Raw genomic sequence first — 57,671 nt, 5'->3', positions numbered from 1 at the left:
CGGCATCACATTCATCATCATCTATCCGATCATCACCAAATTCTCCGTCGCGTTCAAAGACAAACAGGATATTTATAACCCGACGATTTACATGATTCCGGTGCATTTCACATTGGATAATTTCAAGATCGTGCTCGACCTGCTGGATTATTGGCCGCTGCTGCTGAACACGATGATTTACGTATTCATCACGATGCTGCTGACCACGATGTCGACGGCTCTTGCCGGGTATGGCTTTGCCAGGTTCACCTTTCCGGGAAGCAATCTGCTGTTCGGCTTGGTGGTGCTGACGATCCTGATCCCGATGAGCACGCTGATGGTGCCGATGTATTTGCATTTCCGCAGCTTTGACATTCTGGGGCTGGTTCATTTGTTCACCGGAAAAGAGGGCATCAACCTGCTGAACAGCTACTGGCCATCGATCATTACATCGGCCACGGCCACCGGGCTTAAGGCCGGACTGTTCATTTATATCTTCCGCCAATTTTTCCGGGGGATGCCCAAGGAGATTGAGGAGGCGGCGCTGATTGACGGGGCAGGCGGGATTAAGACGTTTTTTGCGATCATGCTTCCCAATGCGATTCCGCCGCTCATTACGGTGACGCTGTTCTCGTTCGTCTGGCAGTATAACGACACCTTCTATACCTCGCTCTTTATGAGCGAACAATCCCTCATGCCGCTGAAGATCGCTTCGCTGCCGGCGGACGCCAACCAGTTTCTCCCGGCTCTGATGGGGCTCGGTTCATCGGCCAAGGCCGATCCGAACTACGTGGCGCTTGTGGTGGATACGGGAATTTTGCTGGCCATTCTGCCGCTGATCGGGTTGTATCTGTTCGTGCAGCGCCATTTTGTGGAGAGCGTGGAGCGTACGGGGGTTGTCGGGTAGAGGCTGCTGCAGGACAGGTGCAATCCCGAAGGATGCGTACCGTGTCGCAGGACAGATGTTGTGCTTGCCAGATAGGTATGGCGCAGGAATCGGGCTGTGCCATTGGTGTGACGGATGGAGGAAATTTGTGAGATCTATCATCCATAAGGCAATTATAGGATAGGAGTGAATCGCATGACAAAAGCAAACGGCAGCCGCTATGAGGTCCGGCCGGACTTGATCAACCCGGCCGCTTCGAATGAAGCGAAACGGTTAATGGGTTATCTGTGCAGCATTTACGGCAAGCGGATGCTGACCGGGCAGCAGATTGGCGTTGTGTCAACGCCGGAGTTCGAGATGATCCGCGAGGTCACGGGAAAATACCCGGCCGTCGGCGGGTTCGATTTCATGAATTACTCCCCATCCCGGGTGGAGCGCGGGGCCGAGCGTCAAGATACGGATCTGGCGATGAAGTGGTGGGACCGCGGCGGGATCGTGACCTTTTGCTGGCATTGGAATGCCCCGAAGGATCTGATCGATTTGCCGCCGGACCGGACCTGGGGCCGAGGCTTTTATACCAATGCGACGACCTTTGATATCGCACGGGCGATGTCAGAGCCTTCATCGGAGGAGTACGGCCTTATCGTCCGGGATATCGATGCGATCGCTGCCGAGCTCAAGCGTCTGCAGGATGCCGGCATTCCGGTGCTGTGGAGACCGCTTCACGAGGCATCGGGCGGATGGTTCTGGTGGGGGGCCAAAGGCCCCGAGCCTTGCATCGCGCTTTGGAAGCTGATGTACGAGCGCATGACGCATCACCACGAATTGAACAACCTGATCTGGGTATGGAACGGGCAGCACAAGGATTGGTATCCGGGCGATTCCTACGTCGATATCATCGGGGAGGACATTTATCCGCCTGCCCGGGATTACGGCTCGCAATCCGAGCGGTTCCGCACCGCTGCATCGTATACGGATGCGGCAAAAATCATTGCCCTGACCGAGAACGGTGTCATACCCGACCCTGATCTCATGCAGGAGGACGGATGCCCGTGGGCATGGAATTGCACATGGTATGGAAACTTTGTGTTCACAGGGGAAGGAAATAACCGGAGGTATTCAGAAGAGTATACGGATGAGTTGCAGCTGATCCGTACCTATCATCATCCGTTTACGGTCACGCTGGATGAACTTCCGGATCTGAAAGGCTGACGGCTTGATCTGTAAGGCATGCTGCCGCTCGCCGGGAAGCTGATCGTAGCGTGGAGAACGAGCTGAAGTGCGAAAAAAGTCACGTCTGTATGAGGTATGACCCGAACCGCATCAAAATCAATATATAGAGATGGAGAGAGACGATCATGAATTTTAACGTTATGACTTTAAATCAATGGAAATTCAAGGCTTGCGACGAATCCAAGTGGCTTCCGGCCCAGGTGCCGGGCTGCGTTCATACCGACCTGCTGAAGAATGGCATCATCCCCGATCCCTTCTACGGGACGAATGAGCATGACCTGCAGTGGATCGATAAGAAGGATTGGGAATATGAGACGTCGTTTGATTTGGATTCGAATCTGAGCGCACAATCCCGCATCGAACTCGTATTCGACGGATTGGATACCTACGCGGACGTGTTCGTGAACGGGGCCAAGGTGCTTTCCGCCGATAATATGTTTCGTTCATGGCGGATCGATGTGAAATCACAGCTCAAGGATTCGGGAAATGTGATGAAGATCCGCTTCCGTTCCCCTATCCAGGAGGATCTGCCGAAGCTTGAGAAGCTCGGATATCCGCTGCCTGCTTCGAATGACCAGTCCGAGGTTGGCGGGATGGGCGACCAGAAAGTGAGTATTTTTGCCCGAAAAGCGCCTTATCACTACGGCTGGGATTGGGGGCCGCGTTTCGTGAGCAGCGGGATCTGGCGGGAGGCCAGGCTCGAGGCTTGGTCCGAAGTCAGGCTGGATGATTTGTTTATTCGCCAGGATGAGGTTACGGCAGAAATGGCCAGGGTTACGGCCGTTGCCACCATTGCAGCGGAGCAAGCTTGGCAAGGCGTGCTTCGGGTAAGTGCGGGCGGCCAGACATGGGAACAGGATGTTCGGCTGGAAGAAGGCCGTCATTCGGTTGAATTGAGCCTTGAACTTGCCGAGCCGAAGCTGTGGTGGTGCCGCGGCCTGGGCGAGGCCCATCTCTATTCGTTCCATGCCGAGCTGGCGGAAGCGGAACGGACCGTTGCGGAGAAAAAGGTTCGAACCGGCCTGCGCAGCGTCAAGCTGGTACGGGAGCAGGATAGCCGCGGCACTTCCTTTTACATCGAGCTCAACGGCACGCCTGTGTTTGCCAAGGGAGCGAACCATATTCCGAACGACAGCTTCATAACGGAAGTGACGGCGGAACGCTATCGCCATGAAATCGCGTCCGCTGCGGAATCGAACATGAATATGCTGCGCGTATGGGGCGGCGGTATTTATGAAGAAGACGTCTTTTACGATCTGTGTGATGAATACGGGCTCATGGTATGGCAGGATTTCATGTTTGCTTGCAGCATGTATCCAGGCGACGAGGCGTTTCTGGAGAACGTTCGGCTGGAAGCGGAGGAGAACCTGGTCCGTCTGCGGAATCACCCGAGCATCGTGCTCTGGTGCGGCAACAACGAGATTGATTCCGCTTGGGCGCACTATGAAGAGAAGGGCGGCTGGGGCTGGAAGCAGGACTATACCGAGGAGCTCCGCGAAAAGATCTGGAGCGACTACGAAAAGATATTCCACGAAATTCTTCCTGAGGCCGTAACCGGTTATGCTCCGGGAGCGGAGTATTGGCCTTCCTCCCCGCTGGTATCGCTCAGCCATGACAAGGAGCAGCATGCCAATCCTTCCACAACGAGCGGGGATATTCATTACTGGGGCGTGTGGCATAACACGGAGCCGTTTGACAACTACAACGTTTACGTCGGCCGATTTATGAGCGAATACGGGTTCCAGTCCTTCCCGGAACCGAAAACGGTGCGGACATATGCGGAAGATCGCGATATGGAGCTGGAGTCGAAGGTCATGCTGGCTCATCAGAAGAACGGTGCCGGCAACCGCTTGATCAAGAGTTACATGGATCAATATTATAACGAGCCGAAGGATTTCGAGGCTTTCCTGTACATGAGCCAGATCCAGCAGGCCGAAGCGATGAAGACGGCGATCGAAGCCCACCGCCGCAACAAGCCGTATTGCATGGGCACGCTGTATTGGCAGATGAACGACTGCTGGCCGGTCGCTTCGTGGGCAGGCATGGATTACCTCGGCAGATGGAAGGCGCTGCAGTACGCGGCCAAGCGCTGCTTCCGGGATGTCAGTCTCTCGGTCGAATCCAAGGAACAGGAGATTCGGGTTCATCTCGTATCCGATATTTCAGAAGCGGTCCAGGGCACGCTGAAGGTTCAGTTATTCGATTTTAACGGAAAAGAGCTCTATGGATCCGAGCAGCCGATCCGTGCGGAAGAGCAAGCGTCGCTCGTCGTATTCCGGGCTGCGGCCGATGAGCTGCTCCGCGGGCATGATTCATCCGAGGTCGTACTGTTGGCGCAATGGCTTCAGGATGGAGTCGTGGTTGATAGCAAAACATTCTATTTCGTGAATGACAAGCATCTTCGTCTGCACAGTCCGACCATCAGCGTAAAAGAAGTCGAGGGAAGCGATGGCACGGCGTTTGTGCTGGAGAGCAGCGTGCTTGCCCGCCACGTATGGCTGTCCGCCGAAGCGGAAGGCTTCTACAGCGATAACTTCTTCGACCTGATTCCGGGCATCCCGGTGACCGTATCCTTCAGCCGCCGAGATAACGGAGAGCAGGCATTTGTACCAGGCAAGCCGGGCAGGGCCGAGGTTCGGTCCATGGCCGATTGCATCGATCCGTCAATGGTGCTGACCGTGTAATTCATCCTGCAATCAATCGCTAAAAAGAGCCGCCCCTATAACCGATTCCGGTGCAGGGGCGGCTTTGTTTGTCTTTAATGGAGCCAAGAATTTGATACTGAAACGGCAAACCATTTCTTTGTCGGCTTCATCATAAGCCGGGGATCCCGGGGATTCGACACCTTGATCTCGATATACCTTTATTTTGTGATAAAGGGTATGCCAAGGGTTCATGATACAGGTCGGATGTCAGCAAATAAAAAGAAGTCCGGCATGCTGCTATCGGTTATTCTAGGTTGGTACACATCCTGTTGGACATGCTTATACCCATGAGCAAAGATCGAGAAGGAGACGGATCATGAAAAAACAAGTTTTGTTCATTCATAGTGCCGGCCCGCAAGGCATCCGCCAAGGAAGCAGCGGCTTGATCGCCCATTTACAAGAACGGCTGGGTGAAGCTTATCATGTCTTATCTCCCGGCATGCCGGATCCGGATTACGCTCTGTGGAAAGCGCAGATTGCCAATGAAATCAAGGGATTGGATGGGGAGGTGCTGCTGGTAGGTCATTCCCTCGGCGGTTCCATTCTGTTGAAATACCTCTCGGAAGAAGACGGGCAGCTAACCGTCTCTGGACTGTTTTTGATCGCCGCCCCTTATTGGGGCAAAGACGACGATTGGCAAAACGAAGAATATGCATTGTCCGATTCATTTGTTTCCAAGCTGCCGCATCTCCCGAACCTATATCTATATCACAGCCGTCACGATCCAGTAGTACCGTTCGCACATGCTCAGCACTACGCGAAGCAGCTTCCCCAGGCCGTCACCCGGGCATACGAGGGCGACGATCACTACTTCCGCGAGGGCTTGCCCGAGCTTGTGGACGATATTAAGCGCTTGTAATCCAAGGCTTCAGTCTTGTTAACACCCCTATGTGTAAATACAGGGGTGTTTTTCCCCTTCACTTCCCACCTCCAAAAAACGGGCGAGAGTAGCTGCGCCGCGGCTAATCGTTCGTCTTTTTATTTGTTTAGCATCTTCGAATAAGTGTGGAGATGCATATCCGTCCCGATAAGACTTCAGCGGAGAAGGCGGAATGATGCTGGAGAAGCGAAGCGGTCTCCTTTGTCCCCGGATTTCTACGTTAGTTCATTCATTCATGGAAATCTGGGGGCAACAGAGATCGGAAGTATCATCCGCATGCGGAGCGATGCCAAAAAACAACCGGCACAATGTAAAAGGAGGAGCGGCTCCATAGTGACGCTAAGAAGAGGGGAGCAAGAAGGCGCATATAAACCTCGCATCAAAAAAAGACGACATCAGCTTTTCGCTAATGTCGTCCTATTTTTTTACTTGCTCGCTTTGTATGCGTTCAAGAATTCCTTCACCTTCGCCGGATCGGCTACCAGCTCGTTGCCGGTTTTGACGATTGGGCTGACGGTGGAGTAGGCTTTGATTTTGTTGTTGTTGTAGTAGGCCAGGATTTCATCCTGGTTGATCGAGTAAAGCACCGCTCTTCTCAGATCGTCGCTTGTTGCCACATCGCGGTTCTTCGTGTTGAACAGCAAGTAGGATACGGCATTGCTTTCGATCGTTTGCAGCTTCAGCTTGCCGTCGCCTTTCACTACGTCGTATTTCGTTTCCGGCACGCCGTAGTACAGGTGGATTTCGCCGCTGCGCAGTGCGGAGAGCGTGCTGTCCGCATCTTTGATAAAGCGTACTTTCACTTGCTCGATTTTCGGTTCGTGCTCCGTGCCCTTCATGTAACCAGGGTTTTTGAAGAAGGTGGCTTCATAGTCATTCTTGGAAGACAGGATATACGGACCGCTCGCATACAGTGTGTTGTTGTATTTATCGCCTTCGGTTACGGTGTTCTGGTCGCCGTAAGGGATGTCTTTGTTCACGTCGAATTTCTCAACGTCATACGTGTTGATGGATTCAACTTGCTTCTTCGATACGATACCGGCCGATTGGTGAGCCAGGTAGTTCAATACTTGCGGGAACGGCTCGGTTGTCGTCAATTTGATGACTTGGTATTTGCCGTCTTTCGTGCTTGCTTGATTCTTGTCGCCCACGAGAGAAGCGATCTTGGTATCCAAGCCGGCTTCCAGCGCTTCCTTGACGCTTTCGCTGCCGCCGGAAACCTTGGTGTTTTCCAGTACGCTCAGGTCGGTTACGGCTTCAACGGTGTTGATGTGCTCGTGAAGCGTGTAGGTACGATGATCAGGCACCGAATTTTTGTCTTTCGCTCTGTTCATGGAGAAGATGACATCGTCCGCGCCTACGCGTTCGCCGGAATCTTCCGCTTTTTTGTTCGTGATTTTTGCAAAGTTAATGTCGTCTCTAAGAATGAAGTAGTACTCCGAGTTGCCTTCGCCGATGGCATGGTTATAAGACAGCGATCCTTCGGACGTGATCTTGTCATCATCGGTCAGGTTGATCAGACGTACGTTCATGTTGGTGTTGATGATGTTAATGGAACCGTCGTTGCCCTTGATCGGGTCAAGCGAAGTCAGTTCAGAGATCGATTGGGACAGAATCAGCGGCTGCGTCGCACGCTTGGATTGGTCTTTGAAATCGACGGCTTCCCAAGGCAGGGAACGGGATTTCGAAAGACGAACGGAATTCTCGTCCAGCACATCCTTGTTGAACGCTTGGCTCTTCAGGGAGATGTACAATGGAGCGATGTAAGCTTTGTCCGTTACCAGACGTTGTTCCAGCTGCTTGTAAGTCTGAGCGGCGTCTTCCGGCGTTTGCGTGGCCGCTTGGTCGATCAGCTTGTCCACTTCTTCGTCGGACATGATGCTGTAGTCGCCGCCGGTTTTGAACAGGGAACGAACGGCATAGTCAGGGTTACCCGTTACGGTTGTCCAGCTGGACAGCGCGATGTCGTAATTGCCGGCATCCTGCTGTGCCTTGAAGCTGCCGTAGTCCGGCTGCAGATTCAGCTTCACGTTGAAGCCGTTCTTGGTGAGCTGGTCGCGAATGATGTTGACATCGGATTCGTTAGAGCTCATGCCAAGCAATTCAATATTAACAGCGGATGTGTCTGTGGTTGTATCCGCTGGTTCTTGCTGATTTTGCTGTGCATCATCTTTGGTTGTTACGTTGCATCCGGCCAGTACGATGACTAGCGAGAGGAACAATAACAGCAAGGAACTCTTTTTCATTGGTGATACCCTCCTGAGTTGTATATATATAAAATATTTTTTGAAACCAACGTTAGTGTGCCCAGGGCACGAAAAGCTTTAATCCAGCTTCGGATCGAGCGCATCCCGCAGTCCGTCGCCCAGAAAGTTGAAGGACAGGACAAGCGCGATGATGGCCAGACCCGGATAAATCGCCAGGTAGGAATGCGTCTCAAGGTACGTGCTTCCGATCTTCAGGATATTCCCCCATTCCGGGATATGCGGCTCGACGCCGAGACCCAGATAACTCAAGCTGCTCGTCGAGATGACGGCTGCACCAATGGTTAACGTCGATTTGACGATCATGGGCGCGAGCGAGTTGGGAACGATATGCTTGAAAATGATCGAAAAATTGCTCGAGCCGAAAGCTCTGGCCGCATCGACGTACTCAAAGGTGGAGACCAGGAGCACATTCGCCCTCATGGTTCTTGCATAAGTCGGTATAGCTCCTACGCTGAGCGCCAGAATGAGGTTGACGGTATTGGCTCCGAATGCGGCAATGATCGCAATGGCGAGCAGGATGCCCGGAATGGCGTACAGCACGTCCAGCAATCGCATGATGACGTTGTCGGTATGGCGGCCATAGTAGCCGGAGACGGCACCGAGAATGCCGCCGATGACAACCGGAATCGCCGTAGAAGCGAATCCGACGATCAGCGAGATGCGAGCCCCGAATACGATCCGGGAGAACAAATCCCGGCCGAAGTTATCCGTACCGAAGGGGTATGCCAGGCTTGGCGGCTGCAGGATGGCGCTGTAGTTGTTATCGATCGCAATGCTGTAATCGAAGGTAAACAGACTGGTCACCGACAGGCAGAACAGGAAGATTACGAAGAACAGTCCGGACATGGCCGTCGAATTGGCAGTAAGCTTTACCCATACGTCGCCCCAGCGGGTCATCGCGGGATTGCCGTTCTTGCGGATCTTCGCAAGCAGGTTGATGCCGAGCACCAGAGCAAAAATATTGCCCGTTGCCGCAGTCAGAATGATCGGAAAAGCAAGCCAGGTCAATGCCGGATGCGCATAATTCGATTTTACGTACCTGGCAACGAGGATAAGCGCGATCAGCTGAACGACGGCTATAACCAGAAGCACGGCCATGGCCGGCAGGAACGTATTCGAGACGTAAGGCTTGAACAGATTCAGCGCCGATATCGCGATGGCGAACAGCTGGGTTAGCAGCATGTAAACGGCAATCGTATATTCGGGAGGCTTCTGTTTTTTGATCAGATTGAAACCGAACGTGACGGTAAACAGATTCCCCGTAACGATGCTCAGCAGCTGAACGTAACCCAGGATCCTGGTCGAGCGCCGGATTTCTCCGTCCCTTTGAAGATCCCTTCGGATCAGCAGCGTAATGATGATCTGTATGATCGTAAACAGTGCATATGCCGCAAAGGCGGTGAACACCCACGGTTTGATGGTTCCCCCAGTGAAATCAAAGCTGTTCAGAAGCAGGATCACCGTTAAGGTCAGAGAGATAACCCATGTGAAGCTGGCTTGACTGTACTCGTGTGAGGATTTCAGCTGGTGTTTGGTTTCTGGTTTGAAAAGAAGCTTCTTAATCATGAGTACACCTGCTTTAGTATTGTTTCATCTTGGACCTGATCCGTGGATCGAAGAATGCGTACAAGATATCGATGATGACGTTCACCAGCGATATGGTGATGGCGGTGTAAACCACGCCGCCCATGATGGCCGGGATGTCAGGGATAAATTGTTTATCCACGATGTAGCTGCCGATACCGCTGATGTTGAATACCTTCTCCGTAACGGCGGAACCGCCGAGCATCCCGCCGAACTGAAGCCCGATGACGGTAATGATCGGAATGATGGCATTGCGGACAGCATGCTTCATCAGAATGGTGCGCTTGCCCAGCCCCTTCGCTCTGGCTGTGATCATATAATCTTCATTAATGACTTCCAGCGTGGAGGAGCGCGTCATTCGGGCAACCGAAGCGGTAAGTCCCGTCCCGAGCACGATCACCGGCATGATCATGGACAGCCAGTTCTCCGGATTGAAGGTGGCGGGCAGCCACTGCAGCTTGATCGAGAAATTCAGGATGAAGATCAGTCCCTGCCAGAAGTTCGGAATGGACAGCCCGATCAGCGCGATGAACATAAACGTATAGTCAAAGAACGAATTCGGTCTCGTGGCCGAGATAATCCCGATCGGCAATGCGATCGCAATCGCGATGATCAACGAAATGACCGTAAGCGTCAGCGTGATCGGAAACTTTCTGGCGATGCTGGAGGTAATCTCTTCGTTGCCCGAGAAGGATTTGCCGAGATCGAAATAGGCGATGCCTTTAATGTTGTTCCACAGCTGCGTCAGATAGCCCTGATCGAGTCCGTGCATTTTGTTGAAAGCCGCGATCTGTTCCGGCGTTGCCGTCTCGCCCAATATGTTGGCCGCGGGGTTAAACGGCGACAAGTGAAGAATCGTAAAGACGAGAACCGCTACGCCAAAGATAACGAATACCGTCATCACGAGTCTCTCCAAAATATATTTCAGATAGGGATTGCTGTACAAAAAAATAAGGATGTACATCAGCAAGCCCGGAATAAGTGATATAATGAAGAACAACGGATTCTCGATGAGAGAACCGAACGTATCGGCCAGAGTCAGCCGTTTGCGATTGTTCAGCTTCAGGTCTTTGGCGGTCCGATCCTTGAGGACTTCACGGAACCTTGCCTCTGCGATCTTATCGACTTCCTGCCGGAGCTGAGCCTCGCTGATTTTTTGCTTGAAGAACTCATGCTTGCGTTTCTGCTGCTCCATCATCTCGGAGCGAAGGGCCTCCAGATATCCGGCGGCCAGCATCTCGCTGCGTATGCGGTTCTCAGCCGCCGCGTAGTCATCCTTCTTTCTCTGGACCAAATAAAATAGGAAGACCACGAGATTCACGGGCGCTCCCAATAATAATAGTAAGTATCTATAAGAAGGATTCAGAAGGATCTTACTGTATGTGCTGCTTATCGAACTTATGAGTCTGTTTGGTCTTGCTGCTTCTGTCCCCCCCATAAGGTGCCTTTCCTCCTTGTTTCAAATTGCATTATTCCGAGTGATATAGTATATTTTATTTTAGCCTATTTTAAAAGTCAATAGATTATAAGAGTTGTAGAGTATATTCCTTTAATGACATAAGCATAATGGCAGGTGAGCAGAGTTGGAACCGATATTGCAGGTTAAAAATTTGAGCGTGGCCTTTCAATCCCGTGATTCAGAATTTCACGCGGTGCGTGGGGTCAGCTTTGAAGTGAAGAAAGGGGAGACTCTCGGTATCGTCGGAGAATCCGGGAGCGGCAAAAGCGTCACGGCACGCTCGATCATGCGGCTGCTGCCTTCCCCGCCTTCTTATATGAAGGATGGAGAGATCCTGTTCCTTGGCCAGAACCTGGCCGAGAAAACCGAGAAGGAGATGGAGAGCATCCGGGGACGCGATATCGGGATGATTTTTCAAGACCCGATGACCTCGCTGAACCCGACCATCCGCATCGGGGAACAAATATCGGAAAGTCTGGTCAAACACCAGAAGCTGTCCAAGCAGGAAGCGAAGCAGCAGGCGCTTGACATGCTCAAGCTGGTCGGCATCCCGAACAGCGAAGCGCGTTATAATCAATACCCGCACGAGTTCTCGGGCGGCATGCGGCAGCGGGTGATGATCGCCATCGCCCTGGCGTGCCGACCTGCGCTGCTGATTGCGGACGAGCCGACGACGGCGCTTGACGTAACGATTCAGGCCCAAATCCTCAATCTGATGAAAAATATGCAGGAGCGCTTCGGTTCCTCCATTATATTGATTACGCACGATCTCGGCGTTGTGGCGGGCATGTGCGACCGCGTGGCCGTGATGAAAGACGGCGTGATCGTGGAGACGGGAACGACGGAGGAGATCTTCGAGAATCCTCAGCATCCCTATACCTTGAAGCTGTTAAACGCGCTACCGCGCCTCGACGAGAAGAAGAAAGCGAAGCCGGCGCCGATCATCGTGCCAAGCACGGATTACAAAGGACCGCTGTTAGAGGTGAAATCCCTGAAGCAGTATTTTGATATGGGCAAAGGGAATGTGCTTAAAGCGGTGAATGATATCAGCTTTCATATTCAGGCGGGGGAGACCCTCGGGGTCGTCGGCGAATCCGGCAGCGGAAAATCAACGACGGGACGAGCCATCCTTCGACTTCATCAGCCGACGGGCGGAGAAGTGCTGTATCAGGGGATGTCCGTGAATCGCCTCTCCCCTTCGGAAATGAAGGCCATGCGGCGCCATATGCAGATGATCTTCCAGGATCCGTATGCTTCGCTGAATCCCAGATTGAAGGTCGTGGATATTATCGGCGAAGCGCTGGATGTCCATAAGTTAACCGGCAGCAAGCAGGAGCGGAAGAAGCGGGTCGAGGAGCTGCTGGATATGGTCGGACTGGATCCGGCTTATGCGACGCGCTACCCGCACGAGTTCTCCGGCGGCCAGCGCCAACGGATCGGGATTGCGCGGGCGCTGGCGGTAGAGCCGAAATTCATCGTGTGCGATGAGCCGCTCTCCGCGCTCGACGTGTCGATCCAATCGCAGATCGTGAAGCTGCTGGAGGAGCTGCAGCACCGTCTGGGCTTGACCTATCTGTTCATTGCGCACGACCTGTCGATGGTGAAGCATATCAGCGACCGCGTTGCCGTTATGTATATGGGCAAGATCGTCGAACTCGCGGAAAGCGAGGAGCTCTACTCCAATCCGCAGCATGATTATACGAAGTCCTTGCTCGCGGCGATTCCGGTGCCCGATCCGAAGATCGAATCCAAGAAGAAACGGGTCCTGCTGGAAGAACGCACCGGAGAGGATAAATATAATCTGGAGCATTCCGAGCTTGTGGAAGTATCGGAAGGCCACTGGGTGGCCATGCCGACCGGAGCCTAATCGAATAATAGAACCTGTCCTGACCCGGAGTCGGGGCAGGTTTTTTATCCAAAAAAAATCGATCCGAATTGGCGATTTGCAGTGCTCATAAAAAGGAATTGAGCCCTGCACGGCAAATATTTAAATGTTAGGAAGCGTTCTCACGATACATGAGCCTACGAATTTCCAAGTATACGCACAATAGCAACATACCGATGAGGGGGAAGTGGAATGAATCGTTTGCAGCAAGGGGATGTCGTATTATTTCAAGGGGACAGCATTACGGATTGCGGTCGCGACCGCAACTTTTCCGGCAGCTTGGGGAACGGCTACCCGCTATTGATCGACTCATTGTTCGGCATGAAATTTCCTGAGTTGAACGTTACCTTTTTGAATAGAGGGATCAGCGGAAACCGGGTCGTCGACTTGAATAACAGATGGCAGGAGGATTGCCTGGACCTGAAGCCGGACTGGGTATCCATCTATATCGGAATCAACGACACTTGGCGCCGATATGATAGCGGGGACCCGACAAGCACCGAGGATTATAAAGCCGGGTACCGCAAATTGATCGAACGGACGAAAGAAGCGCTGGACGCCAAGCTGATTCTGGTCGAACCGTTCGTGCTGCCTCATCCGGAGGATCGGAGAGCCTGGCGCGAGGATCTGGATCCGAAAATCACGGCGGTCCGCGAATTGGCGGTGGAATACGGAGCCCTCCTGGTGCCGCTGGACGGATTGTTCGCTGCGGCGTCGGTGCGACGCGAAGCTGCCTTCTGGGCGCCGGACGGCGTGCATCCGTCACCGGCCGGACACGGCCTGATCGCGAAGGCATGGCTTGAAACGATGGGCGTTTCTCTAGGGTAACGCTTAACGGTTGGTCTTAGAGCTGAAGCTGGAAGCAACAAACGCTGGATGCACGGAATCCGTGCTCCTAATGGAAAGAGATCGGGCGCGAATGTCGTGCCCGATCTCTTTTTTTAAATGAGAATGGCAATAGGTGTGAAATATGGGTTCATAGCTGCCGATACAATTAGAAATGTTAGAAATCACTTTCATTTTTTTTGCGTATGTGGTGTAATGCATTAAAGCGAAAAAATAATGGTTGACGCCTCCTTTTAAATCCTATAGGATTACTTGTATTAATTAATATTCGTCTTTTTTACGGAAAACAGGGGGAGAGAGAACATGAAAGCCATGAAACATGTAAGGAAATTATCGGCACTGGCGCTGGCGTTTGTGATCGTATTGACCGGATGCGCCGAATCGGGCAGCGGCGGCAGCGCGTCGGGCAATCTGGCGGACAAGGTCGAGAACCTGCCGGCAGGCATTGCCGAGAAGGATCCGGTGAAATTGATGGTCGTTCGGAAAATCGGAGGCGATGACCACACGGCTCAATTTTTGGCTGGGGCGAAGCAGGAAGGCGAGGCTCTCGGGTTTAAGGTGGATACCTTCTCGGCGAATGGAGACTCCGCTAAATTCCATGACGCGATCGCGCAAGCCATTGACAGCGACTACGACGGATTTATCATATCGCATGGCGACGATCCTGCATCGGTTCAGGACGTGAAGAAGATTACCGAAAAGGGAATTCCGGTCGTCACCTTCGACTCTTTGCCGGAGATCGGTGACATTGCAGGGGTAACCCAGACATCGCAGGATGACGAGCAGCTCGCAAAGCTGGCGTTGGACAAGCTGATTGAAGAGCAAGGGCCGGAGGCCAACATCGTTTACCTCTGGGTAGACGGATTCCCGCCGATGGTGCGTCGTAATGCCGTATACCAGGAAACGCTGAAGAACAACCCGGGCATCAAGGAAGTGGAGCGTTTCGGCGTAGCAAGTGACCAGACTTCCTTGGAAACGCAAAATGCGGTATCCGCTATCCTGACGAAATATCCGAAGGGCGAAATCGATGCAATCTTCGCAACCTGGGATGCATTCGCCATCGGCGCGGCCAGAGCACTGGAGGAAGCGGGACGCAGCGAGGTTAAGATTTACGGCATCGACGTATCCAACGCGGACCTGGAGCTGATCCAGAAACCGGACAGCCCTTGGGTGGCTACCGCAGCCGTAGATCCGAAGATGATCGGCGCCATCAACGTTCGTTTGCTGGCTAAGAAGATTGCAGGCGAGGAAACGCCTGCTACGTATAATCTGGAGCCTGTATTGATCGAGCGCTCCGGCCTTGAGGGTGCTACCGAAGCGGTCAACATGGTTAATTTGGCCGATATTATCCCGAGCTGGGGAACAAGCACGGAATTCGAAGAGGACTGGATGAAGGCATTGAAAGAAGCAGGCGGCAAATAAACAGCAATATTCATACAGGCGCTCTTGTCGGTCATCGATAGGGGCGCCCTATCCTATTTGAAGGGAAGAATACACTTGCGAAGCTTGATGGAGCCAACAACTGCCAGCTCGACCGATATTTCGGGAGCGGCACCCTTACTTCAAATGAAGCGCATATCGATCTCTTTTCCAGGCGTTAAGGCGTTGACCGATGTTGACTTTCAGACGACTGCGGGAACGGCTCATGCGTTGATCGGTGCGAATGGGGCGGGAAAGTCTACCTTAATGAAGATTCTATCGGGAGCGTATACCCATTACGAGGGCGAGATCTGGATCGACGGAAGCAGGGCGGACATCCGTTCACCGAAGGAAGCAAAGGACCTGGGCATTCAGATCGTCTATCAAGAGGTGGATACCGCGCTCATTCCGAACCTGACGGTCGGCGAGAACATCATGCTCGACCGGACGGTTCACGATATGGGCAAACGGCACTTGATCCGTTGGAAGGAGCTCCATCGGGAAGCCGAATCGATTCTTGCGCGGATGAATATCCGGGTCCCGGTCAAAAAGCTGATTTCGGAGCTGACGCTGGCGGAGAAGCAGATGGTGCTGATCGCCAGAGCCGTTTCCAAACAGTGCCGCATTCTGGTGCTGGACGAGCCGACCGCGCCGCTCAGCCATAGCGAGACGGAGCAGCTGTTCAAGCTGGTGCGCAAGCTGAAGCAGGACGGAGTCGGCATTATTTTCATATCGCACCGGCTGCCGGAGCTGTACGAAATCTGCGATGACATTACGATCATGCGGGACGGTTTGCTGGTGAAGAGCGACCGCATCGCGAATATCGATCAGCCGAAAGTGGTGGAATACATGCTGGGCTCCAAGATGGACCAGCAGTTTCCCCACATCGAGCGAGACATCGGTCCTGCGCGGTTAGAGGTAAAAGGCATGTACGACCCGGGCAAAATCAACGGCGTTGATCTGAGCCTCCGCCAAGGGGAGATCGTCGGTTTGGCAGGCCTTGTCGGGGCCGGGAAAACCGAGCTGTGCCGGGCGGTATTCGGGGCTTCCGGCACGTCAACCGGCGAGATGATACTGGATGGAAGAAAGCTGCGCATCCGCTCGCCGCATGATGCCGTGCGGAACGGCATTGCGCTCGTACCCGAGGAGCGCCGCCGGGAAGGCGTGTTCGTGGAAGAGCCGGTGTCCGTCAATTTAACGGCCGCGGTGCTGTCCCAATTTTCCAAATGGGGTTCCTGGCTAAGCTTTGGCAGGGAGAAACAGGCGGCGAGAGAGATGATCGAGTCGCTCGGGATCAAAACTCCGAGCGAGAGAGCGCGGGTGAGAAACCTGTCCGGGGGCAACCAGCAGAAGGTGGCGATCGGCAAATGGCTGCTGGCCGACGCGGACGTATATATTTTCGATGAGCCGACCAAGGGCGTTGACGTTGGCGCGAAGCGGGATATTTTTAAACTGGTGGCCGAGCTGGCCAAGCGGGGGAAATGCGTGCTGTACGCTACAAGCGAGCTGTCGGAAATCGTGGGCATCACGGACCGGGTGTATGTGATGTATGACGGCCGCATCACGAAGGAGCTGACAACGCGGTCAACGAATGAAGAGGAATTATTGCTTTACTGCACAGGAGGCGGGTTGACATGAATACAGCAAGACCTGTTAAGGAGAAGCCGGCGGCTAGCTTCGCATTCGATTTTCTATACAAATACGGCACGTTGATTACGGTATTCGTTCTTATTCTCGTATTCGGGACCGTTGCCGACAACTTTTTGAATACAAGCAACATTATTAACATTCTCCGTTCGATCTCGATCGTGACGATCATTGCCGTAGGACTGACCGTATCGCTCGCCGTTGGCGGCTTTGACCTGTCCGTCGGCTCGACGGCCTCCCTGGCAAACGCGCTGGTCATATCCATGTTCGTCTGGCACGGGCAAAACATCGGCATCGGCATCGGCCTCACGCTGCTGTTCTGCCTGGCCGTCGGGCTGATCAACGCGTTTCTGGTCATCAATTTCAAGATCGACGACATGCTGATGACCCTGGCGACGATGTTTATCTTCCAGGGCGTTGCCCTGACGTATACCCGGGGCGCTACCATCTCCCAGAATATGATCATGCCGAGCGGGGACTTTGCCACCGGTAAAATTCCGGCGCTGTTCGAGAAGATCGGGCAGGTGCCATGGATCATTATCATTATGGTTCTCGTGGTCCTCGTGGTCCATCTGTTCCTGACCTATACGAAACACGGACGGTACATGTACATGATCGGGGGCAACCGCGAAGCGGCGGCTTTATCCGGGATCCCGGTGAGTAAATACCGTCTGATCGCTTATCTGGTCTCCGCATTGTTTGCCGCCATCGGCGGGATTATCCTCGGGGCTCGCGTCATGACGGCCGAGGTCAACTCCGGCGGGCCCTATCTCATGGATGCCGTTGCCGCGACATTCATCGGATACTCCGTATTCGGAGCCGGCAAGCCGAACGCGCTCGGGACCTTTGTCGGCGCTGTGTTGATCGGTATATTGCAAAACGGTCTGATCATGCTGTCCGTGCCGTATTATGCGATGGATATCGTCAAGGGCTCGGTGCTGGCGTTGGCGCTGGCCTTAACCTACTATAAGAAGAGACATTGATGACGAAGCGACACGTGCTTTGACCCAGCTAGTTCCATTCATACTATCGAGACCATCCCTCCCGTGATCCTGATCGGGGGGGATGGTTTTTTTCATGGATCGGTTCTATGGGTGGCAACCTATGGGAGGGAAATGAATTGAAAGACTTATTCTAAGGGCGAATCCGGCAAGATATCCATCATTTGGTTATTTAGTTGACGGACGCAGCGGGTATTCATTATCCTGTAGAAGACTGGTTTAGCATTGTACATACATTTCCCTCTTATAAAGAGAAAGGGGACTCATCATGAAAAAAACAACTTTCATACAACCGGATCCCAAGTCCTGGCTGGACACGTTTCACTTTGAAATTCCGATAAAGATTAGGTACTGCGAAACGGATATGCTGGGTCATGTCAATAACGTCAGTTATTTCATGTATTTTGAGCAGGGACGCATTGAATATTTCGAGAATCTGGGATTGACCGACGAACTGTTCGGCGAGCAAAAGGTGTCGGTTGTTGCGGATTTGGAGTGCCAGTATTTGGCGCAAATGTATCTGAAGGACCCGCTTAGGCTTCATGTGCGGGTGGCTGAGATCGGACGCTCCTCCATGGACATTCAATATGCGATCGTAGTGGACGGTGCCTTGAAGGCAGCCGGCCGCGGAACCATCGTGCTCATCGAGACCGCTTCAGGCAAGAGCACGCCGATTCCGGATTCGGCACGCGAACGAATTTCGGCTTTTGAAGGATGGATGTAAGCCAACGACAAAGATCAATCAGGATAAACCATGAAGGGAAGGGATAAGGGATGAACATCCGTTTTGCCATTATCGGCACAAACTGGATCACCGAGAGGTTTCTCCAGTCGGCACTGGAGACGGAAGAATTTATTCTAGCTGCCGTATACTCCCGTACGGAAGAGAAGGGCAGGGCTTTTGCGGCTAAGTACGCGGATCCCAAGGTCTACACCGATCTTGAGGCGATGGTGCAGGATGACGAAATTGATGCGGTATACATTGCGAGTCCGAATTCCTATCACGTGGATCAGGCGATATTATGCATGAACCACGGGAAACACGTCCTCTGCGAGAAGCCGATGGCTTCCAACGCGGTTGAAGTGGCCGCAATGATCGAAGCTGCGAAGAACAATGACGTTCTGTTGATGGAAGCGTTGAAGTCGACGCTGATGCCGAACTTCAAGACCGTCCAGGACAACCTGTACAAGCTGGGCCCGATACGGCGTTATTTTGCAAGCTATTGCCAATATTCCTCCCGCTATGACGCGTTCAAGCAGGGGACGGTGCTGAATGCATTCAACCCTGAATATTCCAACGGTTCTTTGATGGATTTGGGGATTTATTGCCTGTACCCGATGGTGACCCTGTTCGGAAAACCGGACACGGTGAAGGCTTCCGGCTACATGCTGTCTTCCGGGGTGGACGGCGAAGGCAGTCTTCTGTTGTCCTATCCCGAGATGGATGCCGTCATCATGCATTCCAAAATCAGCGATTCCTACGCCCCAACCGAAATTCAGGGCGAGAACGGCACGATGATCATCGACAAAATCAATCAGCCGTACGATGTGAAGATCCGCTACAGAGACGGCACCATCGAGAACGTGACCCAGCTGCAAACGCATGAATCGATGTATTACGAAGCCCGGGAATTTATCGATTTGATCCGGTGCGGCGAACGGGAAAGTTCAATCAACACCCATGCCAACTCGCTCATTACGGCCGAAATTATGCAGGAAGCCAGAAGCCAGATCGGACTGCGGTTCCCGGCGGATTCCCGCACCGATATATGATATTTGTCATACTCCCGAAATGACGTTTATGACTACGACGCGCATGACATTCTATCTATACTTAAGTTAGACAAGTGCGTGATAGCTAGATGACGTCCTTGCGCTTCATTTCGAGGAGGAAGACAACTATGGCTAAACCCGATAACAAATTGTCCAGCTTGAAAAAGAACGTTGCCCCTTATGAAGAAATTGACACAAAGGCGAGTATAGGTCAGCTTTTCAATACACTGGTTCCCTTGATACTGCTATGGTATGCAGCCTATTTAAGTTTATCCGTATCGTACTGGCTGACCATTCCCATAGCCGTGATTGCTTCGGGGTTTGTTGTCCGGACGTTTATCATATTCCATGATTGCTGTCACGGATCTTTCTTCAAGAGCCGCAAGGCTAACAAAATTCTCGGCACGATTACGGGCGTGCTTACGCTGTGCCCTTACGAGCAATGGAAGAACACCCACGCGATCCATCACGCGACGAGCAGCAATCTCGATAAGCGGGGAATCGGCGATATGTGGGTATTAACCGTTGAAGAATATGGGGCGGCTTCCTTTTGGCAGCGTCTGTACTACAGGTTGTACCGCAACCCGATCGTGATGTTCGGCCTGGGTCCCATCGCCATATTTCTGATCTCCTATCGTTTCAACCGCAAAGGCGCGAGACGCAAGGAGAAGATAAGTAACTATACAACGAATATTTTGATTGTCGCTTTGTATGCATTGCTGTGCTGGGCGATCGGATGGCAGGCATTTCTGCTCGTTCAAGCTCCGATCTTCATGGTTTCCGGGATGCTTGGCATTTGGTTGTTCTATGTGCAGCATCAATTCGAGGAAACGTATTATGAGCATGATGAAGAGTGGAGTTATATCAATGCAGCCGTAGAAGGCAGCTCTTATTACAAACTTCCGAAGCTTCTGCAATGGATCACGGGCAACATCGGCTTCCATCATGTTCACCATTTGAGCCCGAAGGTGCCTAACTATAACCTGGAGAAGGCGCATGAAGCCGCTCCTCCGCTGCAGAAGGCAACTACGATTACACTGAAGACCAGTTTGAAATCCATTCGTTTCCGTCTGTGGGATGAAGAGAAAAAGGTCTTTGTCACCTTTAAGGAAGCGCGTCAGTCGCTTCGCAAGCCGCAGGAGCCGGCATTGACGAAGGTTGAGAAGAACCTGGCGAGCCCAAGACCCAGGGTCCAGCGCGAATAGATTCCTGAGTCATGATGCTATAATAGATCACGGATTCGTTAAGGCTAGTAAATGAATGAAGCTTGAACCGACAGAAGGTGGGACTCCATGCAGAAATGGTATCAGATCTTTCATAAAAGCACGGGACTGAGCCCTTACGTATGGGTCGTCTTCTACATCCTTCCGTTCTATTTCATCTTCCGGTCGACCTCGACCTATCAGATCGTGATCGGCGTTCTGATGATCGTGATGTTCTTCGCTTTTTATGTGCTGTCATTTCTGTCCAAAGGCTGGCTCGTCTATTTCTGGACGAGTCTGCAAATTCTGATATCGATTGCAATGTCCGTGGTATTCGGATATATCTATTTCTCGCTGTTCCTTGCCTTCTTCATCGGGAACATCAAGAATAAGGCCGGATTTATTACGCTGTACTCCATCCATTTGGTTACGACCATTATTACGGTGAACTATGGATTGTTAACGCGGAATCCGTTCTTCATCACGCAGCTGCCATTCGTGCTTGTGAGTGTGGTAGGGGTTATACTGCTCCCTGTGACAAACTATAACCGGAATAAGAACGATCAGCTGCAGGGCCAGCTGGAGGATGCGAACAAACGGATTTCGGAATTGGTGAAGCTGGAGGAACGCCAGCGCATTGCCCGGGATTTGCATGACACGCTGGGGCAAAAGCTGTCTCTTATCGGCCTGAAAAGCGATTTGGCCGGCAAGTTGATGAAGCAGGATATGGAAAGGGCCCAAGCCGAGATCAACGATGTCCGTCAGACGGCCCGAACCGCACTGAAGGAAGTGCGCGAGATGGTAACGCGGATGCGGGGGACCCGGCTCGCGGATGAAATCTTCCGTATTCGGCAAATCCTGAAGGCGGCGCAGATCGAGTTGACCTTTGAGGGGACGCAGGAGCCGGAGAATCTATCGTTGATGAACGAAAATGTGATCAGCATGTGCCTGAAAGAGGCAGTGAATAACATCGTGAAGCACAGCAATGCCACGGCTTGCTCCATTGTGATCGAATCCACGGAAACGGATCTGATTGCCAGGGTGAAGGACAATGGGACCGGGTTCGTGACGGACGCAAAAAACCGCGGCAACGGGCTGCGGGGAATGAGAGAGCGGCTTGAATTCGTGAACGGAAGCATGGAGTTTGCTTCAGGCGAGGGGACTACGCTTGTCCTTCGAGTCCCTAATGTGCTCAGAATGCCAGATAAGGAGGCGGGAATATGATCCGAATCGTCATTGCCGAAGATCAGCGGCTGCTGCTTGGAGCCCTGGCCTCACTGCTGGATCTGGAAGAGGATATGCAGGTGGTCGGGACGGCGGGCAACGGCAAGGATGCCGTACAGCTTGTCAAACTTCATATGCCGGATATCTGCATCATGGATATTGAGATGCCGATCATGAACGGGCTTGAAGCCGCCGAGGAGATCAAGGGTTATGGCTGCAAGGTGATGATCTTGACGACCTTTGCCCGGCCCGGGTATTTCGAGCGTGCCGTGAAAGCGGGCGCCAACGCTTACCTGCTTAAGGACAGCCCGAGCGAGGAGCTGGCCGCGTCCATTCGCAGCATTATGGCAGGCAGGCGAATCTACGCCTCCGAGCTGGTGGATGAAGCGTATTCCGGTGAAGAGAATCCGCTGACGGAGCGGGAAAAGGAAGTGCTGGGCCTCATCGCGGACGGCAAGAATACGAAGGAAATTGCCAATCAGCTGTTCATTACCACGGGAACCGTGCGTAATTACATTTCCGTTATTCTCGATAAGCTTGGCGTCAGCAACCGGATCGAAGCGATCACGCGTTTCAAGGAAAAAGGCTGGTTTAAATAGTGCAAAGAAGAAGCAAAACCCCGCGGTTGCAGCCGCGGGGCTTTTTTTCGTGCGCATAAGAAAAACGAAAAACAGGAAGAAGGTGAATATGCCGCTTAAAATAATGGATTTTTTTGCCTGGTATTGTATGCAACAAAGTGTATATTTATTCATTTAATGAACCTTGATTGCGATTGTGGATAGATTTTATATTTTTTGGAAACAATGAAATCGCTAATAAAAATAAGCCTGTTTTTAAATGACGCCATTTCCTGCATAAAAGGCAATCAAGCAAATATATTGCAGTTCCTTTGTAAATGTATGCATTTTTATGTATAATAGTAATGATTGCCAGAAGTCAAATTTGAGGAGGAGGAGGTCTTCTATGGACCATATGATGTTTGAGGTTGGAACTGCTCTGATTCTGGTTGCTATAGCCTCCGTAATTGCTGGAAAGCTCAAGTTCTCGATCATACCGTTCTTGATTGTGCTCGGGATGCTTGTCGGTCCGCATGCACCAACGATAGGGATTCTTGACTTTAAGTTCATTGAGAGCCAGGGGATCATCGATTTTCTGGGACAGATCGGTATTCTATTCCTGCTCTTTTACCTTGGTCTTGAATTTTCGGTTCAAAAATTGATCAAGTCCGGACGAAACATTGTGGTAGGCGGAACCGTATATGTAGTATTGAACTTCGTGCTGGGTGTGGCTTACGGTTTCGTGATCAACATGCCTCTGTACGAGACGCTGATCATTGCAGGGATGCTGTCGGTTTCCTCCAGCGCCATCGTCGCTAAGGTGCTTGTGGATCTGCGGCGCACGGGGAATGCGGAGACGGAACTCATACTCGGCATGATTTTGTTCGATGATATTTTCCTTGCCGTGTTCTTATCGATTATGTCGGGACTGCTGTTAGGCGGGGCTACATCGATAGGGGCAACGATCCTCTCGGTTTGCATTTCCATAGGTTACATGCTGTTGTTCTTTGTTATTGCGAGAAAAGGTCCACCCATACTTAACAAATTGCTGAATATTACGTCCAGCGAGATTTTCATTATCGTAGTGTTCTCGTCGATGTTCTTTATTGCCGGGTTTTCGGAGACGCTGCACGTAGCCGAAGCGATCGGCGCGCTGCTGTTCGGACTGGCTTTATCGGAGACGGATCATAGCGAACGGATCGAGCAGCTGGTCATACCTTTCCGTGATTTCTTTGGAGCGATCTTCTTCTTCAGCTTCGGTCTCGGCATCGATCCGACCACGCTGGGGAATGCGTTATGGCTGGCTCTTGGCGCCGTGGTACTGACCATAATCGGCAACCTGGTCGCAGGCATGATAGCGGGACGCAAGGCCGGACTATCGCATAAATCGTCGCTTAACATCGGCTTGACTATTATGGCGCGCGGGGAGTTCACGATTATCGTTGCGAATCTGGGACTTGCCGGCGGACTGTCCGCGATGCTGAAACCATTCTCGGCACTCTATGTCCTGATTCTCGCGATTCTTGGGCCCTTATTGGCCAAGGAGTCGAAGCGCGTGTACCGTGGAATGAATAAAATATTCAAATGGAGCGATCCAGTGGAGAAAGTGAAAAAAAGGAATGCATAGGGAAGCCCGGGATGATTTACTTTCTTCCAACTAATCTATATAATCTAGAGATTGAATTAACCCCAGAACGGAGGATTTACACATGAGTATTATTCGCGAATCTGATCTGCCGGGTATCGGGAAGAAGTTCCTTATTCAGGCGAGATCAGGGGATAAGCTGGTTGTTGTTATTCATGACGATGGCCGTAGAGAGTTGTACCACTTTGAAGATGACGATCCTGAGGAGACCATCTCCCAGATTACATTAGAGGATGACGAGGCAAGACAAATCGCAGGCATTATCGGCGGCATGACGTATAAACCGAAAGCGCTGGAGACCATCGAAGTGACGCTCGAAGATTTGATCATCGAATGGGCGCGAATCGAGCCGCATTACAAATGCGTGGGACAATCCATTGCAGGGCTTCAGGTTCGTCAACGTACTGGCGCTAATGTATTAGCGATTGTGAACAAGAAAGAGCAGAAAATCAATCCGGGTCCGGACGACATCCTGACAGCAGGATCGACGCTGGTGCTTGCGGGCGAGCGCAAGCAGATCAAGCAGCTGAAAGAACTGCTGGTCAACGGCTAATAACGAATAGCTTCACAGGTCTTTAGTTGATCCTGTCGTAACACGTAAGCAGCAAGCTCCTCCATGGGTGAGGGGCTTGCTTTTTTTTGCATGGATCCTTTAAATTTGAAATTTTTCGCGAAATGATCTATATTTGATAGTGAGGCTATCATTTTCGGGAAAGAAGGCGTGTACAGCATGAAATTGAAAGACAAAGTAGCTATAATTACGGGCGGTGCCGGCGGAATCGGCAGCGGCATGGCTCTGGCCATGGCCAAGGAAGGCGCCAAGGTCGTCATCGTGGACGTGAATGAGGATAAGGGGCGCGAAACGGAGAAAGCGCTGAGGGTATATAGCGATTCGATGTTTATTAACGGCGATATTACGAATAAAGCCTCGATTAAAGGAATCGTGGATGACGTTGTGAGCACCTACGGCAGACTGGATATTCTCGTTAATAACGCGCATGTGTCCAAGCAGGTACCCATTGTGGAAACAACCGATGAAGTGATGGCATTGTCGTTCAATACCGGATTCTATCCGACGTTTTATTTCATGCAGGAATGTTATCCTCATCTGAAAGCAGCCAAGGGCAAGGTGATCAACTTTGCATCCGGTGCGGGACTGTCCGGCATGGTGAACCAGGCCTCCTATGCCGCAGCGAAAGAAGCGATCCGGGGATTGTCACGCGTGGCTGCCAACGAGTGGGGAGCGGACGGCATCAATGTCAATCTGATCAGTCCGATCGCGCTGACGCCGGGCGTAGAGCAGTGGAAGCAGGCATTTCCGGAAGCGTATCAAGAAATGGTCGATAAGATTCCGCTCAAAAAAATGGGCGATCCCGAGCAGGATATCGGACGCGTGGCCGTGTTCTTGGCTAGCTCCGATTCCGATTACATGACCGGCCAAACGCTGATGGTGGACGGCGGTTCCATCATGCTGAGATAATATACGATGCTGATTTCTAAAAAAAAGCGCCAAGGGCTGTCCCTTGTGCGCTTTTTCTGTTTAATAGCCGTAAGCTACGGGTTATGGATAACCATGGAGGACCGGCTATTTCCGCGCCACGATCATAAACCGTGCGGAATTCGTCCGGATTCCGAGATCTGTGCGATGCTCCTCGATGAATTGCTGCAGGATGCGGAAATCCGATTCCTCCTGTCCGAATCCGGGAATGATGGGCGTGTGCTTAAGCAGGAAGATAAGATCCTCCTCACGCTCATAGTACTCGACGGCATCATATTCGGCGCATTGGATATCGCGAAACCCTGCCAGCTGAAGTTCTATCTTGTATTCCTCCATTAAAGCGCCGTCTTCGCGGGAGGATTGTCCTCTGCCGAAGGCTTGGGCCAGATTAGCTTTATCGCATTCGCGAACCTGCTGCGTTAGAAACACGCCATCATCGGTTAATACCCTGGCAACCTCCGAAGCACGGAAAGGGGAGTGCCGGCATGAAATCAAATCGAAAAACGCCTCCGGGAATTGAAGCACCCCTGCATCCATCTGGACAAAGCGTACGTTGGAAGCCGCAGCCTTCCGTTTATTACTCCGGGCAGTCTCTATCATCGCATGGGAAAGATCGATTCCAATCAGCAATGCCGCCTTCGAGGCGATGGACAACAAGTTCTCTCCGCCTCCCGTGCCGATATCCAGCAGAACGCCCGATGATGTGCACCGCTTGCTAACCTCATCGTAAAAATTCCACTCAACGCCTTCCGAGACCCATCTGACCTTGCTGAAATCCCAGCCGTTTAAGGCTCCTACGATATCATAAAATGATTTGTATTCCTGTGATTTCATATATATGGTTCACCTTTTCAATTGAGATAAAATGGGATGCTGAAAACAGATCGTCTCATATTCGTTCGCTCAGTTACTGTGATTCTGGCTAGGCCCGGTCCAGTATGACAGACCGGGCCCAGCTACTTCGAACGGCAAGGATCCTTATCAGCATCCAATTCACCCCAATTAAAGATTATTTTAAGAGATAAGAGAGTATAAGCTTCAGAGTCTTACTATCCTTATCTCGCAAGAAAAACTTCCGCTATACGCGGTCTGTCTTCTGAGAAAGTACGTCGATAGATATTTTTCTTATTGTAAGACCAAGGATTCTTCGGGATCAAGGAGAATTTTATTAGGAGCATGAACCAGAATCTTAAGCAATTGTTAAGAATTTGGAAGTAAGACGTTAAGAAATGTCTACTATACTGGTTGAATTCGTTTCGGTTAGGAACGAGAAAAATTCGGACTTTGAAATGAGAGGGTACTGCCATGAACAAAATGAATTCTCTGCCAAGGGAGCGTCTTCCCGAGCTGCAATTGGTCCGCGCATTCGCCATTATCGGCGTGCTGTCCGTTCACTCGACATCGTATGCCGTATCGGCCATGACGGACTCCAAATACTTTTTCATCTACAATTTTATGAACATCTTCATGAAATACGGAACGCCGACGTTTATATTTTTGAGCAGCCTGGTACTCTTCTACAATTATTATGACCGCCCTACGACCAAGAAGCTGATCGGCGGATTCTACAAAAAAAGATTGCTGTACATCATCATCCCGTATACGCTCTTTTCCGTGTTTTACTTCGGGCTGCTGCACTATCTGCATTATCAAGGCAGGCCGTTTGGCGAGACGATGGAGAGTTTTATTCAAAAGCTGTTGACCGGCAAAGCGTATACGCATCTGTACTTCGTGTTTATCAGCATTCAGTTTTATGTGCTGTTTCCGCTGGTGCTGTGGTTGTTCAAGAAGATGCCGCAGCTTGCAAAATGGGCGATACCGATTGGACTGGTGATCCAGTGGACGTTTATACTGATGAATAAGTATTATTGGCAGGTGCCGAATAAGGGAAGCTGGGCCCTGTCCTATATAGCTTACTTCATGCTGGGCGCTTTTATCGGCATCTATTATCCGAAACTGAAGGCCTGGCTTGTGATCAGCCGTGCCAACGCACAGCCTTACCGCATCGCGGCTTGGACGATGCTGTGGATCGCATGGGCAGCTGCCGGTCTCGGCCATGTGTACATTTATTACAACAACCGTCTTCACGGAACCGGATATAATTCAACGCTGTACGAGCTGCTGTGGAATATGCATACTTACTTTGGGGCGCTTGTCCTGCTCCAGTTCGCCATTCTGTTCTACCGGGCCGGGGTACGCGGATGGACGCCCGCGCTGGAGAGACTGGGGGCCGTATCCTTCGGGATTTATCTCATTCATCCGTTCTTTCTGCTCGTCTACCGTCAATTCCCGCTAACCACGGGGAACTCGATCCTGACCCATCTGTGGTATGCGGGCGGTTTTGCGGCAGCCTTAGGCTGTTCATGGATCGTCGTGGAATTGACGGTTCGATATATACCGGGCTCATGGGTGATTTTCGGTAATATTCCGAAGGCGAAGAGATCGGGTAAACCAACCGATGCGCCGGCTGTGCCGCTTTCCGGTTCCTAGCCTGTTTCGCAAGAATAGGACGTATACCCGACGAGGCATGGCCATGGCGAAAGGAAACCAAAACAGCAGCATCGCCCGGCCTGACAACATCCATGGAGAAGAGAACGTAAAAGGCGTTATGCTGACTGCCGCTTTATGATCAAGGAGGAGCCATGTCTGGAGTTACGATAATGATGGTTGACGATGAAACCGAAATTTTGAAATTGATGGAGATTTACGTCAGGAATGAGGGCTATACGCTGCTCACCGCATCTCATGGCCTGGAAGCGCTGGAGATTCTAAAAAACCATAAAGTGGATTTGATCATTCTCGATGTCATGATGCCGCAGATGGATGGCATCCAGGCATGCATGAAGATTCGGGAGGAGAACAACACGCCCATTATCATGCTGTCCGCCAAGAGCCAGGAGATTGACAAGATCGCTGGACTCAGCATCGGCGCGGATGATTACGTGACCAAACCGTTCAGTCCGCTGGAACTGGTCGCAAGGATCAAATCGCAGCTCCGCCGGTACAAACAGCTGAACAATCAATCGGTACGGGACGAGAACGAAATCCAGATCGATGAGCTGATCCTCAATGTCGCGTCCCACCGGGTAACGGTGGCCGGTAGGGAGATTAAGCTGACGCCGCGCGAATTCTCCCTGCTTCATACGCTGGCCATCAACCGCGGACTCGTGCTGAGCATGGACAAGATTTATACCGAGGTATGGAACGAGCCGTTCATGGAATCGAAGAATACGGTCATGGTCCATATTCGCAAGCTGCGCGAGAAGATCGAGAAGGATCCGCAGCAGCCGGAATACATTAAGACGGTATGGGGGATCGGTTACAAAATAGAGTAAACTTAACCAGAGGTGACTGACTTGAAAGGATTGAAGCTTCATAGCATCCGCCTGAAGATGCTGCTTATGCTGCTCGCCAGCATCGGCATCGCGGCCGCCCTGCTTATCATACTCTATGCGTTAAGCACGCTGGTCCTCTCCATTCCGGCCATCAACCCGCCGCTTGCCTGGATCGTCAATAACCTCGGTTCGAAGCCGGTTATGTTGGTCACGGGCGTCATTCTTTTTTTGGCAAGCTATTACATGAGCACGAGGTGGTTTGCCCTGGATCTGCGGAAGGTAGAGACCGGTCTTCAGGACATCACGGCCGGACGATTCGATTCCAGAATCGAGCTCGACACCCGGGACGAAGTAGGCGCCGTCGCTGCTAGCATTAACCGCATGACCGAGCAGCTGAACGCGTACCTGGAGGAAATCACGCATGGCCTTCGCGAGATTGCCAAGGGGAATTTCGATACCGAGATTCCTGTTCGCTCAGGCAGCCAGCTGGGCGAGGTCGCCGAGAGCATCAACCAGATGAGCAGGCAGCTTCACCAATCCATTCTGGAGGAGCGCCATGCGGAGAAAACGAAGAATGATCTGATCACGGGGGTATCCCATGATCTCCGGACGCCGCTGACATCGATACTGGGGTTCCTGGAGGTTATCGAGGAAGACCGGTACCAGGATGAAGTAGAGCTGCGGTATTACGTGAATATCGCTTATGAGAAAGCGCAGAATCTGAAGAAGCTGATCGATGACCTGTTCGAATACACGAGGATCAATAACGGGCTTCCGCTGGATATTAGGGAGATCGATATGGCTCAGTTCATGAGACAGCTGATCGAGGAATTCGTGCCGTCCTTGGAGAAAGCCGGGATGGAATGCAAGCTTGCGGCGGAGGAAGGCCTCGTTATTCGGGCAGACGGTGCCCAGCTTGTCCGGGCTTACGAGAATCTGATATCCAATGCGATCCGGTACGGAGAGTCGGGACACAGGATCGACATCGCCGTCCGCAGCGTTGGCGGTCAGGTGAGCATCAGCTTCACCAACTACGGCGATCCGATTCCGGAGCGGGATTTGCCGTTCATCTTCGATCGCTTCTACCGCGTGGAGGCTTCCCGTTCGAAGCAGACCGGGGGCACGGGTCTGGGACTGGCGATCACGAAGAGCATCGTGGAGGTCCAGGGCGGCGAAATCCGGGTTCGGAGCGACCGGCAGCGGACGACCTTTGAAACCCGCTTTCCCCAAGTCGTATAGCAGCAGTTCGCTTGCGCACGGTGGTCGTTCTGCATTGCGAAGCAATAGAGGCAGCTCAAGCGAACGCTCCCTTCGAGGGAGCGTTTTTATATGATCCTGAGAAGGGCTCCCCGATCGCTGCTGCAAGGTCCCTATGGAATTGTTCAGTTTTATTTAAGCATTCGTTAAGAACTTGCCCCGCTGATTGATAAGATATGTTCCTTATACTTTCCTTCAGAACGTACATAAGGAGGAAGTCGGATGGAATCCTTGGATTATTCGAAACGGAACGCCAGGCTCGTGGTGGCGTGGCAGATTATGATTGTGATGGTTGGTGTCATTTTATTATCGGGATGCGCAGAGTTCAGTGCATTCCGTGCTAATATGCAGTTTGAGGAGCGATCCATCGGCGGGGCGGCATCTGAAAGCAATAGAGACTCGTCTATTGCCCCCGCATCCTTTATCGGTCAAGTGTGGGGGGAATTATCGGACGGCGTGTCTAATCGCGCCAGAATCATGACAGGCAGGCAAACGCAGAGCCGCAGCGTACCTGATTCAGCCTGGCGAATGAATGTCCGATGATGCTGAAGAGAGCGAGCCTGCGTCGGATCAGCCGCGGAAGCATCACAACAGGAATAGCCCGTTCATACATGCGTTAGAAAGAGCTCCTTTTCTGAAAGGGAGCTTTTTTTTGTTTTGATTTTGGAACATATTGTCTTATAATAGCGTTTACAATATATATGCTTGTATGGGAGAGGATGGTTTCTTGTGAGTACACGCGTTTCGATCCGTAAGCGACTATTCGTCGGAATAACGGCAGCCGCCTGCATTTCACTCGTCGGACTTCCGGCTCAGCAGGCGCAGGAGGGCACTCGTCCCGTATTCGCCGATGCTGCCGGAACCGGGAGCTTTACATCCGGTCAACGCGTCACGCTTCAGCATAGGACTGCTTTTTTCCCTAATGCGCTTAGCAAGAACAGCCATCTGAGGAATCTCAAGGCCAGCTATTACGGGGCCGATGGAGAATCGCTCCGGCTTCACTCCGTGAAGGGGGAAATGGCATTAATCAAGTCCGATTCCCGTGGGGACCTGTGGCTCCCGACATGGTATGTTTCCAAGGAAGCTGCCAAAGTGAACGATATTTCCCCGCTCTCGCTTCAACTGCGCAGCAGCGGCAGCATATACCTGGCTCCCGGAAGCGCGGTGAAATGGCCGGTATCCCAGACGGGAACGTCCCTCATCGCCGTAGCCCAGTGGAAGGACTGGTACGGCGTTATGGTCGCTCCCTCCAAGTGGAAGGAAGATTACCGGATCTACCGCCCGGCGCTGATGTGGGTACAAGGGAAGGACACGACAGCCAAGAAGGCGATGCCTGAAGCGCTTCTCGGTGGCAATTCGGAAGTAGCGACGGATGTGGTGCGCAACTTGACGGAGTTTCTTTTTAAGAAAGGGACCCCTTCTTCGTACGTGAAAAAGCTGCTCGGCGAACCGCAGGCGAGGGAGACATCGCGGAATCAGGAATCGAGCTCCAATAAACCGATGATTCTCGGCGAGACCTGGAGATATGAGCAGCGGGATGCCCATTATACCGTGACGTTCTCCCCATCCGGAAAGCTGAGTTCCAGCGAATGGGTAATCCCTTCGGCGGGATCCTTCGAGCGGAGTTACAATCCTGGCGATGATTACGAGTTTACCTATCATCTGGACGTCCTGCCGCTGCGGAAGACCATAACAGCCGAGCCCGATTGGCGAAATCAGGGTAATCTGAACTTCACCTTCCTGCTTGAAGCCAACGAGGATGTCCTGCTCCTCAAGGGAGATGACGGCGGGTTCAGCGGCATGCACGATAACTCTTCCTTGTACGCAATTGACCGGGGCACCGGCAAGAAGCTGTGGCAGGAGGATGCGGGATTCGGCTGGTATACGGCCATTACAGATCGGGAGCGGAAGCATGTCACGATGTACTCGGCATATAATCCGGAGGTTAAGGATTACGTGGCCCGCGTGCGGCATATCCGGTTGTCGGATGGCAACGTGTTATGGGAGGTTAAGCCCAAGAACCAATTCGGCTTGAAGATGACGGCTGCGGCCGATGCGATCATACTGGAAGAAGCTTTGAACATGAACGAAACCAAAAGCGTGCTGCGCGTCCTGGATCAGGATACCGGCAAGCTGCGTTGGAAAAAGACCTTGTCCGGCGAACACCGCTTGCTGAATGCAGGAACGGGCGATCCATACGTGCTCATCGAGCAGAACGGACAGCTTACCGCTTACGATCCGGTCACCGGCAAATCGGCATGGAATGTGAAGGTCGGCAAGAGGGTGATGGACGATCCGTCCCGAGATCCGTATTTTACCGGAGGTTATCGTTACGATCCAACTGCGCCAGCGGATATGACAACACGATGGATGCTGCTTGGCAAGGAATGGGTTCTGCTCAATACGGAAACCGGCGTGCGCGAAGACACGTATCCGGCACTGGAGATGGAAAGGTTCGAGGTGCTGAATGAGCGGTATCTGCTGGTGCAGCGTGCGCTTGGCGGGGAGTATTTCAGCGGGGCCGCCGCTTACGAAAGCGTACTGTATGACCGCCTTGAAGATAAGGAACTGTGGACAATTAAAGGGAAGGCCACCCGTGGCGTCATCGAGGGAGCGCGAGTCTATCTTGCCTTGAACGGCATTCCGGCTGCGGTAGATATAGAGAGCGGCAGCATCCTATGGAAGATGGAGACCACTTCCAAAGCGGGTGACGATCTGTCCCATCTGGTTGGCAGCAGCTACGGAATCCTGGATCCGTGCCTGCTGATAAGTTTGGGAAGCGATCTTGTGGTGTTGCATAAGGAAGACGGCAGAAGCTTGGGCAGATTGCATGACGTGATCACCGGCAACGTCGATTTGCGAGAGACCTATGCCAAAAACGGCGCGCTGAACGTAACGGATCAGGATGTGCTCGTCGGCACGGTCAACGGAGCTTTTGTTCGTTATGATGCCCGAGCGTTAAAGGAACGCTTGGATGAGCTGTTATAGCTTGTATCGATAGATGACTAACACCGTAGGGAGACGTCCGCAAAGGAGGAAGACTTATGGGCAAGAGGCTTAAGTTAGCAGGGCTTCCGATCATCAGCCTATTGTTGATCCTATGTTTGGGCTGCGGCAGCAAGCAGTCGGCCAGTTATGCGTCTTTGGTAAAATACGATGACCAAGAGTATATCGGAAAAGGCACTGAGGGTGCCGAGGCTTTTGCGGAGGCGGATTTGACCTTGGCGGGCACGATCCAGAAGCGGCTCGAGCCTGATCAATATCCGGATACGCATTTATCCTCGAACGAGCTGCCCGAAGGCACGGAAATCTATGTCGTCGATGAACATACGTTGGTGGCTTTGCAGGAAGGCCGAAGATTCAAGGTGTTTGAGCGCATGGAATAAATGCAGATGAACGATAAGCGTCCCTGGTGTCTGGAAACAGATGCTGGGGGCGTTTTTTTGGTCTTATGTTATCTTGCGAATTTTGATATTGTTTCGTTTCTATTGAATGGTATAATATTCCTGGTTCAAATTGACTAGATTTGAAAGACTTACATTCTGATAAGAGATGAGGTTCATTCATGTTCAAGAAAATGTTGGTTCTGCTATTGGCGGTTTGCGTGATGGTTCCCAGCGTGGCCGGTGCAGCATATGGGGAGTCGGGCAAGGCAAGCGCCAAGATTGCAATGCTGCTGCCCGATGGCACGCCCTTGATGGAGGACGGCACGGTCTGGATTACGTACAGCCGTCTTCCCATCAACCGAATCCCGATTCCGATGGGCGGAGATCTGAAGTTCGTCGCGGGCTCCAGCGGATACGGGTTCGGCGTCAATAACGCGGGCGGACTGGTCATGTGGGGGGAATCGGGTTATCAGGCTGTAGCGGGTGCTAATCATGTGAAACAGGTGGGACAAGGTTACTGGTTGACCTCTGACGGCATCGTCCATCGCATGGTTGATTCCAAGCCGCAGACTGTAAAGGGGTTTGAGGGAATTTCCGTTTTTGACGAGAACAACGGGATTATCGGCGGCGTTACCCAGTCGGGGACGGTCTTATACCATAATCGTGCTTATACGCCGGAGCCCGTGGCTCTGGGTCAAGCAGCGGACGTGGGCGCGATCCGCAAAATCAAGGTTGCCGGAGACTATGCCGCTATTTTATACAATGACGGAAGACTGGTGCTGTTCAGTACCCTTCGAATCAACGGCAGCACGACTTACCTGTCCCAAAACTTGATTAGCGACGGGGCTGATATTTCTTTCGGTAAAGAACAGAAGCTGATTTTCGTCAAAAAGGACGGAACGGTGTGGAATGCGAGATTGGATGTATTCACGCAAACCTTCGAAATGAGCCCGTTGAACGGGATCAGCGGAGTGAAAGAGATTGTGGGAATCGAAGGTTCCAAGAGCTTTTTCGCCCGGCTATCGGATGGGACTTGGACCGAATATGATCATGGACAATTATATGATGTGACGGTTCCGAGCATTACGGGCGTTACGCTAAAGGTAGCGAACAGCAAGCCGAAGGTGGGGAGCTCCATCACGCCAACGGTCGAATTTCAGTACAGCAGCGGAGAGAAGCACAAGATTCCGGCGAATATGATCGCTTTGTCCGTAGACAAGCCGCATTTAATTAAAGCTGGAGATAAAGGAACTTACAAAATCATGGGCGTAGGCGAAGCCACGCTGACGGTGGAGGTCGCGGGCAAGAAGCAGTCCGTGAAAATCGTTTCAGGACTTGGCAAGCCGTTGGAGAACGCCAAGCAGGAAAAGGGGATTACTTACCTGCCGTTGAAGCCGGTATTCCAAGCCGTGGGAGGCTCGGTCCAATATCAGGCTGCTTCCAAGACCTTCGACATTACCGTAGGAGAAACCAAGCTTTCCGTTAAGGCAGGAAGCAAGCAGGCGAAGATCAACGGCAAAACCGTGAACATGAAAGGCGCTCCGATCCAGAACAAAGGGGAGACGCTCGTATCCGCGGATCTGCTGACCGCAGCACTGGGTGCAAAACTGAAATGGGATGCATCCAAACAGCAAATGACCGTGACGCTGGGCGCGGCACAATTCGTCGTAAAGGGCGAGCCGAAGAAGGCAACGAGCAGCGGCAACACCGGAAACGCCGGGAAAAGCAAAATGTCATCGGTTCCTGCGACCGGAAGCATGGCTGGTTGGAGGCTGCTAAAAGGCCATGAATATGAAAAATCCTTGCGCATTTATTACCAATACAAGAATGGCATCCTGTCGACCAAAACGGAAGATATCCGCAAAGTGGATTTGAATAAAAAAGTGACTTGGACGGATGATTACGGCCGCAAGCATACCAATACGGTCCGTGAAATCTACTCCCTGTTCACCCTTTCGAATGAGTACACCTCAGAATGGCTTCACAAAAAGTTCGGAAGGCTTTATGAAGACTGGCTGCTTAGCTCTTTGGTAGATGCCGCTCGGATTGTTGAGCAGTATTTGCAAGAGACCGGTCAGATGCCGAGTTATGCACCCAATGTAACCCTTACGCCGGATGCGGTATTCGAATACGAGTAAGCGAATGCGAGCAAGCAAAAAAGATATTCTCGTTTCGGAAAAGGGCCAGGAGATTCCTGGCCCTTTTTGCTATGGAAGCGATTCTTTCTCGTGGACGAATACTATTCCACCGCAAGCCCCATCCATCTCCCTTATGCGGCGAATATTATAACTTACATCAAAATATAGTAAACGTAAATGCAAGCCCTGTTACTTGCAATTTTAAATACAAAGGGGGGACATTCATGAAGCGAAGGACACCGCCTGACCGCTTGACTGAGCCGGGGGCGGCCGATACTCCGCCTCCCAGAAGGCACACCCTGTTTTGGAGAATGTTCGCGAACTATTTTCTCCTTATTCTCATCCCCGTCATTGTTGCTTCGGTTCTTGCTCAGGTGCTTGTCGTTCGCATCATCGAAAAGGATGCCGAGCGTTTTAACCAAGTGGTGATGAACCGGTTCTCCGAGCAGACGGATGCCGAGCTTCAATCGCTAAAGACAAGCATGATTAATATCCTGAGCACATCCAGATTGCGGAGCGTGCTGCTCGCTCCCATGTCTTCGTCGCCGGAAAGCCAGCTTCTTCCGGAGCTGCTTCATTCCCTGCGGGAGCAGCTGCAGCAGCTGGAATCGGATGAATTGGTCGAGAAGGCTTATTATTATTTTGTCCATCAGGATTTAATGATCGATGCCGAAACCTATACGAACAAAGCGTATTATTTCCATTCCCGCTATCCCTTGGATCTAAACCGCCGCCACCAGCTGGAAGCCGAATTATCCGGCAAGAAAATGATGGATTTCATGGATTCTCCCGCTTCCGTGACGGCTTCCATGAGTTACCCGTTCAATACCGCCGCCCCTGAAGTTTACCTCCTGGTCGAAGTGAAACGAGACAAGCTTGAGGAGCGGATTCATATTCCGGAGAGCTGGGTCACGGGCACGGCCATTGTGGATGATACTGCCCAAGTGATCGCCCGGACCGGTTTGACCGAGCAGGACCAGCATGCCCTGCAGCAGCGAATACGCACGGATGGTTTCGCTTCGCAATTTACGATATCGGACAAGGTGGGGCTGTCCTTCATGGCGTCCGGCTTCAACGAGTCCTGGCATTATATCAGCATGGTTGATCTAGGCACATTGATGAAGCCGGTCCATATTACCCGCTTAATCTGCTGGTTGTTCCTCCTGTTCTTCCTCATTGTCGGCGCGCTCGCCTCGTATTATTTAAGCCGGCGCTTGTACCGGCCGATTCGGGAGATCAAGGATGGCTTGAAGCTGCACCATGCTCCGAATGAAGAGGGCCGTTACGAAGGTAACGAGTTTGACGTCATCAAGCGCTACTCCCAGTTCATCATGACCGAGAATAAAGAGCTGTACCAGATGGTGAACGGGATGCTGCCGATCGTGCAGGAGCAGTTTTTCACGAAAATCCTGCTGGGGCAATACCGGGATGCCTTATCGATTGAGTACTACGCCAAGGAGATTGAGTTTGCTTACAGCCATAAGGCGGCAAGAACCGTCCTGTGCATCTCTTTCCACTATGACCGGTCGTTTTATGATTCGACTTCGGAATCCGCCAAAATCTTTTTGCTGACGGAGCTGAAGGACAAGATCCACCGGCTGGCGCCCGGCATGGTCTGGATCTGCCAGACAAGGCCGGATTTGATGGCTTGCGTCGTCCAGCATGATCACATCACGGAGGGTTATCCGGAACGAATAGCGGAGCAGATCAGGCACGTTTTTCTGCAATACGGTGTCTATTATAAAGCGACGATCGGGATCGGCAGAACCATTCATGCCATCGAAGAGCTGCATCAGTCCTATGAGCATGCGCTGGCCATGCTGAATTACCGGGGGCTGCATTCCACGGTGGAGATTTGCGGCAGTCTGCCTTCAAGGGAGCTGCAGCAATGGGACTCTTTCCTGTCCGTGCAGGAGGTCCAGCGGATCCACAACCAGTGCAAAACCCGGGAGTATGACAAGCTGCTCCATTCCGTGCTGGATCTGCTGGAGGAAGGGAAGCGTAAGGATGCGTCAGCCGTGCAGATGAAATATCTGCTCGCCGATGTGCTCAACACCTGGATTCGGGCGGTGGAGTCGGAGCGCAATGAATTGAACGTTCCCTATTATTCCGGTCTGTTCGAGCGAATGAATCGCTGCATGACATGGGACGAGCTGACGCAATGCTTCCAGGACATTCATGGCTTTCTGTTCCGGAAACCGGCCTCCAGCAGCCGCAGCCAACAATTTATGGAGATTTTGGAGTACATTCACGAGCACTACGATCAAGAGCTGTCGATCGAGCATTTTGCCGGCATGATGAATATGTCCATCGGGCATTTCAGTCGAACCTTCAAGGAAGAGGTCGGCGAGAAGTACGTGGAATATATCGCGAAGTACCGGCTGATGAAGGCGAAGCAATTTTTGCTTGAAACGGATTTGAAAATAGACGAAATCGCCGAAAAGGTGGGGTATTGGGGGAGGAATTCCTTGATTCGGGCTTTCCGCCGATATGAAGGCATTACGCCTGCCAAATACCGGAGTTCCCATCAATAGGAAAGAAGAGACTGCATTATTTTCTGAAGTCTCTTTTTTTGCATGGAACAGGCCGAAAGCCTTGCGGCGCAGGCATAACAAAACATGCGTCTTAAGGAAAAGATGTTTGCTTTACGCGAAGGAAGCACGGCTCGTATAGTGGGGACAACAACAAACGAATGTAAATGCTTTCAATCGGAGGTGGGGATTATTGGCGCAGCTATCACGGATCGGTTACGTTCTGAAAAAGCATAAAGCGTTGTACTTGCTGATGCTGCCCGGCATCTTGTACTACTTGATATTCAAGTACGCGCCGATGTACGGCATCATCATTGCTTTCCAGGATTATTCGATCGGCCGGGGCATTTTGGGAAGCAAATTTGTGGGACTGAAGCATTTCATTGAATTTTTCTATGTCACCCCCGATGCATGGAAGCTGATACGCAACACGATCATGCTGAATGTGTACGATCTGCTGTTTCATTTTCCGGCGCCGATCATTCTGGCGATCCTATTCCATGAGCTGAAGAGCAAATGGTTCAAACGGTTCGTGCAAAACATCAGCTACATGCCGCATTTCCTGTCGACCGTCGTGATCGCGGGCATTCTCGTCACCTTCCTGTCTCCGACCACGGGCGTGGTGAACCATCTGCTCGTCAAGCTGTTCGGCATCGAGCCGATCATGTTTCTCGGCATACCGGAGTGGTTCCGGACGGTGTACGTGGGCTCCGAAATATGGCAGAAGGTCGGGTGGGGGACCATTCTCTACCTGGCTGCGATTGCCGGCATCGATCCGACGCTGTACGAGGCGGCCAAGATGGATGGGGCCAACCGGTGGCAGCAGATCCGGCATATTACGTTCATCGGCATGGTGCCTGTCATGATTATTCTGTTCGTGCTGTCGCTCGGCAATTTCATGGAGGCCAGCTTCGAGAAAATCCTTTTGATTTACAACACGATGAATTACGAAACCGCGGATGTCATTAATACCTTTGTGTACCGGCGGGGCATCCTGGATGCCGATTTCAGCTTCGCGACCGCAGTAGGCCTGTTCCAGTCGGCGATTGGCTTCATTCTGGTCGTTGCGGCCAATCGGGTCGTACGCAAATATTCGGAGACCAGCCTGTGGTAAGGGAGGTGCGCGATGAAAAAGCAGGAAAGCTTCGCTTCGAAGCTGTTTGACGTATTCAATATATTGTTCATGATTGTGCTGATCATGGTAATGGCCTACCCGATGGTGTACGTATTCTCGGCTTCCATCAGCAACAATGCCATGGTCGCGAGCGGCGCGGTGCTGCTATGGCCGAAAAAGATTACGCTGATCGCTTACGAACAGCTCATCTACAACCCCGATCTCTGGGTGAGTTACTGGAATACGATCCGGTACACGTTCCTGCATACGTTGCTGACGTTGATTGCAACCTCGGCGATGGCGTATCCGCTGGCGAAGCGGTGGCTGCCCGGCCGAAGAGTGATTCTGCTCATGGCAGCGTTCACGCTTCTCTTCAGCGGCGGCATGATTCCAACCTTCCTGATCGTTCAGAAGCTGGGGATGCTGGACACGATCTGGGCGATCGTCCTTCCGTCGCTGATCAGCACATGGTACCTGTTCATTATGCGGACATTCTTCGAGGCGCTGCCGGAGGAGCTTGAGGACGCGGCTGCCATCGACGGATGCGGATCCATGCAGATTCTGGTGCGGATCGTGCTGCCGCTATCCGTGCCGGTGATGGTCACGATCGGCCTGTTCACGGCGGTGAATCAATGGAATTCCTTCTTCAGCGCTTTGATCTACCTGAATGACCGGGAAATGTACCCGCTGCAAATCATGATGCGCAACATCCTGATCGCCGGCACGAACGTGCAGGGCGAAGGTGACCTGACGCATCTGGAAACGCTGAAATACGCCATGATCATGATCGGGACGCTGCCGATCCTGTGCGTCTATCCGTTTATCCAAAAATATTTTGTACAGGGCACGATGATTGGCGGCATTAAGGGGTAGTCATGGATTTAACGGGAATCCATTTCTATACGATGTGATGATAAAAAAGAAGGAGGTTATGGAATGAGGCAAAAGGGGTTCAGAACGGCGCTTGCCATGATCCTGCTCTGCGCGATGCTGGTTACGGGCTGCACCGGCGGGGGCAAGGACGATTCGGGGACGTTAAGCCCTGACAAACCGGTTGCTTTTTCATGGCTCGTATACGACCGGGTGGAGGGCAAGGTTCGGGATGACTGGGAGATTTTCAAAGAGATCGAGGCCAAGACGGGCGTCAAAGTGAAGTTCCAGATCGTCAGCCAGGAAGGGCTTGAGGAGAAAAGGCAGATCATGATTGCCACGAATACCGCTACCGATTTTATCCAGGTGCCGACGCAGGACGGCCGGGAGCATGGGCCGGAGAAGGTGTTCCTGAACCTCCATGATTATTTGGATCGGGCTCCGAATCTGAAAGCCTTTTACGAGAAATATCCTGAAGCCAAGGCGCTGGCAACGGGCACGGACGGAGGCTTGTATACCGTACCTGTCCTGGAGGGGGATGCGGAAGGCAAGGGCTTTAACTTTATCTGGTATGCCCGCAAGGACATTATGGATCAGCACGGGATACAGGCGCCGACCACCGTGGATGAATTTTATCAATACCTGAAAACGTTGAAAGAAAAGGTGCCGGACTCCTATCCGCTCATATCGAACGCGATCGTAGGCGACACGGGGCTGTATACGACCTTCGGGCGTATCTTTACCGGCATCAGCGGTTTTTACAACCTGGATCCAACCAAGGATCAATACGCATTCGCGCCGTATCATGAGAATTATCAGGATATGCTGGTGTACCTGAATAAGCTGTATGCGGAAAAATTGCTGGATCCGGAATTCTCGCTGCTGACGCAAGCGCAGTGGGAGGAGCGCATCCTGACGGGCAAATCCTTGGTGACGTTTTTCTGGAAGGCCGATCTTGAATCCTTGGTTGCCAAGGCGAGGGGGGCCGGCACGGCGGAATATGAGCTGGACGCAATTCCATCCTTTGCCGCCGAAGGGATCAAGAACTATCAGTTCTCCCGTCCGGTCGTTGGCACCGTCGGCCGAGCGATATCGGCCAAAGTGAAGGATAAGGAGCGCGCCGTCCAATTCCTCGATTATTTGGTCAGCGAAGAGGGAACGAATTATCTGTCCTTAGGAATCGAAGGCAAAACGTATACGATGGAGGACGGCAAAGCGGTATATAACAAGGAGTTCGGCGAATCTCCGTTTAATGCGCTGCGCAAGGATTGGGGCGTATGGTATGACCTGATCACGCTGAATAACGCCAAGTCGCGGGAAGTGTGGGAGCGCGGGTTAAGCGAGAAGAGCAAGGATATCAATGCAAGGTATGAGCAGTATATCGTCCCTGCACCGAAGCAGATCGTCAAGACGGAAGAGGAGCTGGAGCTCGAGAAATCGAAGCTGAACAATCTGAATAAATTCCTTGAACAGAAGGTAACGGAGTTCGTAACCGGCAAAACGCCGATCAACGATTCCACGTATCAGCAATTCATCGACCAAGCGAAGAAACTCGGCTCCGACGAACTTCTTGCCATGTATAACACCGCATATACGCGCACATACGGCGGCAAGTAATTCTTAATGGAGATGGGGGAATCAGGCAATGGACGATACCAAAATCATCGATGTCGACGTTCATAACGAGCAGGACGACAGGGCGCTGCTGCCATATCTGCAGGAGCCTTGGCGCTCCCGGGTAGCGGCATCCGGCATCGGGTATGCAGGCTCAGGGTATTACTCGCCGATCGGCGTGATGAAAAAAGACTCGATCCCTCCGGGGGGAGGCAAGGCCGGCTCCGATCCCGATTATATGATCAAGCAGCTGATCGAAGGCTACAATCTGGACTATGCCGTATTGACGGGAGTCGTCTATAACATCTCCTCCACGCATGATCCGGATTATGCGGCGGCGATATGCTCGGCTTATAACGATTATCTGATCGCCGAGTGGCTTGGCAAGCATAAAGCTTTTAAGGGAGCCATGGCGGTAGCTACCCAGGACCCGCTGCTGGCGGCACGCGAGATCGATAGGATCGGCGGCCATCCGGATATCGTAGAGGTGATGATCTCCAGTGCGGCGAGGTCGCCGCTGGGACAGCGCCACTATCACCCGATCTACGAAGCGGCGGCGCGTAACGGCCTACCGGTCGCGATCCATCCGGGAGCGGAAGGCGGCGGGAGCTCGACGGCTCCCACCGCGGCCGGCTACCCGACACGCTACATCGAATGGCACACCTGCCTCTCCCAGATGTTCATGGCGCATCTGGTGAGCATGGTCTGCGAGGGCGTGTTCGTGAAGTATCCGAGCCTCAAGGTCGTTCTGGTTGAAGGCGGAGTAGCCTGGCTGCCGGGCCTGATGTGGCGGCTGGACAAAAATTACAAGGCTCTGCGCGCAACCGTGCCCTGGCTGACGAGAATGCCGAGCGAGTACATCCGGGATCACTGCTACTTATCGACGCAGCCGATTGAGGAGCCGGATAATCCGCAGCATCTCATCGATCTCTTCAATATGATCGATGCCGAGAACATGCTGCTCTATTCCAGCGATTACCCGCATTGGGACTTCGACTCGCCGGGCCATGTCCTGCGGGGGTTGAAGCCGGAAGCGCGGCGGAAGATCTTTTATGAGAATGCGAAGCAGCTGTACCGGCTGGATTGAAGGATTGGATGAATGGATGATGGATAAATGGACGAACGGATGAATGGACGAACGGATGAATGGATGAACGGTATCCGTATGAACCTAGCATGAATAATTGAAGCTGGGGCTATGGGCAAACCAAAGTCAAACCAAAGACAAACCAAAGACAAACGAAAGACGAACCAAAGGCAAAGTTGAAAGAAAGTCGAAATCAAAGGCGAAAGAAGAAGGTCGAAAACAAAGGCAAAAACAAGGTTGGACCCAAGTTGAACCAAACTCAAAGCCAAACCCTACAAAGCTGGGCGCATAGGCAAGGAGGTGGCATGTATGGCGGTACATTACGTGCTGGCGGAGGAGGACGTTCCGGAGGGCGGGCACGCGGTCGTGAACATAGAGGGACGCGAAATCGGCATCTATCGGGTCAACGGCGAGTATCATGCGATTCTGAACTACTGCCCGCATCAGGGGGCGCCAATCTGCGCAGGACTGGTCTCCGGTACGACGCTTCCTTCGGAGGTATACGACTACGAATACGGCCGGGCAGGCGAAATTGTCCGCTGTCCCTGGCATGGGTGGGAGTTCGACCTGCAGACCGGCAAGTCGCTGTTTAGCGACCGCATCCGGGTGAAGAAGTATAAGGTGGAGGTCCAAGAGGGCAAGATCGGGGTGGTGATGGGGAGGAAATAGGCGGGGAATTGAAGGAATGTGATTATTGGGGCTTCTGGTATCATTACTAGCCATGGGAACTCAAGTTACTTGTGTCAGCTTTTAACGGACCCTAGATCCGTTATTTAAGATCAAAACTCGATTTTTTACAATGTATCGGACTCCAGATCCGCTAATGTGCGAATTATGGATGCCAACACCAATAAAAACAGCAAATAAGGTCCTCTATGTCCGCTAAAGATACCAAAAGGGCTATTTTGTACGAAATAAGGTATTCTGAGTCCGTAAGAAAGCCGAAAGCCCTCACGACCATAGAGCAAGAGGACTTCGGGACATATGGAATGATATGGCGATCATAATTTTGGACGTCCGGTCCACAGTGAAGTGCTGCTCACTGCACTGTTCGTCTAAGCGGGGGCATAGGTACGGTGCGTAGTCCGGTAACGGCTTGGATGGCTCTCGATTGAAAAAAGAGCGAGTATGGTGGGAGTGAGCCCCCTCATACTCGCTCTTTTAGTCGTCCCGATATTTCCGGCAGGTATACTGTTTTCTACTATAATCCCCTTACACCACCTGCGACAATACCAAGCCCCCGTAAGCGAACGCGGCCAGGATCACCAAGGCCGGGTGGATCTTGCGGATGTTCATGGCCCAGAAGGCGACGGCGGCGATGCCGAGGGATTGCAGGAGGCCGATGGAGATGACCGAGCTTTTGCCGATCTGCCAGGTCAGGGTCAGCATCATGATCGCGATGACCGGCTGAACCAGCAGGGTCATGCCTTTGACCACCGGCGACGTGCGGTATTTCTGCAGCAGATTCAGCAGCCAGATGAGCGCTGCCGCGGAAGGGATGACCGTCGCCGCGAGGGCGAGGGTCATGCCCATCCAGCCGGATACGCCGTACCCGACAAAAGCGGCGATTTTGGTGGCGATCGGCCCGGGAAGCGCGTTGCCAAGCGCAAGCATGTTGGAGAATTCCGGGTCGGTCAGCCAGCCGTGATTCGTGACGATTTCCTTATACATGAGCGGGATCGAAGCAGGACCGCCGCCATATCCGAGCACGTTGGAGACAAAAAAGCTGACCAGCAGCTGAAGCCATTCTTCCATCAGGCGGACCCCTCCTTATCCCGTCTTTGTTTTTTGAGTTTGGCTACGGTTCTAAAATGCACGGTGCCATAGGCAAGGAACAGCATAATGACGAGGGCCGGATGGATCTGGAGGCTTTCCAGCAGGAGAAACGACACCACAAAAAAACCGATCCCGGCGTAAATGCCAAGTCCCTTCACGGCCTTCTCGCCGAATTCGTAAGCCATCGTGCCCAGCATGACCGCAATGACCGGCGTAACGCCGGCAATCATGCCTGCCACGACTTTGGAGCTGCTGAGGAACGTCACCGCCGACAGCAGCGCGATCATCGCGATGCAGGTCGGGAGGATATGCGCAAGAACCGCGACCACCGCGCCTAGCACCCCTTTTTCCCGGTAACCGAGATAGGCGGCCATCTTCGTGGCGATCGGACCCGGGAGCGCATTGGCCAGAGCCAGCACCTCTCCGAATTCATCGTCGCTGAGCCAGCCGTAACGAACGACGGCCTCATGCCGGATCAGCGGAATGACGGAGGGACCGCCGCCATAACCGAGTATGCCGGTTCGGAACATGCCGAACGTTAATTCCATGTATGGATTGCTGTTTTTATCATCCAAGGGTAGGAGTCCTTTCTGTCGAAAATCAGAGTCTGATGCCCATTCGGCTTTTATAGCGCTTGATTAAGATCTGCGTGTCCACGCTGGTTATGCCCGGAAGCGGGTAAAGCTTCTCGTTTAGAAACATTTCCATTTCCTTATGATCGGCAAACAAGCCGTGCATATGCAGTTTGCTGGGACCGGTCATATGATACAGGCTGGTCACATATGGCTCGTTCTCCAGAGTGTCCGCCACCTGCTGCAAATATTTGGGCTCAACCTCCACATTGAAAAAAGCGGACACCGAAATCCCCACTTTCTCCGGATTAATGACGGCCGCGAAGCGCTCAATGACGCCGTCATCGATCAGGGCATTGACCCTGGCCTGCGCGGCCACGCGGGACAAACCGATCTCCTTGGCCAAATCCGTGTACGAGATTCGTCCGTTTTTTCCGAGAATCGCAATGATTTTACGGTCCGTATCATCAATCAGGGGAGATGAGTTCTCGCCGGCAGCGTGAATATTCATGGAATGCAGCTCCTTTAGTTTTACTTATATGTAAGACTAACCGCGTGTGGATATTACAAAACGTAATTAAGATTAAAGTTACACTTACGATACGTTTAAATATATAAGTTCTTTATATTGTTTTCAATATGATTTGCAAAATTTGAAACTTTTTCTCCGCATTTCAAGTCTAAGACTATGGATAGAAAAAGATAGATTTGAATGATTTGGATGTTGACATGCCTCAATGGAGAAGGCGGAATGATTCCGGAGAAGCGAAGCGGTCCCCTTTGACCCTGGATTTTCACCACTTGTAATCTGTTGGAAAATAATTTGGGGGCAACAGGGATTGGAAGAATAATCCGCATGCGTAGTGCTGAAAGGGCTACTGGTTAGAATCCATTTCACAATTCTATTAAATGGTTCCTTTTATATAATTACCCTTTTATATCAATTTATGATAGGATAAACGAGGTGAATAACTAGCTTCTCAGGATTTTCATTTGGAAAGGCGGCATGGATATGAAGAAATTATTTTGCCTCATTCTGGTTATCGTTATGCTGATCCCGGCGAGCATCGTCTCGGCGGCGGGCACAACCACTCAAGCCAAGTCGAAGGACAAACCGATAAATCTTGTTTTTGCAGGTGACATTCTATTAGACGGATACGTGGGAAACCAGATTGATAGATTCGGTAACCTATATCCTTTTAAGAAGGTAACCCCCATCTTGAAAAAGGCGGATATGGCGTTTGCCAACCTGGAGACGCCGGTCTCCATTCGCGGCAAGGCTGCGGATAAAACCTTTGCTTTCCGTTCGAAGCCGGACACGCTCAAGGGCCTGGTATACGCGGGAATCGACGGCGTCACGCTGGCGAACAACCACATCCTGGACTATGGCCAGCAGGCCATGCTGGACACGATCACGCATCTGAAACGCCAGAAGATCGGGTATACGGGTGCCGGGCGAAATATAGACGAGGCCTTCAAGCCTTACGTGCAGAACATAAACGGGAAGAAAGTCGCGGTGCTGGGCGTCAGCCGGGTGCTGTCGGGCAATTCCTGGATTGCGGGCAAGAACCACCCGGGTGCTGCCTCCGCTTACACGATGGAACCGATGCTGACCCATATTAAGAAGTCGGCCAAAACCAACGATTATACGATCGTATACATCCATTGGAACCAGGAATTCGCCGACTATCCGGAAGAATATGCGCGCACGATGGCCAAGAAGATGATTGACGCCGGGGCCGACATCATTATCGGATCGCACAGCCATACGTTGATGGGCATCGAATATTACAAGAACAAGCCGATTTATTATTCGCTCGGCAACTTCGTGTTCAACCGCTCCACCCGGGGCGGAGACAAAACCCTGCTGTCGATGATGGTGCATGTTGAGATTCAGGGCTCCAAGATCACGAGCCGGATTACGCCGGTGAAGATTATTCAAGGCCAACCGAATCTGATGGACAAGAAGTATAATAAAGAGATCATCGCGAAACTGAACAAACTCTCCTACAATGCAAAAATTGATGCCAACGGCAACGTCAGCAAAAAATAACAGGGAATCTTAAAGACAACCGCGGCTGTAAGCTGCGGTTGTTTTTTTGTGCGCTTTTTGGAAGTTCGCCGTAAAAACAAGTCGGAAGCTGGCGGCTAGGCGTTTGTTTTCATTCCCCGCATTTCGACAAAAGCTGTGCTTACGCCACCCATCCGGAAATTCCTGCCGAAAAAATAAAATAAAATTTTACAAAATATATTGTAATTTAAAATAAAATTTCAATATGATGAAGGGAAGAAGACGGGTTATTTTCGTTCGTCGGAAGCGGTAAATACGAATCGGCAGCATACTTTTTTGCAGCCCTTCCAGCTAATGACTGAATGTAAAGCCGGTACCGGCAGAGTTAACCTCGTCTTAACACAGATTGGAGGTGGAATTAACAAGCGAGCGCTATACTCCCGAGTAGGTCTTTCGTTCATGAGCGGACTTACAACCGAGAGGAACCAGAGTCCAAGCATAGAGAAGGAGGAATTCATGTACATGTTAAGGAGCAAAAAGAGAATATCATCGCTGCTCAGCGGTGTGATGTTTCTATCGCTGCTGTTTCCCGCAGGACAAGCTGCTGCCGGCACAGCGGCCGCCGCTGCATCGGTCATTGATATGCGGCAGATGGAGATCGGGCCGGGGGCTACATACACGTGGGCGAATATGCAAAAAGGCAGCGGCGAGCAGAAGGTCCATATGGTGGAATTTGATCCATCGCAAGGAAATCTGGAGCTTCAGCCGGGTCTCACCGATGGCAAGGTATACGGCATGCAGGGAGTCAGCAAAATGGCGTCGGATGCCGATAAGGCAGGCAATCGCGTCATCGCGGCGGTGAACGGAGATTTCTACGATATGTCCACCGGAATTCCGCTCGGATTGTTCATGGGGGACGGAGAGCTGTTGACGGATCCGCCCAGCGGCCGGAACGCCTTTGGCATTAAACAGGACGGAACGAGCCTCTACGGCAGTCCGAAATTAACGAAAAACGTGACGATAGGCGGAACGGTCAGCAGCCTGTCCTCTATCAACCGTCTAAGAGGGACGGACGCACTTGTGCTTTATACCGAAAAATTCAATGCCACCACGATGACCAATAATCTGGGAGACGAAGTGATTCTGGATATCGTGAGCGGCAGGGCCGCCAGCGGGGAGACCTTGACGATGAAGGTGGTCTCGGTTGTTAAGGATCAGGGAAATTCGCCGATCGGCCAAGGTCAAGTGGTTCTGTCCGCATCGGGCTCGCAGCGGAGCAAGCTTGCCGGGCTGAAGGCAGGGGATGAAGTGACGGCGGGTTTTCAGCTGGATAACGAGTGGCAGGACGTCACGATGGCGATTGGCGGTACCGTGATGCTGGTCAAGGATGGGGTCGTGCAGCAGCATACCGATCCGGCTGTACACCCCAGAACGGTGGTGGGAACCAAAGCGGACGGCTCCGTCGTGCTGTTCGAGGTTGATGGCCGCCAGCCGGGGTTCAGTGAAGGGCTTAACTACATCGAGCTTGGCGAAATGCTGCAGGAACTTGGCGTGGTTAACGCACTGAATCTGGACGGAGGCGGTTCGGCTACCTTCGTTGCCCGCCTGCCGGGAGAAACGGAGCGCAAGGTGCTCAACTCGCCTTCTGACGGCGGGGAACGCAAAACGGCCAACGGCATTTTGCTGGTGAACAAAGCGCCTGAAGGAGCGGCGGATAAACTTGTCGTTGCACCGACGCTGGAAAGAGTGCTGACCGGTTCATCCGCTACCTTCAAAACGGCGGCCGTGGACCAGAATCTGCATCCGGCGAAAATGACGGAGGCCGCGGTTTGGGGCGTTGACCCAGCCTATGGGACGATCGACGCCAGCGGCACGTTTACGGCAGGCAACCAACCTGGATTGATCGAGGTATCCGTACAATCCGGTAATCTGACAGGGAAAGCCGCATTGGAAGTCGTTGATGAGCTGACTGAGCTCAAGTTCTCCGACGCCGTGAAGACCTTCTCTTCCGGCTCGACCGAGACGCTCAAGGTCACGGCGCTTCGCAATGGTCAAGTGATCCAGGCCGACAATAGCCGTTTGGAGTGGCGTACCGAAGGCGATATCGGGACGATTGACGGCAACGGAACGTTTACCGCTACGGACAAGCAGGACGTCAGCGGCAAAATCTTCGTGAAGTACGGTCAAATCGAGAACTCAATCGAAGTGAACGTCGGTCTTCCGCCGGTCATGCTCGAAGATTTCGAGAACGGCCTTAGCCGTTATAAACCAAGCGCCGGTGCGCAGTTCAAGTCGACCCAGGTATCCATTGAAACCGACGAGACCTATATTCGTTCCGGGAATGGCGCCTTGAAGCTGGAGTACGATTTTACCGGAATGACCGGTACCTCCGGTGCTTATCTGCAGACGAACGGCACCGCGGACAATATCGAAATTCCGGGCTATCCGGAGAAAATCAGCATGTGGGTCTACGGAGACGGCAACGCGCACTGGCTCCGTGCCCAAATTCGTGACAGCAAGGGTGCGATCCCGCTCGATTTCACCGATCAGACGGTCGGCGTCGATTTCAAGGGATGGAAGTATCTCGAAGCGTCCGTGCCCAAAGGAAGAACCCTTCCGCTGGTGATGGACATGCCGGTTCGATATATGGAAACACAGGCCGCGAAAAAAGACGCCGGTGCCATCTACGTGGACGAAATTCGGGCATTGTACGGTCCTGCCAACGACGATATCGACCCGCCGGTTCTGAAGAAATTCTCCCCGGCCGACGGTGCGGAGATTACAGAGAACACGCCGACCATTACCGTGTATGCCGAGGATGCCGGCTATGATCCTGTCGCGCACCCGGGAACGACGCTGATCGATCCGGACAAAATCCGATTCTATCTGGATGGCAGTCTGGTGCAGCATACCCTGTATCCGCCGGAAGGAAGAATCCATTACACGCCGAGCGTCCCGCTCGCCGATGGCGTTCATCAAGCCAAAGTCACCGTCCGTGATCTGTCGGGCAACCAAACGACCGAGGAATGGAACTTCACCGTAAATACCGGTGCAGCCAAGGTGGTGTACGATACGCCGGATACGATCTATGTTGGCGGCAGTTATACGCTGGATATCGGGGGCGTGAAGACATCCCAAATCCGCAGCGGCCATGTCGATTTCCAATTCGATCCCACCAAAGTGGAGAATTTGGAGCTCATACCGGGGGACAAGCTGACTGCATCCCAGGTTAGCGCAAGCATCGACGGTACAACAGGAAAGGTAAGAGTGACCTGGAAGGACATCCATACCGCATCCCTGCGGGATACGGATTGGATCGGCCAAATCCGGTACGACGTGAAAAAGAACGCAACCGGCAGCAGCATCATAGCGCTCACGTCCGGGGCGGTATCCTTCACCGATACGGGCAATACCGAATTTTCGTTCTATGGTCTTCCGATCGAATCGCAGATCGCAACGCATTATGCGCTGAGCTGGAATGAGGAAGGAATCGTAGAGGGATACGAAACGGTGTTCGAAGTTGCCGATGCCCAAGGGCAGCCTGTGGAAGGCGTACAGATCTTGGCAGACTCGGCAGCGGTGGGAACAACGGAGGCGGCGGGTATCCTGAAGACCGGGGCGCTGACGTCCCAGGTCAAGACGTATACCGTGCAGGCCGTCAAAGGCAATCAATACAGTCCGGCATTGGAGTTCAAGGTTTCGCCACTGGCTGGAAGCCCGACTCCTTTCAACATCAGCGTGGGCATGGGAGAAGATCCGGCCACGTCGCGGATGTTGAACTGGCACACGGACCCGGCGACGGAGGGGACCGTCGTGGAACTAGCGAAGCAATCCGAATTCACGGATTTCGATGCGCCGAACGTCCAGAAGTTCAATGGTGCCAGCGAGCTGTACCATACCTTGGATCTGGGGACGGTCCGCGTCCATAAAGCGACGGCGGCCGGTCTTGACCCAGGGACAGAGTATGTGTACCGTGTCGGTGACGGCCAAGGCCATTACAGTGTACAAGGCTCGTTTAAAACGACAGAGCTTGCGGGAGATACAACGAAATTCTTATACTTTGCGGATTCCCAGGCATCCACCGCCAAAGAGTTCGAGCTGTGGGGGAATACGATCGACAAGGCGGCAGCCGAGCATCCGGACGCCGAATTCATGGTCCATGCCGGGGATATGGTGGACAAGGGTTTCCTGGAGGAGCAGTGGAACTATTGGTTCGACGAAGCCCAGAAGCATTTCCTGAATACGACGTTAGTGTCGGCCATCGGCAACCATGAAGTGATGGGGACGAAGGAAAACGGAGACTTCCTGGCTCACTTTAACCAGCCGGGCAATGGCTTGGACAGCCTGAAGGGAACGAACTTCTCTTTTGATTACAAGGACGTTCATTTCATTATGCTGAACAGCGAGTATCAGCTGGAGGAGCAGAAGAAGTGGCTCCAGCAGGATCTGGCTAGCAATGACAAGGATTGGACCATCGCGATGTTCCACCGCGGTCCATACGGCAGCATCTACGATTCCGCCGAGGTACGCAGCCTGTGGGCGCCGGTGCTGGAGGAATTCGGCGTGGATCTCGTGTTAAACGGACATGATCATATTTATATTCGTTCCTACCCGATGATGAACAACCAGATCGCCGCGGACGGGAAGGGCACGACCTACGTCGTGGCGGGATCGTCAGGTCCTAAATTCTACTCCCACACGGAGCGGGGCTGGCATGAGGTGGTCGACGATGAACCAACACAGATGTATGCTTCTATCGAAGTGGAGGGAGACGAGCTTTATTACGTAACCAAAACGGTTGACGGACGCGTCGTGGATGAGTTTACTTTGGCGAAATCGGATACGAAGCCGGAGCCGCAGCGGATTGAAGTAACTCCAAACCAGCTGACGCTAGCTGTAGGCGAGAGCCAAAAGTTGCTGGCTCAAGTGAAACCACGCAGAGCAGAACAAACCGTTGTATGGTCCGTCTACCATTCCGAACCGTTGGATGACGTCATCAGCGTATCCGCAGACGGCATCGTGACGGCTCAAGGGCTGGGCAATGCCGTCGTCAGAGCGACCAGCACGGCGGCACCGGACGTTTATACAGACGTGAGTATTACGGTAGACCGAATCCCGAACGGCAGCATCGAATCGATCCTCTTAAGCGGCAAATCCGAGCTGAAGGTCGGGGATACCGATAAGACGGTAACCGAGGCGGTATATACCGACGGCAGCCGTATCCGTTTAATCGAAGGCATAACCTATGCGAGCAGTAAGCCGGACGTAGCTTCCATTGATGAACAGGGCTCGGTACGGGCTTTGGCAGAAGGGGCAACCGTTATTTCGGCAACCTATGAAGGGTTTAAGTCGGAATATGATTTGAAGGTGATCACCCGTAGTGGAGGGAATCCCGATCCGGGACCGGAGCCGCCGGTAGACCCGCCCGTGCAGCCGCCGGTAACGCCACCGGTTACGCCTCCCGTGACACCGCCGTCATCAGGCAGCATCACCTTATCCGCCAACGAGCTTGCAGCTAAACTGTCGAATGGGCAAGTGAGCTTGTCGGTAGATGGAAACTTTACGGATATCACGCTGCCAGGGAATGCAGCAGACATCCTCAAGGATGGTTCGATCCATCTTGAAGGGAAGAATTTGTCCCTAACGATCCCGGCCGAAGTGCTTCGCCAGCTGGGCGCCCTTGCAGATGCCGGCCAGCTTGAGAAGGGCACGATAAAACTGAGTGCCGTCACATTAACGGAGGCCGAGATGAAGCAGCGGATCGCGCAAGCTGCCCGCGTCTCCGGCGCTAAGCTGACAGCAGCCGGAGCCATGCTGGAGTTCGAGCTTAAACTGACGACAGCGGACGGCAAAGTCTACAGCTTAACCGAATTCGATCATCCAATTATGCTAGAACTGCCTTTATCTTCAGATGCTCATGGCAAAAGAATTTCCATGTACTATGTATCCGGCAGCGGAGAGCTGGAGTATATAGGCGGTGTAAACAAAGACGGCCGCATGGCCGCGGGAATCCGCCATTTCAGTGCTTACGGCTTGCTGGATTACGAGAAAACCTTTGCGGATGTGCCATCCTCGTTCTGGGCAGCGGAGGTGATCGGAGATTTGGCCGCGAAGCAGCTCATCGAAGGCGTCAGCGCGGACCGCTTCGCACCGGCGCAGCAAGTGACCCGGGCCGAGTTTGCCGCGATGCTGGTTCGTCTGCTGGATCTTAAGGCAGAAGGACCTGCGCCGTTCGCCGATGTAGCTTCAGGCAAATGGTACGCCGAGGCCGTGTCGGCGGCCGCCCAGTCCGGCATCGTGAACGGAACTGCCAAAGACCGTTTTGCACCGGACGCCCCGATCAAACGCCAGGAAATGGCGGCGATGCTGGTGCGCGCTTATGCCCACGCGATGAAACAACAGCAGGAGAACATCAGCGCGGGAAGCGGATTTGCCGATCTCGCCGAGTCTCCGGACTGGGTTCGCGAAGCGGTAGAAACCGCGCATGCCCTCGGATTTGTTCAGGGCCATGCGCCGAGCCGTTTTGCACCGGAAGGTTTGACCACGCGTGCGGAAAGCGCGCAGGTCATCCATAATCTGTTGAATAAGCTGAAGTAAAGCTTAGGCGAATATCGCCTCTCTCCACTGTAGAACTTCGCAGAGGAGAGAGGCTTTTTTTAGGTTAAAGTATGGCGGAAGTTCCGATATAATGATATACAAGGTCAATGAACGAACGTTAGCCGAAGTTACACCTATTGAGTAACCGGAAAGGGGGAAGAGGATGACGGAATACGCGAATACGCCGAAGCCGCCTTATTATGCTTGCATTTTTGTGTCCAAACGAACGGAGGGCGACCGGGGTTACGGAGCGATGTCCGATAAAATGGCGGAGCTCGCTGCGCAGCAGCCCGGTTATCTCGGGGTGGAATCCGCTCGGGACGAGGGTCTCGGGATCACGGTTTCGTATTGGGACTCCCTGGAGTCCATACGTTTATGGAAGGAGAACGCGGCTCATCAGGTAGCCCAGGAACGGGGCAAGAACGAGTGGTATGAAAGCTTTGGCTTGCGAATTTGCAAGGTGGAGCGGGACAGCTTCTATAAGCTTTAGGCAAGGCCAGATCATGGAGAGGAAGAGGAGGAGTTTTATGGTGCAGAATCCGGGCAAGGTCAAATGGGGAATTATGGGGACGGGCTGGATTGCGGAGCAGTTTGCAGCCGATTTGGCGTATGTGGACAATGCTCAGTTTCTGGCGGTCGGTTCCCGTACGGCCAGCAGTGCAGGCGAGTTTGCGTCGAAATACGATATACCGCGGGCGTATGGCAGTTACGAGGAGCTCGTGTCGGATCCTGATGTCGACGTTGTGTACATAGCGACTCCGCATCCGATGCACAGGGACCATGCGCTGATGTGTCTCCAAGCAGGCAAATCCGTTCTGTGCGAAAAGCCCTTTACGATCAACGGGGATGAGCTGGAGGAGTTAGTCGCAGCAGCACGGGAGCATAAGCTGTTCCTGATGGAGGCCATGTGGACGCGTTTCCTTCCGCCGATCCGGCAGGTGCGCGAATGGCTGAAGGACGGTCTTATCGGCGACGTCCGGCTGGTGAAGGCCGATTTCGGTTTCCGGAGCGGCTGGAATCCGCAGGGCCGTTTGCTGAATTTGGAGCTCGGCGGGGGCGCGCTGCTGGATGCGGGCATTTATCCGGTGTCGTTTGCGGCCATGATCTTTGGAGCCGAGCCCGAGAAGATATGGAGTACGGCGCATATCGGCGAGACGGGCGTAGATGAGCAGTTCTCCGTTATTCTATCCTATGAATCAGGCAAGACGGCATCGTTAAACGGGGCGATCCGGCTGGGATTGACGAATGAAGCTTATATTTATGGCACCAACGGGCATATCCACATTCCGTCCTTCTTGAACGCGACATCCGCTGCGCTTCATGTCGATGGCGAGGAACCGGTGGTTGTGAAGGATGATCGTCAAGAGAAGGGATATAGCTTCGAGGCTTACGAAGTGGGACGCTGCCTGCTGGAAGGGCGGCTCGAGAGCGATGTGATGCCGCTGGACGAATCGCTTGCGATTATGAGGCTGCTGGATCAGATCCGGGGGCAGTGGGGATTGAAGTATCCTTCGGAAGGTTAAGCCGTGACGCTTATGATCGGGCTTCTTGAGTATACGAAATAAAAGAATGGTTTGAAGCAGCCAATACGGGCTTTGCCTCGTATTGGCTTTTTTTGGTCATTGTACGTCATGCGGACTAAAATTCCTGCCGGAGATTTAAAATTATATTTTACAAAAACTATTGAAATTTGAAATAAAATTTCAATATGATAGTGATAGAGATGAATACAGGTACATCAGCATGACGTCATCTACTTCAGTCGCATGATCGGAGGTGAGCGGCAGCGATTTCGCTGGAAATCGGGCTTCGGTTCGGATAGCAAGCACTCATACCATAGGGAGTGAATTGATGAATGATAACCAAAAGGCGTGTCTATCGAAGCAGTAAGTCCATTCTGTCCATGACGTTGGCATTCGCCGTGATGCTCAGCTCGGCCGTGTCTGTTTGGGGCAATTCCGTTGAAACGAACGCAAGCGCAGGACAGCCGGAAGCAGCGGTGCTGGAGGATTTCGAATCGGTAACGAATTTATTTGCGTCTTCCGCAAGGGGGAAGGCCCAGCTGGATTTGGCGGGGAGGCCGGAGCCGATTTATTACGGACATCACGCTGCAGCCTTAAGCTATGATTTTGTGGGCAGCGAATCCGGCACCTCGGCGGCTTATCTCAATTTCAGAGACCCGGATGGATCAACAGGCAGGAGCGTTCCCGGATCACCGAAGGCACTCGGCTTGTGGGTTTACGGCGACGGCGGCAACCACTGGCTCCGTGCACAGCTTCAGGATTCTTCCGGCGGCAAGCATACCGTTGATTTTACAGCCACCTCCGGTCTTAACTGGAAGGGCTGGAAATACGTCAAATTAAACATTCCCTCTACCATTCAGGCTCCTCTCAAAGTGAATCAAATCTACGTAGCCGAATTAAAAGACACGAATAAAAACAAAGGTGCCTTATACTTCGACAGGCTGTCCGCCTTCTATACGGCTTCTCCGGTATATGGGCTCGACATCGGCGGACTGACGCCTATGGGCGTCGGTGAAGCGGTCAAACCGCAAGTGTATGCAACCTATGAAGGACAGTCGGAGCCAACGTTGCTGACATCCGGTGTGAAACTGACCAGCAGCGACGAATCCGTTGCCACCGTGACAGGCGCTACATACGACACCATTGAAGCATTGGCACCGGGAACGGTGACCATCACGGCCGAGTACGGCGATGCGCCAAAAGCCCAGCTGGAGCTGCATGTGGCGGCGGATGCCCCGGCTCCCCATGAATTGCTGGTGTCCGGGCCGCTTCATATGGAGACTAGCGTTACCGACAACATGAGAACCAGCGTGGTTTACTCCGTCTACGGAAACCAGACGGATCCGGTGTGGATGACCGAAGGCATTAGCTATACAAGCGATCAGCCTGGCGTTGTATCGGTCGATCAAGCGGGTCGACTGACCGCGGTTTCCGAAGGGACGGCTGCCATTACGGCGTCTTACCGGGGAGCATCCGCTCATCATACCATTACCGTAACGGATCCGGTTCCTGTTTTGCAAAGCATTAAACTTCAGGGGCTTACGTCCGTGACGGTTGGAGATTCTTTTGAAACGGTGGTATCCGCCACGTACTCATGGATGGCTGAACCGCAGACCATAGAGGAGGGCGTTACGTTTACCAGCAGCAACCCGGACGTCGCTTCGGTTTCTGATCAAGGGGTGGTGAGCGGTTTGAAGGTAGGCTCCGCTAGAATAACAGCCGCGTTCCAAGGAAAGACCGATTCGCTCTATATCACCGTGAATGAAGCTTCACGGCATCCGAAAAGCGAGATGAGGGCGGCATGGATCGCCACCGTCGATAATATCGACTGGCCGGCTAAAGGGGTTACCGATCCGGAGCAGCAGAAGCAGCAATTCATTCAGCTGCTCGATCAACTGGAGGATGCCGGAATGAACGCGGTCATCATGCAGATCAAACCGACGGCGGATGCTTTTTACCCGTCCCAATACGGGCCTTGGTCCGAGTGGCTGACAGGTGAACAAGGCAAGGATCCGGGTTACGATCCGCTGGCATTCCTGCTCGAGGAAGTGCATAAGCGAAACATGGAGTTCCACGCCTGGTTCAATCCGTATCGCATCAGCCTGCAGGGAGACATCAACAAGCTGGTGGCGGATCACCCGGCCAGACAGCATCCCGAATGGGTCGAGGA

At 52.6% G+C, this 57,671-nt stretch carries 42 protein-coding genes (2 of these 42 only partly in view); 35 read left to right on the top strand and 7 right to left on the bottom strand.

Annotation, left to right across the window (positions count from 1 at the left end; all coding sequences use genetic code 11):
• The 4 genes from RB298_RS32725 to RB298_RS32710 form a co-directional block, all read left to right on the top strand.
• Positions 1-886, top strand: the 3' portion of a protein-coding gene (locus RB298_RS32725; RefSeq protein WP_486050460.1) for a carbohydrate ABC transporter permease. The gene continues 110 nt to the left of window position 1, outside the view; the window shows 886 of its 996 coding nt (coding positions 111-996); the start codon falls outside the window, past its left edge; its stop codon occupies positions 884-886.
• A 174-nt stretch (positions 887-1,060) separates the two neighbouring features.
• On the top strand, positions 1,061-2,077 hold the full coding sequence (locus RB298_RS32720; RefSeq protein WP_486050458.1) for a glycosyl hydrolase: 1,017 nt from the start codon (positions 1,061-1,063) through the stop codon (positions 2,075-2,077).
• 146 nt (positions 2,078-2,223) lie between these two features.
• The gene (locus tag RB298_RS32715) at positions 2,224-4,782 is read left to right on the top strand and encodes a glycoside hydrolase family 2 protein (protein WP_486050456.1); all 2,559 of its coding nucleotides are present in this window, start codon (positions 2,224-2,226) and stop codon (positions 4,780-4,782) included.
• Between the two features lie 337 nt (positions 4,783-5,119).
• The gene (locus RB298_RS32710) at positions 5,120-5,662 is read left to right on the top strand and encodes an alpha/beta fold hydrolase (protein WP_486050454.1); all 543 of its coding nucleotides are present in this window, start codon (positions 5,120-5,122) and stop codon (positions 5,660-5,662) included.
• A 446-nt stretch (positions 5,663-6,108) separates the two neighbouring features.
• Here RB298_RS32710 and RB298_RS32705 read toward each other — a convergent pair whose 3' ends face one another.
• The 3 genes from RB298_RS32705 to RB298_RS32695 form a co-directional block, all read right to left on the bottom strand.
• A complete protein-coding gene (locus RB298_RS32705) occupies positions 6,109-7,929 on the bottom strand; it encodes an ABC transporter substrate-binding protein (protein ID WP_486050452.1) in 1,821 nt (606 codons plus the stop codon).
• A gap of 78 nt (positions 7,930-8,007) precedes the next feature.
• Positions 8,008-9,516 carry an ABC transporter permease gene (locus RB298_RS32700; protein ID WP_096775193.1) on the bottom strand — a complete coding sequence of 503 codons (1,509 nt, stop codon included), beginning with the start codon at positions 9,514-9,516 and terminating at the stop codon, positions 8,008-8,010.
• Positions 9,517-9,529: 13 nt separating this feature from the next.
• On the bottom strand, positions 9,530-10,972 hold the full coding sequence (locus RB298_RS32695; RefSeq protein WP_012819360.1) for an ABC transporter permease: 1,443 nt from the start codon (positions 10,970-10,972) through the stop codon (positions 9,530-9,532).
• Between the two features lie 145 nt (positions 10,973-11,117).
• Between RB298_RS32695 and RB298_RS32690 the strand changes: the two genes are divergently transcribed.
• The 13 genes from RB298_RS32690 (at position 11,118) to RB298_RS32630 (ending at position 25,672) form a co-directional block, all read left to right on the top strand.
• Positions 11,118-12,860, top strand: a complete 1,743-nt coding sequence (locus RB298_RS32690) for an ABC transporter ATP-binding protein (protein WP_096775194.1) — start codon at positions 11,118-11,120, stop codon at positions 12,858-12,860.
• A 210-nt stretch (positions 12,861-13,070) separates the two neighbouring features.
• Positions 13,071-13,706: an SGNH/GDSL hydrolase family protein gene (locus RB298_RS32685; protein WP_009589707.1), complete on the top strand. Its 636-nt coding sequence runs from the start codon at positions 13,071-13,073 to the stop codon at positions 13,704-13,706.
• A 321-nt stretch (positions 13,707-14,027) separates the two neighbouring features.
• Entirely contained in the window at positions 14,028-15,146 is a 1,119-nt protein-coding gene (locus RB298_RS32680; protein ID WP_486050450.1) for a sugar ABC transporter substrate-binding protein, read from the top strand.
• A gap of 144 nt (positions 15,147-15,290) precedes the next feature.
• On the top strand, positions 15,291-16,781 hold the full coding sequence (locus tag RB298_RS32675) for a sugar ABC transporter ATP-binding protein (RefSeq protein ID WP_486050590.1): 1,491 nt from the start codon (positions 15,291-15,293) through the stop codon (positions 16,779-16,781).
• Complete coding sequence (locus RB298_RS32670; protein ID WP_012819364.1) at positions 16,778-17,773, top strand: ABC transporter permease; 996 nt, start codon at positions 16,778-16,780, stop codon at positions 17,771-17,773. Before RB298_RS32675 ends, RB298_RS32670 begins: the two co-directional genes overlap by 4 nt.
• A 286-nt stretch (positions 17,774-18,059) precedes the next feature.
• Positions 18,060-18,515: an acyl-CoA thioesterase gene (locus tag RB298_RS32665; RefSeq protein ID WP_096775195.1), complete on the top strand. Its 456-nt coding sequence runs from the start codon at positions 18,060-18,062 to the stop codon at positions 18,513-18,515.
• Between the two features lie 50 nt (positions 18,516-18,565).
• Complete coding sequence (locus RB298_RS32660; protein ID WP_096775196.1) at positions 18,566-19,564, top strand: Gfo/Idh/MocA family protein; 999 nt, start codon at positions 18,566-18,568, stop codon at positions 19,562-19,564.
• Between the two features lie 128 nt (positions 19,565-19,692).
• Complete coding sequence (gene desA / locus RB298_RS32655; protein WP_486050448.1) at positions 19,693-20,769, top strand: Delta(5) desaturase DesA; 1,077 nt, start codon at positions 19,693-19,695, stop codon at positions 20,767-20,769.
• Positions 20,770-20,856: 87 nt separating this feature from the next.
• Entirely contained in the window at positions 20,857-21,990 is a 1,134-nt protein-coding gene (locus RB298_RS32650; RefSeq protein ID WP_192569486.1) for a sensor histidine kinase, read from the top strand.
• On the top strand, positions 21,987-22,589 hold the full coding sequence (locus RB298_RS32645; RefSeq protein ID WP_012819369.1) for a response regulator transcription factor: 603 nt from the start codon (positions 21,987-21,989) through the stop codon (positions 22,587-22,589). The genes RB298_RS32650 and RB298_RS32645 overlap by 4 nt, the downstream gene beginning before the upstream one ends.
• A 364-nt stretch (positions 22,590-22,953) precedes the next feature.
• Positions 22,954-24,174, top strand: coding sequence for a cation:proton antiporter (locus RB298_RS32640; RefSeq protein WP_009589754.1), 1,221 nt, complete (start codon positions 22,954-22,956; stop codon positions 24,172-24,174).
• An 82-nt stretch (positions 24,175-24,256) separates the two neighbouring features.
• Positions 24,257-24,745: a cation:proton antiporter regulatory subunit gene (locus RB298_RS32635; RefSeq protein WP_009589718.1), complete on the top strand. Its 489-nt coding sequence runs from the start codon at positions 24,257-24,259 to the stop codon at positions 24,743-24,745.
• A gap of 177 nt (positions 24,746-24,922) precedes the next feature.
• Positions 24,923-25,672 carry an SDR family NAD(P)-dependent oxidoreductase gene (locus tag RB298_RS32630; protein WP_486050445.1) on the top strand — a complete coding sequence of 250 codons (750 nt, stop codon included), beginning with the start codon at positions 24,923-24,925 and terminating at the stop codon, positions 25,670-25,672.
• Positions 25,673-25,777: 105 nt separating this feature from the next.
• On the opposite strand, the gene RB298_RS32625 is transcribed toward RB298_RS32630, so the two are convergent.
• On the bottom strand, positions 25,778-26,524 hold the full coding sequence (locus tag RB298_RS32625; protein WP_486050443.1) for a class I SAM-dependent methyltransferase: 747 nt from the start codon (positions 26,522-26,524) through the stop codon (positions 25,778-25,780).
• A gap of 471 nt (positions 26,525-26,995) precedes the next feature.
• Here RB298_RS32625 and RB298_RS32620 point away from each other — a divergent pair, with 471 nt between their 5' ends.
• From RB298_RS32620 to RB298_RS32560, 13 genes are all read left to right on the top strand, one after another.
• Positions 26,996-28,180, top strand: a complete 1,185-nt coding sequence (locus RB298_RS32620) for an acyltransferase (protein WP_192569483.1) — start codon at positions 26,996-26,998, stop codon at positions 28,178-28,180.
• A gap of 152 nt (positions 28,181-28,332) precedes the next feature.
• A complete protein-coding gene (locus RB298_RS32615; RefSeq protein WP_486050441.1) occupies positions 28,333-29,025 on the top strand; it encodes a response regulator transcription factor in 693 nt (230 codons plus the stop codon).
• A gap of 21 nt (positions 29,026-29,046) precedes the next feature.
• Entirely contained in the window at positions 29,047-30,264 is a 1,218-nt protein-coding gene (locus tag RB298_RS32610) for a sensor histidine kinase (protein ID WP_192569482.1), read from the top strand.
• Between the two features lie 240 nt (positions 30,265-30,504).
• Complete coding sequence (locus RB298_RS32605) at positions 30,505-30,825, top strand: hypothetical protein (protein ID WP_375120721.1); 321 nt, start codon at positions 30,505-30,507, stop codon at positions 30,823-30,825.
• A gap of 186 nt (positions 30,826-31,011) precedes the next feature.
• On the top strand, positions 31,012-33,270 hold the full coding sequence (locus tag RB298_RS32600) for an outer membrane protein assembly factor BamB family protein (RefSeq protein ID WP_486050439.1): 2,259 nt from the start codon (positions 31,012-31,014) through the stop codon (positions 33,268-33,270).
• A gap of 56 nt (positions 33,271-33,326) precedes the next feature.
• Positions 33,327-33,668: a hypothetical protein gene (locus RB298_RS32595; protein WP_096775205.1), complete on the top strand. Its 342-nt coding sequence runs from the start codon at positions 33,327-33,329 to the stop codon at positions 33,666-33,668.
• A 179-nt stretch (positions 33,669-33,847) separates the two neighbouring features.
• Positions 33,848-35,806, top strand: coding sequence for a copper amine oxidase N-terminal domain-containing protein (locus RB298_RS32590; RefSeq protein WP_486050437.1), 1,959 nt, complete (start codon positions 33,848-33,850; stop codon positions 35,804-35,806).
• Between the two features lie 224 nt (positions 35,807-36,030).
• A complete protein-coding gene (locus RB298_RS32585) occupies positions 36,031-38,340 on the top strand; it encodes a helix-turn-helix domain-containing protein (protein ID WP_486050435.1) in 2,310 nt (769 codons plus the stop codon).
• A 190-nt stretch (positions 38,341-38,530) separates the two neighbouring features.
• Positions 38,531-39,451 (top strand): ABC transporter permease, encoded by a 921-nt coding sequence (locus tag RB298_RS32580; protein ID WP_486050433.1) that lies wholly within the window; start codon positions 38,531-38,533, stop codon positions 39,449-39,451.
• A 12-nt stretch (positions 39,452-39,463) separates the two neighbouring features.
• A complete protein-coding gene (locus tag RB298_RS32575) occupies positions 39,464-40,324 on the top strand; it encodes a carbohydrate ABC transporter permease (RefSeq protein WP_036662331.1) in 861 nt (286 codons plus the stop codon).
• 63 nt (positions 40,325-40,387) lie between these two features.
• Complete coding sequence (locus RB298_RS32570) at positions 40,388-41,938, top strand: ABC transporter substrate-binding protein (RefSeq protein WP_486050431.1); 1,551 nt, start codon at positions 40,388-40,390, stop codon at positions 41,936-41,938.
• Between the two features lie 28 nt (positions 41,939-41,966).
• On the top strand, positions 41,967-43,022 hold the full coding sequence (locus RB298_RS32565) for an amidohydrolase family protein (protein WP_486050429.1): 1,056 nt from the start codon (positions 41,967-41,969) through the stop codon (positions 43,020-43,022).
• Positions 43,023-43,331: 309 nt separating this feature from the next.
• Positions 43,332-43,691, top strand: a complete 360-nt coding sequence (locus RB298_RS32560) for a Rieske (2Fe-2S) protein (protein WP_096775212.1) — start codon at positions 43,332-43,334, stop codon at positions 43,689-43,691.
• Between the two features lie 543 nt (positions 43,692-44,234).
• Here the strand turns inward: RB298_RS32560 and chrA are convergent.
• The 3 genes from chrA to chrS are packed head-to-tail and all read right to left on the bottom strand — an operon-like array spanning position 44,235 to position 45,881.
• Positions 44,235-44,777, bottom strand: coding sequence for a chromate efflux transporter ChrA (gene chrA / locus RB298_RS32555; protein ID WP_486050427.1), 543 nt, complete (start codon positions 44,775-44,777; stop codon positions 44,235-44,237).
• Positions 44,777-45,346: a chromate efflux transporter ChrB gene (gene chrB / locus RB298_RS32550; protein ID WP_096775426.1), complete on the bottom strand. Its 570-nt coding sequence runs from the start codon at positions 45,344-45,346 to the stop codon at positions 44,777-44,779. The genes chrA and chrB overlap by 1 nt, the downstream gene beginning before the upstream one ends.
• A 52-nt stretch (positions 45,347-45,398) precedes the next feature.
• Positions 45,399-45,881 (bottom strand): chromate efflux transcriptional regulator ChrS, encoded by a 483-nt coding sequence (chrS, locus tag RB298_RS32545; RefSeq protein WP_213580451.1) that lies wholly within the window; start codon positions 45,879-45,881, stop codon positions 45,399-45,401.
• Positions 45,882-46,382: 501 nt separating this feature from the next.
• Between chrS and RB298_RS32540 the strand changes: the two genes are divergently transcribed.
• The 5 genes from RB298_RS32540 to RB298_RS32520 form a co-directional block, all read left to right on the top strand.
• Positions 46,383-47,423 carry a CapA family protein gene (locus RB298_RS32540; RefSeq protein WP_486050424.1) on the top strand — a complete coding sequence of 347 codons (1,041 nt, stop codon included), beginning with the start codon at positions 46,383-46,385 and terminating at the stop codon, positions 47,421-47,423.
• 480 nt (positions 47,424-47,903) lie between these two features.
• Complete coding sequence (locus RB298_RS32535) at positions 47,904-53,978, top strand: phosphodiester glycosidase family protein (RefSeq protein ID WP_486050422.1); 6,075 nt, start codon at positions 47,904-47,906, stop codon at positions 53,976-53,978.
• A 163-nt stretch (positions 53,979-54,141) separates the two neighbouring features.
• Positions 54,142-54,468 (top strand): antibiotic biosynthesis monooxygenase family protein, encoded by a 327-nt coding sequence (locus RB298_RS32530; RefSeq protein ID WP_096775216.1) that lies wholly within the window; start codon positions 54,142-54,144, stop codon positions 54,466-54,468.
• A gap of 37 nt (positions 54,469-54,505) precedes the next feature.
• A complete protein-coding gene (locus RB298_RS32525; RefSeq protein ID WP_486050420.1) occupies positions 54,506-55,501 on the top strand; it encodes a Gfo/Idh/MocA family protein in 996 nt (331 codons plus the stop codon).
• 332 nt (positions 55,502-55,833) lie between these two features.
• A protein-coding gene (locus tag RB298_RS32520; protein WP_486050418.1) for a family 10 glycosylhydrolase crosses the window boundary here: on the top strand, positions 55,834-57,671 show its 5' portion. The gene runs 1,753 nt beyond the window's last position; only the first 1,838 of its 3,591 coding nucleotides appear in the window; it begins with the start codon at positions 55,834-55,836; its stop codon lies beyond the right edge, outside the window.

Origin of the sequence: Priestia sp. BR_2 (assembly GCF_041954005.1) — a bacterium.
In the GTDB taxonomy this organism is placed as follows: Bacteria; Bacillota; Bacilli; order Paenibacillales; family Paenibacillaceae; genus Paenibacillus_AQ; species Paenibacillus_AQ lautus_A.
Note: the sequence above shows the minus strand (reverse complement) of the source record. Positions and strands in the feature narration are given on the sequence as shown.

Coding starts and splice junctions, on each gene's coding strand:
- chrB (WP_096775426.1), bottom strand. CDS start 45,346: ATGGAATTAACGTTCGGCATGTTCCGAACCGGCATACTCGGTTATGGC.
- RB298_RS32640 (WP_009589754.1), top strand. CDS start 22,954: ATGGACCATATGATGTTTGAGGTTGGAACTGCTCTGATTCTGGTTGCT.
- RB298_RS32675 (WP_486050590.1), top strand. CDS start 15,291: ATGAAGCGCATATCGATCTCTTTTCCAGGCGTTAAGGCGTTGACCGAT.
- RB298_RS32705 (WP_486050452.1), bottom strand. CDS start 7,929: ATGAAAAAGAGTTCCTTGCTGTTATTGTTCCTCTCGCTAGTCATCGTA.
- RB298_RS32615 (WP_486050441.1), top strand. CDS start 28,333: ATGTCTGGAGTTACGATAATGATGGTTGACGATGAAACCGAAATTTTG.
- RB298_RS32685 (WP_009589707.1), top strand. CDS start 13,071: ATGAATCGTTTGCAGCAAGGGGATGTCGTATTATTTCAAGGGGACAGC.
- chrA (WP_486050427.1), bottom strand. CDS start 44,777: ATGGAAGAATGGCTTCAGCTGCTGGTCAGCTTTTTTGTCTCCAACGTG.
- RB298_RS32680 (WP_486050450.1), top strand. CDS start 14,028: ATGAAAGCCATGAAACATGTAAGGAAATTATCGGCACTGGCGCTGGCG.
- RB298_RS32570 (WP_486050431.1), top strand. CDS start 40,388: ATGAGGCAAAAGGGGTTCAGAACGGCGCTTGCCATGATCCTGCTCTGC.
- RB298_RS32650 (WP_192569486.1), top strand. CDS start 20,857: ATGCAGAAATGGTATCAGATCTTTCATAAAAGCACGGGACTGAGCCCT.
- RB298_RS32535 (WP_486050422.1), top strand. CDS start 47,904: ATGTTAAGGAGCAAAAAGAGAATATCATCGCTGCTCAGCGGTGTGATG.
- RB298_RS32645 (WP_012819369.1), top strand. CDS start 21,987: ATGATCCGAATCGTCATTGCCGAAGATCAGCGGCTGCTGCTTGGAGCC.
- RB298_RS32710 (WP_486050454.1), top strand. CDS start 5,120: ATGAAAAAACAAGTTTTGTTCATTCATAGTGCCGGCCCGCAAGGCATC.
- RB298_RS32635 (WP_009589718.1), top strand. CDS start 24,257: ATGAGTATTATTCGCGAATCTGATCTGCCGGGTATCGGGAAGAAGTTC.
- RB298_RS32670 (WP_012819364.1), top strand. CDS start 16,778: ATGAATACAGCAAGACCTGTTAAGGAGAAGCCGGCGGCTAGCTTCGCA.
- RB298_RS32695 (WP_012819360.1), bottom strand. CDS start 10,972: ATGGGGGGGACAGAAGCAGCAAGACCAAACAGACTCATAAGTTCGATA.
- RB298_RS32625 (WP_486050443.1), bottom strand. CDS start 26,524: ATGAAATCACAGGAATACAAATCATTTTATGATATCGTAGGAGCCTTA.
- RB298_RS32700 (WP_096775193.1), bottom strand. CDS start 9,516: ATGATTAAGAAGCTTCTTTTCAAACCAGAAACCAAACACCAGCTGAAA.
- RB298_RS32595 (WP_096775205.1), top strand. CDS start 33,327: ATGGGCAAGAGGCTTAAGTTAGCAGGGCTTCCGATCATCAGCCTATTG.
- RB298_RS32605 (WP_375120721.1), top strand. CDS start 30,505: ATGGAATCCTTGGATTATTCGAAACGGAACGCCAGGCTCGTGGTGGCG.
- RB298_RS32560 (WP_096775212.1), top strand. CDS start 43,332: ATGGCGGTACATTACGTGCTGGCGGAGGAGGACGTTCCGGAGGGCGGG.
- RB298_RS32715 (WP_486050456.1), top strand. CDS start 2,224: ATGAATTTTAACGTTATGACTTTAAATCAATGGAAATTCAAGGCTTGC.
- RB298_RS32665 (WP_096775195.1), top strand. CDS start 18,060: ATGAAAAAAACAACTTTCATACAACCGGATCCCAAGTCCTGGCTGGAC.
- RB298_RS32585 (WP_486050435.1), top strand. CDS start 36,031: ATGAAGCGAAGGACACCGCCTGACCGCTTGACTGAGCCGGGGGCGGCC.
- RB298_RS32630 (WP_486050445.1), top strand. CDS start 24,923: ATGAAATTGAAAGACAAAGTAGCTATAATTACGGGCGGTGCCGGCGGA.
- RB298_RS32525 (WP_486050420.1), top strand. CDS start 54,506: ATGGTGCAGAATCCGGGCAAGGTCAAATGGGGAATTATGGGGACGGGC.
- RB298_RS32660 (WP_096775196.1), top strand. CDS start 18,566: ATGAACATCCGTTTTGCCATTATCGGCACAAACTGGATCACCGAGAGG.
- RB298_RS32565 (WP_486050429.1), top strand. CDS start 41,967: ATGGACGATACCAAAATCATCGATGTCGACGTTCATAACGAGCAGGAC.
- RB298_RS32620 (WP_192569483.1), top strand. CDS start 26,996: ATGAACAAAATGAATTCTCTGCCAAGGGAGCGTCTTCCCGAGCTGCAA.
- RB298_RS32530 (WP_096775216.1), top strand. CDS start 54,142: ATGACGGAATACGCGAATACGCCGAAGCCGCCTTATTATGCTTGCATT.
- RB298_RS32540 (WP_486050424.1), top strand. CDS start 46,383: ATGAAGAAATTATTTTGCCTCATTCTGGTTATCGTTATGCTGATCCCG.
- chrS (WP_213580451.1), bottom strand. CDS start 45,881: ATGAATATTCACGCTGCCGGCGAGAACTCATCTCCCCTGATTGATGAT.
- desA (WP_486050448.1), top strand. CDS start 19,693: ATGGCTAAACCCGATAACAAATTGTCCAGCTTGAAAAAGAACGTTGCC.
- RB298_RS32575 (WP_036662331.1), top strand. CDS start 39,464: ATGAAAAAGCAGGAAAGCTTCGCTTCGAAGCTGTTTGACGTATTCAAT.
- RB298_RS32590 (WP_486050437.1), top strand. CDS start 33,848: ATGTTCAAGAAAATGTTGGTTCTGCTATTGGCGGTTTGCGTGATGGTT.
- RB298_RS32720 (WP_486050458.1), top strand. CDS start 1,061: ATGACAAAAGCAAACGGCAGCCGCTATGAGGTCCGGCCGGACTTGATC.